At 61.7% G+C, this 57671-nt stretch carries 51 protein-coding genes (2 of these 51 only partly in view); 37 read left to right on the forward strand and 14 right to left on the reverse strand.

Features of this window, described 5'->3' with window-relative positions:
- The 3 genes from rpiA to ppa form a co-directional block, all read left to right on the forward strand.
- Window positions 1-297: the 3' end of a ribose-5-phosphate isomerase RpiA gene (gene rpiA, locus DYI22_RS07170; protein ID WP_213477381.1), read on the forward strand. Its footprint begins 375 nt before the window's first position; the window shows 297 of its 672 coding nt (coding positions 376-672); its start codon lies beyond the left edge, outside the window; the stop codon is at window positions 295-297.
- 139 nt (window positions 298-436) lie between these two features.
- The gene (locus tag DYI22_RS07175) at window positions 437-1576 is read left to right on the forward strand and encodes an acyl-CoA dehydrogenase family protein (RefSeq protein ID WP_213477382.1); all 1140 of its coding nucleotides are present in this window, start codon (window positions 437-439) and stop codon (window positions 1574-1576) included.
- Window positions 1577-1678: 102 nt separating this feature from the next.
- On the forward strand, window positions 1679-2206 hold the full coding sequence (gene ppa / locus DYI22_RS07180; RefSeq protein WP_213477383.1) for an inorganic diphosphatase: 528 nt from the start codon (window positions 1679-1681) through the stop codon (window positions 2204-2206).
- A 77-nt stretch (window positions 2207-2283) separates the two neighbouring features.
- On the opposite strand, the gene DYI22_RS07185 is transcribed toward ppa, so the two are convergent.
- Window positions 2284-3336 (reverse strand): DUF2333 family protein, encoded by a 1053-nt coding sequence (locus DYI22_RS07185; protein WP_213477384.1) that lies wholly within the window; start codon window positions 3334-3336, stop codon window positions 2284-2286.
- Window positions 3337-3339: 3 nt separating this feature from the next.
- Entirely contained in the window at window positions 3340-5349 is a 2010-nt protein-coding gene (locus tag DYI22_RS07190; protein WP_416234563.1) for an EAL domain-containing protein, read from the reverse strand.
- Window positions 5350-5564: 215 nt separating this feature from the next.
- On the opposite strand from DYI22_RS07190, the gene DYI22_RS07195 reads away from it, so the two are divergent.
- From DYI22_RS07195 to DYI22_RS07255, 13 genes are all read left to right on the forward strand, one after another.
- Complete coding sequence (locus tag DYI22_RS07195; protein ID WP_213477385.1) at window positions 5565-7178, forward strand: diguanylate cyclase; 1614 nt, start codon at window positions 5565-5567, stop codon at window positions 7176-7178.
- A gap of 263 nt (window positions 7179-7441) precedes the next feature.
- Window positions 7442-7882, forward strand: a complete 441-nt coding sequence (aroQ, locus tag DYI22_RS07200; protein WP_213477386.1) for a type II 3-dehydroquinate dehydratase — start codon at window positions 7442-7444, stop codon at window positions 7880-7882.
- A gap of 28 nt (window positions 7883-7910) precedes the next feature.
- Complete coding sequence (accB, locus tag DYI22_RS07205; protein ID WP_213477387.1) at window positions 7911-8378, forward strand: acetyl-CoA carboxylase biotin carboxyl carrier protein; 468 nt, start codon at window positions 7911-7913, stop codon at window positions 8376-8378.
- An 18-nt stretch (window positions 8379-8396) separates the two neighbouring features.
- The gene (gene accC, locus DYI22_RS07210; protein WP_213477388.1) at window positions 8397-9743 is read left to right on the forward strand and encodes an acetyl-CoA carboxylase biotin carboxylase subunit; all 1347 of its coding nucleotides are present in this window, start codon (window positions 8397-8399) and stop codon (window positions 9741-9743) included.
- 7 nt (window positions 9744-9750) lie between these two features.
- Complete coding sequence (prmA, locus tag DYI22_RS07215) at window positions 9751-10647, forward strand: 50S ribosomal protein L11 methyltransferase (protein WP_213477389.1); 897 nt, start codon at window positions 9751-9753, stop codon at window positions 10645-10647.
- A gap of 62 nt (window positions 10648-10709) precedes the next feature.
- Window positions 10710-11966, forward strand: a complete 1257-nt coding sequence (locus DYI22_RS07220) for a DUF3426 domain-containing protein (RefSeq protein ID WP_213477390.1) — start codon at window positions 10710-10712, stop codon at window positions 11964-11966.
- A 219-nt stretch (window positions 11967-12185) separates the two neighbouring features.
- Entirely contained in the window at window positions 12186-13181 is a 996-nt protein-coding gene (gene dusB, locus DYI22_RS07225) for a tRNA dihydrouridine synthase DusB (RefSeq protein ID WP_228300902.1), read from the forward strand.
- On the forward strand, window positions 13178-13495 hold the full coding sequence (gene fis, locus DYI22_RS07230; protein WP_213477392.1) for a DNA-binding transcriptional regulator Fis: 318 nt from the start codon (window positions 13178-13180) through the stop codon (window positions 13493-13495). Before dusB ends, fis begins: the two co-directional genes overlap by 4 nt.
- 86 nt (window positions 13496-13581) lie before the next feature.
- Entirely contained in the window at window positions 13582-15162 is a 1581-nt protein-coding gene (purH, locus tag DYI22_RS07235) for a bifunctional phosphoribosylaminoimidazolecarboxamide formyltransferase/IMP cyclohydrolase (protein ID WP_213477393.1), read from the forward strand.
- 12 nt (window positions 15163-15174) lie between these two features.
- Entirely contained in the window at window positions 15175-16461 is a 1287-nt protein-coding gene (purD, locus tag DYI22_RS07240; RefSeq protein ID WP_213477394.1) for a phosphoribosylamine--glycine ligase, read from the forward strand.
- Between the two features lie 26 nt (window positions 16462-16487).
- Window positions 16488-17426 (forward strand): alpha/beta fold hydrolase, encoded by a 939-nt coding sequence (locus DYI22_RS07245; RefSeq protein WP_213477395.1) that lies wholly within the window; start codon window positions 16488-16490, stop codon window positions 17424-17426.
- Window positions 17427-17512: 86 nt separating this feature from the next.
- Window positions 17513-19096 (forward strand): cation:proton antiporter family protein, encoded by a 1584-nt coding sequence (locus DYI22_RS07250; RefSeq protein ID WP_213477396.1) that lies wholly within the window; start codon window positions 17513-17515, stop codon window positions 19094-19096.
- Window positions 19089-19730, forward strand: a complete 642-nt coding sequence (locus tag DYI22_RS07255; protein WP_213477397.1) for a methyltransferase — start codon at window positions 19089-19091, stop codon at window positions 19728-19730. Before DYI22_RS07250 ends, DYI22_RS07255 begins: the two co-directional genes overlap by 8 nt.
- Window position 19731: 1 nt before the next feature.
- On the opposite strand, the gene DYI22_RS07260 is transcribed toward DYI22_RS07255, so the two are convergent.
- Both DYI22_RS07260 and senA read right to left on the reverse strand, forming a co-directional pair.
- Window positions 19732-20475 carry a putative 4-mercaptohistidine N1-methyltransferase gene (locus DYI22_RS07260; protein WP_213477398.1) on the reverse strand — a complete coding sequence of 248 codons (744 nt, stop codon included), beginning with the start codon at window positions 20473-20475 and terminating at the stop codon, window positions 19732-19734.
- A gap of 24 nt (window positions 20476-20499) precedes the next feature.
- Window positions 20500-21858 carry a selenoneine synthase SenA gene (gene senA, locus DYI22_RS07265; RefSeq protein ID WP_323132889.1) on the reverse strand — a complete coding sequence of 453 codons (1359 nt, stop codon included), beginning with the start codon at window positions 21856-21858 and terminating at the stop codon, window positions 20500-20502.
- Between the two features lie 254 nt (window positions 21859-22112).
- Between senA and DYI22_RS07270 the strand changes: the two genes are divergently transcribed.
- Entirely contained in the window at window positions 22113-23495 is a 1383-nt protein-coding gene (locus tag DYI22_RS07270) for a sigma-54-dependent transcriptional regulator (RefSeq protein ID WP_213477399.1), read from the forward strand.
- Window positions 23496-23584: 89 nt separating this feature from the next.
- Here the strand turns inward: DYI22_RS07270 and DYI22_RS07275 are convergent, their stop codons facing one another.
- Together DYI22_RS07275 and DYI22_RS07280 are read right to left on the reverse strand one after the other, a co-directional pair.
- Entirely contained in the window at window positions 23585-25177 is a 1593-nt protein-coding gene (locus tag DYI22_RS07275) for an isocitrate lyase (protein WP_213477400.1), read from the reverse strand.
- A 254-nt stretch (window positions 25178-25431) separates the two neighbouring features.
- Window positions 25432-27378: a CASTOR/POLLUX-related putative ion channel gene (locus tag DYI22_RS07280; protein ID WP_213477401.1), complete on the reverse strand. Its 1947-nt coding sequence runs from the start codon at window positions 27376-27378 to the stop codon at window positions 25432-25434.
- A gap of 71 nt (window positions 27379-27449) precedes the next feature.
- On the opposite strand from DYI22_RS07280, the gene DYI22_RS07285 reads away from it, so the two are divergent.
- Together DYI22_RS07285 and DYI22_RS07290 are read left to right on the forward strand one after the other, a co-directional pair.
- On the forward strand, window positions 27450-28697 hold the full coding sequence (locus DYI22_RS07285; protein WP_213477402.1) for a hypothetical protein: 1248 nt from the start codon (window positions 27450-27452) through the stop codon (window positions 28695-28697).
- A 45-nt stretch (window positions 28698-28742) separates the two neighbouring features.
- Window positions 28743-29738, forward strand: coding sequence for a ChaN family lipoprotein (locus DYI22_RS07290; protein ID WP_213477403.1), 996 nt, complete (start codon window positions 28743-28745; stop codon window positions 29736-29738).
- Between the two features lie 19 nt (window positions 29739-29757).
- On the opposite strand, the gene DYI22_RS07295 is transcribed toward DYI22_RS07290, so the two are convergent.
- Window positions 29758-30570: a DMT family transporter gene (locus DYI22_RS07295; RefSeq protein ID WP_213477633.1), complete on the reverse strand. Its 813-nt coding sequence runs from the start codon at window positions 30568-30570 to the stop codon at window positions 29758-29760.
- Between the two features lie 35 nt (window positions 30571-30605).
- A complete protein-coding gene (locus tag DYI22_RS07300; protein ID WP_213477404.1) occupies window positions 30606-31673 on the reverse strand; it encodes a beta-N-acetylglucosaminidase domain-containing protein in 1068 nt (355 codons plus the stop codon).
- A gap of 150 nt (window positions 31674-31823) precedes the next feature.
- On the opposite strand from DYI22_RS07300, the gene DYI22_RS07305 reads away from it, so the two are divergent.
- The 7 genes from DYI22_RS07305 (at window position 31824) to DYI22_RS07335 (ending at window position 39246) form a co-directional block, all read left to right on the forward strand.
- Window positions 31824-32870, forward strand: a complete 1047-nt coding sequence (locus DYI22_RS07305) for an acyltransferase family protein (RefSeq protein WP_213477405.1) — start codon at window positions 31824-31826, stop codon at window positions 32868-32870.
- Window positions 32871-32953: 83 nt separating this feature from the next.
- Window positions 32954-33412, forward strand: a complete 459-nt coding sequence (locus tag DYI22_RS07310; protein ID WP_213477406.1) for an ATPase — start codon at window positions 32954-32956, stop codon at window positions 33410-33412.
- Between the two features lie 159 nt (window positions 33413-33571).
- Window positions 33572-34648, forward strand: coding sequence for a TRAP transporter substrate-binding protein (locus DYI22_RS07315; protein ID WP_213477407.1), 1077 nt, complete (start codon window positions 33572-33574; stop codon window positions 34646-34648).
- Between the two features lie 100 nt (window positions 34649-34748).
- Window positions 34749-35294, forward strand: coding sequence for a TRAP transporter small permease subunit (locus DYI22_RS07320; RefSeq protein ID WP_213477408.1), 546 nt, complete (start codon window positions 34749-34751; stop codon window positions 35292-35294).
- Entirely contained in the window at window positions 35291-36586 is a 1296-nt protein-coding gene (locus DYI22_RS07325; RefSeq protein ID WP_213477409.1) for a TRAP transporter large permease, read from the forward strand. Before DYI22_RS07320 ends, DYI22_RS07325 begins: the two co-directional genes overlap by 4 nt.
- Window positions 36587-36802: 216 nt before the next feature.
- Window positions 36803-38119 carry an SAM-dependent methyltransferase gene (locus DYI22_RS07330; RefSeq protein ID WP_213477410.1) on the forward strand — a complete coding sequence of 439 codons (1317 nt, stop codon included), beginning with the start codon at window positions 36803-36805 and terminating at the stop codon, window positions 38117-38119.
- Between the two features lie 2 nt (window positions 38120-38121).
- Entirely contained in the window at window positions 38122-39246 is a 1125-nt protein-coding gene (locus DYI22_RS07335; protein WP_213477411.1) for an NAD(P)/FAD-dependent oxidoreductase, read from the forward strand.
- Between the two features lie 73 nt (window positions 39247-39319).
- Here the strand turns inward: DYI22_RS07335 and DYI22_RS07340 are convergent, their stop codons facing one another.
- Entirely contained in the window at window positions 39320-39793 is a 474-nt protein-coding gene (locus DYI22_RS07340) for a Dps family protein (protein ID WP_213477412.1), read from the reverse strand.
- A gap of 191 nt (window positions 39794-39984) precedes the next feature.
- On the opposite strand from DYI22_RS07340, the gene DYI22_RS07345 reads away from it, so the two are divergent.
- Entirely contained in the window at window positions 39985-40257 is a 273-nt protein-coding gene (locus DYI22_RS07345; protein ID WP_213477413.1) for a DUF2061 domain-containing protein, read from the forward strand.
- Here the strand turns inward: DYI22_RS07345 and DYI22_RS07350 are convergent.
- The gene (locus DYI22_RS07350; protein ID WP_213477414.1) at window positions 40223-41662 is read right to left on the reverse strand and encodes a dihydrolipoyl dehydrogenase; all 1440 of its coding nucleotides are present in this window, start codon (window positions 41660-41662) and stop codon (window positions 40223-40225) included. The two genes, DYI22_RS07345 and DYI22_RS07350, sit on opposite strands and share 35 nt — an antisense overlap.
- 166 nt (window positions 41663-41828) lie before the next feature.
- On the opposite strand from DYI22_RS07350, the gene DYI22_RS07355 reads away from it, so the two are divergent.
- Window positions 41829-42500, forward strand: coding sequence for a LysE family translocator (locus tag DYI22_RS07355; RefSeq protein WP_213477415.1), 672 nt, complete (start codon window positions 41829-41831; stop codon window positions 42498-42500).
- Here the strand turns inward: DYI22_RS07355 and DYI22_RS07360 are convergent.
- A complete protein-coding gene (locus DYI22_RS07360; RefSeq protein WP_213477416.1) occupies window positions 42445-43506 on the reverse strand; it encodes a 3-deoxy-7-phosphoheptulonate synthase in 1062 nt (353 codons plus the stop codon). The two genes, DYI22_RS07355 and DYI22_RS07360, sit on opposite strands and share 56 nt — an antisense overlap.
- 344 nt (window positions 43507-43850) lie before the next feature.
- On the opposite strand from DYI22_RS07360, the gene DYI22_RS07365 reads away from it, so the two are divergent.
- Complete coding sequence (locus tag DYI22_RS07365) at window positions 43851-44648, forward strand: secretin N-terminal domain-containing protein (protein ID WP_213477634.1); 798 nt, start codon at window positions 43851-43853, stop codon at window positions 44646-44648.
- Between the two features lie 5 nt (window positions 44649-44653).
- Here the strand turns inward: DYI22_RS07365 and DYI22_RS07370 are convergent, their stop codons facing one another.
- The gene (locus DYI22_RS07370; protein WP_213477417.1) at window positions 44654-45145 is read right to left on the reverse strand and encodes a molecular chaperone DnaJ; all 492 of its coding nucleotides are present in this window, start codon (window positions 45143-45145) and stop codon (window positions 44654-44656) included.
- Window positions 45146-45354: 209 nt separating this feature from the next.
- On the opposite strand from DYI22_RS07370, the gene DYI22_RS07375 reads away from it, so the two are divergent.
- From DYI22_RS07375 to DYI22_RS07400, 6 genes are all read left to right on the forward strand, one after another.
- A complete protein-coding gene (locus DYI22_RS07375) occupies window positions 45355-46458 on the forward strand; it encodes an efflux RND transporter periplasmic adaptor subunit (protein ID WP_213477418.1) in 1104 nt (367 codons plus the stop codon).
- The gene (locus DYI22_RS07380) at window positions 46458-49529 is read left to right on the forward strand and encodes an efflux RND transporter permease subunit (RefSeq protein ID WP_213477419.1); all 3072 of its coding nucleotides are present in this window, start codon (window positions 46458-46460) and stop codon (window positions 49527-49529) included. Before DYI22_RS07375 ends, DYI22_RS07380 begins: the two co-directional genes overlap by 1 nt.
- 93 nt (window positions 49530-49622) lie before the next feature.
- Window positions 49623-49946: a DUF3301 domain-containing protein gene (locus tag DYI22_RS07385; protein ID WP_213477420.1), complete on the forward strand. Its 324-nt coding sequence runs from the start codon at window positions 49623-49625 to the stop codon at window positions 49944-49946.
- Between the two features lie 14 nt (window positions 49947-49960).
- Window positions 49961-50560, forward strand: coding sequence for a hypothetical protein (locus DYI22_RS07390; RefSeq protein WP_228300879.1), 600 nt, complete (start codon window positions 49961-49963; stop codon window positions 50558-50560).
- A 205-nt stretch (window positions 50561-50765) separates the two neighbouring features.
- A complete protein-coding gene (locus tag DYI22_RS07395) occupies window positions 50766-51722 on the forward strand; it encodes a lipase secretion chaperone (RefSeq protein ID WP_213477421.1) in 957 nt (318 codons plus the stop codon).
- 79 nt (window positions 51723-51801) lie between these two features.
- Window positions 51802-53562 carry a hybrid sensor histidine kinase/response regulator gene (locus DYI22_RS07400; RefSeq protein ID WP_213477422.1) on the forward strand — a complete coding sequence of 587 codons (1761 nt, stop codon included), beginning with the start codon at window positions 51802-51804 and terminating at the stop codon, window positions 53560-53562.
- Between the two features lie 8 nt (window positions 53563-53570).
- On the opposite strand, the gene DYI22_RS07405 is transcribed toward DYI22_RS07400, so the two are convergent.
- Window positions 53571-54230 carry a response regulator transcription factor gene (locus DYI22_RS07405; RefSeq protein ID WP_213477423.1) on the reverse strand — a complete coding sequence of 220 codons (660 nt, stop codon included), beginning with the start codon at window positions 54228-54230 and terminating at the stop codon, window positions 53571-53573.
- A 231-nt stretch (window positions 54231-54461) separates the two neighbouring features.
- Here DYI22_RS07405 and DYI22_RS07410 point away from each other — a divergent pair, with 231 nt between their 5' ends.
- The gene (locus DYI22_RS07410) at window positions 54462-55757 is read left to right on the forward strand and encodes a pyridoxal phosphate-dependent aminotransferase (protein ID WP_213477424.1); all 1296 of its coding nucleotides are present in this window, start codon (window positions 54462-54464) and stop codon (window positions 55755-55757) included.
- A 57-nt stretch (window positions 55758-55814) separates the two neighbouring features.
- Window positions 55815-56639, forward strand: a complete 825-nt coding sequence (locus DYI22_RS07415) for an inositol monophosphatase family protein (RefSeq protein WP_213477425.1) — start codon at window positions 55815-55817, stop codon at window positions 56637-56639.
- Between the two features lie 450 nt (window positions 56640-57089).
- Here the strand turns inward: DYI22_RS07415 and slmA are convergent, their stop codons facing one another.
- Window positions 57090-57671 carry the 3' portion of a nucleoid occlusion factor SlmA gene (gene slmA / locus DYI22_RS07420; protein ID WP_213477426.1) on the reverse strand. The gene runs 6 nt beyond the window's last position, so only the last 582 of its 588 coding nucleotides appear in the window; its start codon lies off the right edge, out of view; its stop codon occupies window positions 57090-57092.

The raw sequence follows: 57671 nt of genomic DNA on the forward strand, positions 1-57671 counted from the left end.
CTGGTCAGCACCCTGGGCAGTTTCCCGCTGCCGGTGGAAGTCATTCCCATGGCACGCAGCCACGTGGGCCGGGAAATCGTGCGTCTGGGCGGCGACCCGGTCTACCGCGACGGTTTCACCACCGACAACGGCAACATCATTCTGGACATCCATAACCTGGATATCTCCCGCCCGATCAAGGTTGAGGAAGCACTGAACCAGGTGGTTGGTGTGGTCACCAATGGCCTGTTCGCCCACCGTCCGGCGGACCTTCTGCTGCTGGGAACCGACGACGGCGTAAAGAGCATTTCCCGCTAGGCTGAGCCGTTCGGCGCTGCTGCCTGGCAATTCGGGCCAGCAGCCGCCAGCAGCTCCCAGGGATAAACCAAGCGCTTGCTTGGTATCGGGAATTGCGCGACACTGCGGCCCATGCTTTGCGATCAAGGGAGATTTCGCCGTGCTCGACTATTTCAACGATATCCATGACCAGGCCCGCCTGAGTGCCCGCAAATTCGTGGCCACCCACGTCCTGCCCTTTATCGATGACTGGGAGGAGGCCGGCGAGTTTCCCCGGGATCTTTATCGCAAAGCCGGTGAAGCCGGGCTGCTTGGCATCGGCTTTCCGGAAGCGCTGGGGGGCACCGGCGAAGGCGATGTCTTTTTGAAGGTCGCGGTTTCCGAGGAACTGATGCGTTCCACGTCCGGCGGCCTGGTCGCCAGCCTCGGCTCTCTGGATATCGGCCTGCCGCCGGTGGCCAAATGGGCGCAGGCGGGCATTCGTGAACAGATTGTGCCCCCGGTGCTGCGGGGCGAAAAAATCGCTGCACTGGCGATTACCGAACCCGGCGGCGGTTCCGACGTGGCCAACCTCAGAACCCGTGCGGTCCGCGACGGCGACCACTACATTGTCAACGGCAGCAAGACCTTTATCACCAGCGGCAGCCGCGCCGACCATTACACGGTGGCGGTACGCACCGGCGGCGAAGGTCACGGCGGCATCAGTCTGCTGCTGATTGACCGGGACATGCCCGGTTTCGCCACTGGCAAGAAGCTGCGCAAGATGGGCTGGTGGGCCAGTGACACCGCCGAACTGTTTTTCGAGGATTGCCGCGTGCCTGCCGATCGCCTGATCGGTGCCGAGAACGCCGGTTTCATCGCCATCATGAGCAACTTCCTGGCCGAACGCCTGATGCTCGCCATCATGGCGTACATGACCGCAGAAATTGCGCTTGAGGCCTCGCTGGCCTACGCCAATGAGCGCAAGGCGTTTGGCCGCAACATTGCCGGCTTCCAGGTGACCCGCCATAAACTGGTGGACATGGCAACCCAGGTGGATGTGGCACGGGAATACACCTATCGCTGTGCGGCGATGATGCAGGCGGGCAAGAACCCCATCAAACAGGTGGCCATGGCCAAGAATTTTGCCGTGGAGGTGTGCGAGAAGGTGACCCGCGAGGCGGTGCAGATCCACGGTGGCATGGGCTTTATGCGGGAATCGGTGGTGGAACGGCTGTATCGCGACGCCAAGATCCTGTCCATTGGCGGTGGCACCACGGAGATCATGAAGGAGCTGATCGCCAAGCAGATCAAACTGTAACCGTGGGCCAGACCAAGGTTTAGTTTCGAAGTGCACGAGACTTCCGTATAATTGCGCCCACTTTTTATCCGCAGTTAAACGCACGTTCAGGAAGGATCGCTCATGCAATTCGATAACATTCCCTCAGGTAAGAACCCGCCCGAAGACATCTATGTGGCCATCGAGATTCCGGCCAACAGCTCACCGGTCAAGTACGAGCTGGACAAGGACATGGGTGCGCTGCTGGTCGATCGCTTCATGGCGACCCCGATGTTCTACCCGGCCAACTACGGCTTTATTCCGCACACACTGGCCGACGACGGCGACCCGATCGATGTGCTGGTGGTCACACCCTACCCGATTCAGGCCGGCTGCGTCATCCGCTGCCGCCCGGTGGGTGTTCTGAACATGGAAGACGAAGCCGGTGGTGACGCGAAACTGGTGGCCGTGCCCCACGACAAGCTGACCCAGTCCTATCACAACGTCCAGGAAGTAACGGATCTGCCCGAACTGCTGCGCGACCAGATTCGCCACTTTTTCGAGAACTACAAGACCTTGGAGCCCGGCAAGTGGGTCAAGGTCCAGGGCTGGGGCAACGCCGCCGAAGCCAAGAAAGCCATTGAAGACGCGGTCAACGCCTACAAAGGCTGATACCCCGCTCCAGGCATAAAAAAACCGGGCCTCACAGCCCGGTTTTTTTATGCCTTCACGTTAACCTGGCCAGGGCTTTACCCCCGGGACAGCAGGTCCCGCATATCACTGATGGCGGCATTTGCCCGCGACAGATAGGCGGCCATGGTCAGCGAGTGGTTGGCCAGCACCCCGAAGCCACTGCCATTCAGGATGACCGGGCTCCACATGGCGCCTTGGGCCCCTTCCAGCTCGATGATGATCTGCTTGACACTGGCCATGGCGTTCTTGTCGGTCAGCACCTTACGGAAATCCACCTCGATGGCTTTGAAGATGTGCAGCAGGGCCCAGGAGCTGCCGCGCGCTTCGTAGAATACGTCATCAATCTTGGTCCACGAGGTCTTGACCTCCTCGCCGCCGGTTTCCTCCGCCAGCGGGTCTTCGGCGTTGATGGTCGCGACCGCATCGGAGACCGAGGCCTTGCCTACACTCTCGCCCAGGGTACGCGACAGGCTGCCCAGGCGGGTCTCCAGATCCGCGAGCCAGTTGTTCAGGTTATCAGCACGCGCAAAAAACTGGGCTGAGGGCTGGCCCGGCCGCGACAGGCGGTCCAGGTAACGATGCAACGCATTGATGCCAGTGCGATATTCCGCCTCGGTCGACGGTATCGCCCAGCTACCGCTGTCAAAATGGAACTGGGGCTCGGCCACGATCAGGTCGGGATCTTCCGCCGACTGACTCTGGGACCGGCTGATGTCCTTGCGCATGGCCCGGGACAGATCCCGTAACTGCACCAGGACGCCGTACTCCCAGTTCGGCATGTTATCCATCCACAACCCCGGCGGGAAAATGTCATTGGAGATGTAGCCACCGGGCTTGTCCAGCAGGGTCTCGGCAATACGTATCATGGTGACCGTGGTGGCAAAGCCGGCGACCGGCTCCCGATCCATGCTGGTAGCAACGTTGCGGGTGTGTTCCCGCACGGAAAAGGTATCCGGCTCGCTGCTCCAGATAATGCCCAGTATCACCGTCACCAGCAGATAGACGCCGAGCACCACCAGAATGAATTTGCCAACCACACCGCTGCCACCGGCGTAATCCTGTACGTCGTCCTTGCGATCCCTGAAATACTGTCTGATTTTGCCTGGCATCGGTTACTGATCCCCCTGTGCGTTATCGTTGTCAGCCTGGAATGGCCGCCCAAGATGGTAGCCCATTGCACCGTCAACACCCAACCTGCGCAACACCTCGTGCTCGCCGGCGGTTTCGACACCGGTGGCGAACACCTTTACCCCGCGACTGTGCGCGATGGCCACCACCGACTCCAGATAAAAGGCGTTCTCTTCGTGGGTATCGATATCGTGTATGAAGCTGTAGTCGATACGAATCCCCTGGAATCTCAGATTCCTCAGGTAGCTGAAGGGCACGCCGCCAACCCCGAAACGATCCACCAACACCGCGACGCCCAGCCGGTTCAATCCGCGCACCAGCAATCCCACCGCGGTGCGGTGGTGATGAACCGTTTGCTCGGAAATACCGACCCACAAGCGCCCGCGCACGTCGCCGGCGTCTTCCAGCCGGCTGAGCAGTTGCGCCCGGGCGCTTTCGCTGGCGACCGAGGAGGCGCTCAGGGTCAGCGCCAGCTGCCCGTCCGCCCGACGCCGCAACAGGTGCAGCGCCTCTCGCAACACCAGCCGGTCAATGTCCTCAATCAACCCGAATCGCTCGGCGATGGGCACGAACACACTGGCTTTGAGCTCGCCCTCCTCGCTGACGATCCTCGAGAACACCTGGTGATAGACCAGATCGCCGCCGCCGTTAAACACCATCGGCTGCAACCACAGTGACACCTTCTCCTCGCGGATGGCCTCTTTGATGAGGGCGCGCCAGGTCTCGCGGTTGTGGTGGGCCTCACGTTCGGGATCGGCGGCATGACAACCACTGGCAGGACGGGCCTGGGCCTGGCGCAGGGCCTCATCCGCCGCCGCCATCAGTTCCCGCGCGCTCCGGTCCCCCAGCGCCGGGGCAACGCCGCCGTGCACCATGACGTCTACCGGCCTGGCGAGGTCCGCGTAGATGCCATCCAGCTCCTCCACCAGCTGATGACACCAGACAACGCCGTCCGCCTGGGTCACGCCCGGCAGGAAAATGGCAAACTCGCCCCCGGTGCGGCGACCGGCAAAGGCATCGGTATGGGCGCGTACGAACTGATCGATGGCGCTGGCAATTCTCAGCAGCAGCCGGTCTGCCTCACCGCGGCCGTGGGCCTGGTTGTACTCGGCAAAACCCGCAAGCTGAAGCAGAAACAAGACGCCGGGGGCCGCGCGCTCTTCCGACTCCACTTCCACTTTCAGCCGCTGATCGAACGCGCTGCGACTGGCCAGCCCGGTCACCGGGTCCTCGTTACTGACCCGGCGCAGATGCTGGATCAGTTTCGCCTGACCTTCGAACAGAACCCCCAGGTCGTCCGCCATCTGGTTCATCGCGCGGGTTACCTGGTTCAGATCCCGGGTGGAATTGACCTCAATACGCCGGCGGAAATCCCGCTGTCCCAGGGCCTCGGCCTGCTTCTCCATGGCTTTCAGGGGCCGCAGTGTGCGGCGCACGATCCAGAACAGCAACGACAACCCAAGGCCACCGATGACCAGCGCACCACCAATCATGCCGATCGCCGCGCGCCAGAGATCGCGGTAGGCCCGCCCGGGATCGCTGATCACCTCCACACGACCAAGACGCGACCACCCGCGGACCACTTCCGCCCGGCCTGCTGGCAGGGGCAGGTCCACCAGCGCCACGAACCAGTCCGGCACCCCGTCTGCCGAGATCGTGGTCCGCCGCCCGGCGATCTGCTGCCCCTGATGATCGAGATACTCCACCGACAGGTAGCGCCCGCTGTCGAACACGGAATCGATCAGCGAGGCCGCCGCCACCGCATCGCGTCCGTCGATGGCGTTGGACAGCGACAGGCCCACCGCCGTGGCACCGTCCCTCGCATGCCCCTCCAGCTGGTCGGACACGTAATCCCGGAAGCGGTCGAAACTGAACGCGAGACTGACCAAGAGGAGCAACAGCAGCAGGTTGCCGGTATACAGCAACAGCAGGGAACGAAGGGAAATCACACCCTTCTGGTAAAGCGGTAATGCGCGAGGTTGCATCCGTGCCATCAATGGCGGCCTCCGGGGCCCCTCTGGCCCTACACAGAATGGCTCAGCCGGGCCGGCGGTGTGACCTGCCCCGCAGAGTTGACAAACATTTACATAGCGTCACCTACGCCGACAACATTAAACACTATAGACTCTGCAAAAGGACTAATGTTGAAAAATCTGCCTGTAGCGGAGACGGGCGGAACATAACGAGAAAAAAGGCAGGCCGGAGCACAATGAACGACGAAAACCAGAAAGAAAAACTCAGACAGCACTTTGCCCGCCGCGTCACCACTCAGGCCCGGGTTGTACTCGACACCTGGCAGAAGATCCATGAAACCCCGCAACAGTCGGCCGCCTTTCGCGACGATTTCGCCACGGCCACCGACAAGCTGGTGCGCTACGCCCAGCGGTTCGACATGGCCAGCCATGCCGACGCCGGCCGCAAAATCCTTGAGCTGCTGAATCAATGGGCGGCGGGCGACAACCTGCCGGACGCTCTTGACCGGCAACTGCAGGACAACATTGAGCAGCTTTCCCGAAGCACCCTGCGACGCACCGATCAGGACACGCCGGAAGCGCCCCAGCAGTTTCGCCGCACCCCGGTGTATGTTGCCCTGGCCAACGAGGAGATGGCCGGAAGGCTAATCCGCCAGCTGGAGTTTTTCGGCTTCCGCGCCTCCGCCTTCGGCAATGCCGATCAGCTCATCGAGGCCTGTGCCCTGCACAAACCGGAAACCATCCTGATGGACGTCAACTTCGGCAACGGCACCAACGACGGTATTGCCACCATCGAGCGCCTGCAGGAACGACACGACACGGCCATCCCCATCATTTTCATGAGTGACGAGGATGGCTCCATCGAAACCCGTTTGCGGGCGTCGCGCTGCGGCGGTGAGGAATTTTTCTATCCGGCGGTCGATCCTGGCCAGCTGATCGAGAAAATCGAGAGCTACACCCACGGCAATACCGTTGAACCCTACAAGGTTCTGGTGCTGGACGATTCCCGCGCCCAGGCAAAGTTCATGGAAACGGTGCTGAAAAAAGCCGGCATGACCGCCCACATCATCACCGACCCGATGCAGATCATTCATGCGCTGGAGGAGTTCTCACCGGAGATCATCATCCTCGACATGTACATGCCCGGCTGTACCGGCATGGAGATCGCCCGGGTGATCCGCCAGCAGGACCGCTTCCACAGCGTGCCCATTATCTATCTCTCGGCGGAAGAGGACGTCAGCAAACAGCTTCACGCCATGAGTCTGGGCGGCGACGACTTCCTCACCAAACCGATCGATCCCAAGCACCTGATTGCCACTATTCACAACCGCGGGCGGCGCGCGCGCTCGCTGTTGGCACTGATGATCCGCGACAGCCTCACGGGGCTGTTCAACCACACCCATACGCTGCATCTGCTGGACCAGGAGATCGTGCGCGCGCGGCAGAAAAACCGGTCCCTGTGTTTCGCGATGATCGATATCGACTATTTCAAGAAGGTCAACGACACTTTTGGTCATCCGATCGGGGACCGCGTGCTGCGGAGCCTGTCCATGTTTCTCAAGCAGCGCCTGCGCAAGACCGACCATATCGGCCGCTATGGCGGCGAAGAGTTCGCCATCATTCTGCCGGACACCCGCGAAAGTGATGCCCGCAACGTGCTGAACGAGATTCGCGATCGTTTCTCGGAGCTGCTGCAACCAGCCGGCGACCGGGAATTTAACGTCACCTTCAGCTGCGGCGTGGCCGCCTGGAACGACGACAGCTCACAGGCCCTGTGCGAGCGGGCCGACCGCGCGCTCTACCGCTCCAAGGAACACGGTCGTAACTGCGTGACCGCCGCCAGCGACTGAGGTCGCCCTGCCCCCCATGCCCGGCCCGTCGCGGCCGGGCCTATGAAACCAACGTCTTATAGCGGTAGCCCCCTGCCTTCACGACAATGTCACCCAGTTACGGGACATTGCCACCGTGCGTGAAGCGGCACTTTTTTAGACCAATTGACGACATGCCACAATGTCAAAAAGTGTTGATTCCAGCGCAATTTGCACGCACGATTACTGGAAAATGTCGTTATATTCGGCGATCCTGTAAAAAACGCCAAGTCAGAGAAGCAATCATGTCGACAATCCTGGTCCTCCACGGTCCCAACCTGAACATGCTCGGAACCCGCGAGCCCGAGGTATACGGTTACGAGACCCTGGCGGACATCGACAAGCGGTTGCACAGCCGGGCCGCCGAAAGTGGCCACCACCTGCTGCACCTGCAATCGAACGCCGAGTATGAGTTGATCGAGCGCATCCACGAGGCGCGCAGCGAAGGCGTTGACTTCATCATTTTCAACCCGGCTGCGTTCACCCACACCAGCGTGGCCCTGCGTGATGCAATGCTGGCGTCGGGCATTCCGTTCATTGAGGTGCACCTGTCCAACGTGCATGCGCGGGAGGCCTTTCGCCATCACTCGTATTTTTCCGATATCGCCGAGGGCGTTATCTGCGGGCTCGGTAGTCAGGGCTACGACCTTGCCCTGACCGCGGCGCTGCAACGAATTCACCGATAGACCAGATAACAACGGGACCGGACACACTATGGATATTCGCAAAATCAAGAAGCTGATTGAACTGCTGGAGGAATCCGACGTCGAGGAACTGGAGATTCACGAGGGCGATGACTCCGTTCGCATCTCCCGCCGTCGTGAACAGGCCGCCGGCACCCAGTACCTGGCCCATTACCCGGCCATGGCTCCGGCGCCGCAGCAGGCGCCAGCGGCTGACAATCCGGGCGCCGCGGCCGGTGAAGGCGCCGCCCCGGCAGCACCAGCCGGACACACCCTCAATTCGCCCATGGTGGGCACCTTCTACCGCGCCCCGTCCCCCACGGCAAAAGCCTTTGTGGAGGTGGGTCAGAAAGTCAACGTTGGCGACGTGGTCTGCATCGTCGAAGCCATGAAGATGATGAACCAGATTGAAGCGGACAAGAGCGGCACGGTCACCGAGATCCTGGTGGAAAATGGCCAGCCGGTAGAGTTTGACCAGCCTCTGGTCGTCATTTCCTGAACTCGGTGATCCTACATCATGGCTATGCTAGAAAAAGTTCTGATCGCAAACCGGGGCGAGATCGCACTGCGCATCCTGCGGGCCTGTAAAGAGCTCGGCATCAAAACGGTTGCCATCCACTCCCAGGTGGACCGTGATCTGATGCACGTGCGCCTTGCCGACGAATCCGTCTGTATCGGCCCCAACAGCCCGACCGACAGCTACCTCAACATTCCGACCATCATCAGCGCGGCGGAAGTCACCGACTCGGTGGGCATCCATCCGGGTTACGGCTTCCTGGCGGAGAACGCCGATTTTGCCGAACAGGTCGAGAAAAGCGGATTTCGCTTCATCGGCCCCCGCGCGGAAACCATCCGCCTGATGGGCAACAAGGTGTCGGCCATCAACGCCATGATCAAAGCCGGGGTGCCGACGGTGCCCGGGTCCGACGGTCCGCTGACCGAGGACGACGAACGCACCTTGCGGATTGCCCGCGAAATCGGCTACCCGGTAATGATCAAGGCGGCGTCCGGCGGCGGCGGTCGCGGCATGCAGGTGGTGCACTCCGAGGCGGCCCTGCTCAAGGGTGTGCAGATTACCCAGAGCGAAGCCCGCAACGCCTTCGGCGACCCCACCGTCTATCTGGAAAAATTCCTGGAAACCCCGCGTCACGTGGAAGTCCAGGTACTGGCGGACATGCACGGCAACTGCATCCATCTGGGCGACCGCGACTGCTCCATGCAACGGCGCAACCAGAAGGTGATTGAGGAAGCCCCGGCCCCCAACATCAATCCCGAATCCCGCGCCCGCACCCTCAAGGCCTGCGTCGACGCCTGCAAGGAAATCGGCTATGTCGGCGCCGGCACGTTCGAATTCCTGTATCAGGACGGCGAGTTCTACTTCATCGAGATGAACACCCGGGTCCAGGTGGAGCATCCGGTGTCCGAGATGGTGACCGGCGTGGACATCGTGCGGGAGCAATTGCGCATTGCCAGCGGTCTGCCCCTGCAGTACACCCAGGACGACATCCGCATTTCCGGCCACGCCCTGGAATGCCGCATCAACGCCGAAGACCCCAAAACCTTTGTCCCCAGCCCGGGCAAGGTCAAGCACTTCCACGCCCCGGGCGGCAACGGCGTGCGGGTTGATTCGCACCTGTACAGCGGTTACACGGTGCCGCCCTATTACGATTCCCTGGTGGCTAAGCTGATCACCTGGGGCGACGATCGCGAGATCGCCCGGCGGCGCATGAAGAACGCCCTTGACGAGCTGGTTGTCGAAGGCATCAAAACCAATCAGTCCCTGCATCGGAAACTGGTACGCGATGGTGGCTTTAAACAGGTAGACTTCACCATCCATTACCTGGAAAAACTGATGCGGGATTGAACCAACCATGCCCTGGATACAACTACAGATCCCGGCTGATCCGGACAACGCCGATCAGCTGGAAGATCTGCTCATGGAGATGGGCGCCGAAGCCGTCTCCATGGAAGATGCAGCCGACCAGCCCCTGTACGAACCCGACCCCGGCACGACGCCACTGTGGCACCACACCAGTGTCACCGGTCTGTTCGATTCCGAACGCGACATCGAGCAGCTGTGCGCCGCCATCACCGACGCCTGGCACCAGCAGACCCAGCAGTCGCTACCAGGCATCGACGTTACCCTGGTCGAGGACAAGGACTGGGAGCGTGCCTGGATGGACGACTTCCAGCCACTGCAGTTCGGCGAGCGACTGTGGATCGTACCCAGCTGGCACGAGGCGCCGGACCCGGATGCGGCCAACCTGATGCTGGATCCGGGCCTGGCGTTCGGAACCGGCACCCACCCCACCACCGCGCTGTGCCTGCAATGGCTCGACGGTCAGGACGTGCAGGACAAGCAGGTGATCGATTACGGTTGCGGCTCGGGCATTCTCGGACTGGCCGCGCTGCTGCTCGGCGCCAGGCATGTGGTCGGCGTGGACACCGACCCCCAGGCGCTGGAAGCCAGCCGCGACAATGCCCAGCGTAACGGCGTTGAGGCCAGCCGGCTGGACCTTTACCTGCCGGAAAGCGAGCCCGACACCCGCGCCGACATCATGCTGGCCAACATCCTCGCCCAGCCGCTGATTGGACTGGCACCGCACCTGGCCGCCCGTGTCAAACCCGGCGGCGACCTGGTGCTGTCCGGCATCCTGTCCAACCAGGCCCGCGAAGTCATGGCCGCTTACGAACCCTGGTTCGTGATGGACGAGCCCGAACAGAAAGAAGAATGGATACGCCTCACAGGACGACGTAACGACAGGTGACGAATCCACTGTGACCGACTAAACTCCGTGACTCGTAGCGAAGTCGCTTTCAGGAACGAAGCATGACCCAAAGCAGCCTGCAGACCCGATGCCCAAAGTGCGACACCCGGTTCCGGGTAACGGACGAGCAACTCAGCATTGCCAAGGGCAAGGTGCGCTGCGGGAACTGTATGGAAGTGTTCAATGCCATCGATCATCAGGTGGCTTCCCCCGCCGCAGCGACCACGCCGCCACCGGATGCCCCGAAGCCGTCCGCCGACCCTGGCGCTGCCAGCGGGTTCTCGGCTGACGACGACTTTGTGTTCGCCGACAACCCCGAGGAAGATGCCGCTGAGGGCAAGTACGCCGGCAGCAGCCTGACCTTCTCCGACGACGAACTCAGCGACAGCTTCCGCTCCTTCGACGAGCGCGCGGGCGCCGACAGCCATCACGATGACGAACGTGAAAGCTCCGACATCGATGAGAGCTGGGCCGAGGCCATGCTGTCCGAGGATGACACCGCTCGCAGCGACAGCGCCCGCCCCGCCCGCCCGGCTCCCGAGCCGGACGCGCCGGTTGAGCCGGAACCCGAACACCAACCCGCCGATGACTCCGTACCGCCGAGGCAGACCGACACCGACGCCGGGCTGGCGCAGTCGTTTACTTCACCCGAGGATGCCCCCGCCGCCGAGCGGCCGGAGCCCTCGCCAGACATGGAAATGGAACCACACTCCCACGCGCAACCTGACGCCGGGCCGGCCGAGAACACCTTCGAGCCGGAGGAACCGCTCAACGCCCGCTTCCCCTACAGCGACCTAAGACGCGAGCCGGTGTCGGTCGGCGGTGGCTCCGGCGGCGGGCTGCGGCGTGCCCTGTGGACGCTGGTGGTACTGGCGCTGCTGGGCCTGCTGGTGGCCCAGGTCACCTGGTTCCAGTTTGATCGACTGTCCGCCATTCCCGAGCTGCGCCCGTTTTACGAGCAGGGCTGCGAGCTGGCCGGATGCGAGCTCAAGCCACTGATCGAAGTGGACGCCATTCAAAGCCGCAAGCTGGTGGTGCGCACCGACCCCGACAACCGGAGCCAATTGCTGGTGGAGGCGGTGATCATCAACCGTGCCGCGTTCGAGCAGCCGTTCCCGGCGATCGCCCTGACCTTCTCCAATCTCAACGGCGACGTGGTCGCCCAGAGTGTGTTCACCCCCGAGGAGTACGTGGCCGGCGAAGGCCGCGAACTGGCCGCCATGCCCACCAACACCCCGGTGAGGATCGCCATTGGTATCCGTGACCCGGGACGTGACGCCGTCAACTACAATATCGCTTTCCGCGAGCACAGCCGGTAAGCAAGCATTTACTCGTCAACGATGGCCGGCGGCCATCGAACAGACCAAAAGTCAACCAGAAAGCGCGAAAAATAATCAATTTTTTCGCTACCTTGCCTCTTCAATCGCTCGCCCCCCGACGGTATCATTAGCGCCCTTCGGTTCCGGATCGGTTACTTATTGAGCAATCGTTCCAGGCCGATCCTTGCTGAACCCGCTGTGACACGGACTGAAACCATGCTGCCGACGGCAAAAATCGGGCCGTACACCTTGCCCAACCCGCTGATCGTTGCCCCCATGGCGGGTGTAACCGATCGCCCGTTCCGGCTTCTGTGTCGGGATATGGGCGCGGGCCTGGCGGTGTCGGAGATGGTCATCGCAGACAGCAAACTGTGGCACACGCGTAAATCCAGATTCCGCATGAACCACACCGGCGAGCCGGAACCCCGTTCCGTCCAGATCGCCGGCGGCGATCCTGACATGCTGGCCAATGCCGCGCGGATGAACGCCGAGTTCGGCGCCCAGATCATCGACATCAACATGGGCTGCCCGGCGAAAAAAGTCTGCAACAAGGCCGCCGGCTCGGCGCTGATGAAAGACGAAAATCTGGTCAGGGAAATACTCGAGGCGGTGGTTGCCGCCGTCGACATACCGGTTACGCTGAAAATGCGTACCGGCTGGGACCGCGATCACCGCAACGCACCGCTGATCGCACGGATGGCGGAAGATGCCGGCATCCAGGCGCTGGCCATTCACGGTCGTACCCGGGCCGATGCCTATAAGGGTGAGGCGGAGTACGACACCATTGCCGAGGTGAAATCCCGGGTCGGCATACCGGTCTTCGCCAACGGTGACATCACCTCACCGCAGAAGGCAAAACAGGTGCTGGAGCATACCGGGGCTGACGGCCTGCTGATCGGCCGCGGCGCCCAGGGCAGGCCCTGGATCTTCCGGGAAATTCTGCATTTCCTCGAAACCGGCAAGCAACTTGCCGTGCCGCCGCTGGCGGAAGTGGAACAGATTCTGACCCGGCACCTTGACGCCCTCCACCGGTTCTACGGTGAAACCATGGGGGTGCGCATCGCCAGAAAGCACGTGGGCTGGTACCTGCAGTCCCACGATGACAACAAGCAGTTTCGCAAACGTTTCAACGCCCTGAATGAGGCGGCGGAGCAGAGAGACAGTATTCAACAGTACTTTGCAGGCTTACGAAATGGAGAGGTATTCGCAGCATGACCGCTGAGACTTTGGCAAATGAGAATATGAGTACATCGGCCAACGATGATATCCATCAGTTGCAGACAGTGAACAGCAGTGGCAACACCGTCACCCTGCGTGACAGCGTGGAAGTTGCCCTGAAGAACTATTTCGCCCAACTGGATGGTGCCCCCGTCACCGAGGTCTACCAGCTGGTACTCTCCGAGGTGGAAGCGCCGTTGCTGGAACAGGTAATGAAGTACACCCGCAACAACCAGACCAAGGCTTCCACCATGCTCGGACTGAATCGCGGCACACTTCGCAAGAAGCTCAAGCAGTACGGTCTGCTATAATCCAGACACCCCGAATAAACGAGGGCCTCCCGGACACCATTCGCGAGGCCCTCATTCGTTCATCTCCAGCAGAAATTATGTGACCCATGGCAAACCAGGCTAATACCCCCGTCCGTCGCGCGCTGATCAGCGTGTCTGATAAAACCGGCATCGTCGACTTTGGCCGTGCTCTGACCGAGCGCGGCGTAGAACTGCTCTCCACCGGAGGCACCTTTCGTCTGCTCCAGCAAAACAATGTTCCGGTCACCGAGGTCAGTGATTACACCGGTTTTCCGGAAATGATGGATGGCCGGGTGAAAACCCTGCATCCGAAAATTCACGGCGGCATTCTCGGCCGCCGCGGCACGGATGACACCGTGATGGGCGAGCACGGCATCAACCCCATCGACATGGTGGTGGTGAACCTGTACCCCTTCGAAGACACCGTGGCCAATCCGGACTGCGACCTGGCGACCGCCATCGAGAACATCGATATCGGTGGTCCCACCATGGTGCGCGCCGCCGCCAAGAACCATGACGACGTCGCGATTGTGGTCAATGCCGCCGACTACGGCAGGGTTCTCAAAGAGCTGGATGCCAATGACGGTGAGCTGGCCTACCACACCCGTTTTGACCTGGCGGTCAAAGCTTTCGAACACACGGCCGGGTACGACGGCGCCATCGCCAATTACCTGGGCGGGCGCACTCCGGATAATGACAACGCTGACTTCCCGCGTACCTTCAACGCCCAGTTCGTGAAAGTGCAGGATATGCGTTACGGGGAAAATCCTCATCAGCGCGCCGCTTTTTACGCCGAACGCAATCCGAAGGAAGCCTGCGTGGCAACGGCTAAACAGTTGCAGGGTAAAGAGCTGTCCTACAACAACGTGGCCGACACTGACGCCGCGCTGGAGTGCGTCAAACCTTTCGCAGACCCCGCCTGCGTGATCGTGAAGCACGCCAACCCGTGCGGTGTCGCCATCGGTGCCGACATCCGCCAGGCCTACGATCTGGCCTTCGCCACCGATCCCACCTCGGCGTTCGGCGGCATCATTGCCTTCAACCGCGAGCTCGATGCCGACACCGCCAAGGCGATCATCGACCGCCAGTTCGTGGAAGTGATCATCGCACCGACGGTGTCACCGGAAGCCGTGGACCTGGTGGCCGCGAAGAAGAACGTGCGTCTGCTGGCCTGCGGCGAGTTCAACGGTGAGCGCGCCAAGGCCCTCGACTACAAGCGGGTGACCGGCGGCTTGCTGGTTCAGGACCGCGACCTGGGCATGGTGGCGATGGAAGACGTGAAAGTGGTGACCGAGCGCCAGCCGTCCGAAGCTGAACTGAACGATCTGCTGTTCGCTTGGGAAGTGGCCAAGTATGTGAAGTCCAATGCCATCGTCTACGCCAAGGCCGGACGTACCATCGGCGTCGGCGCCGGCCAGATGAGCCGCGTCTACAGCGCCAAGATTGCCGGCATCAAGGCCGCCGATGAGAACCTGGAAGTCAAAGGCTCGGTGATGGCATCCGATGCCTTCTTCCCGTTCCGCGACGGCATCGACGCCGCTGCCCAGGCCGGTATTACCGCGGTCATTCAGCCCGGCGGCTCCATGCGCGACCAGGAAGTCATCGATGCCGCCAACGAGCATGGCATTGCCATGGTGTTTACCGGTATGCGCCACTTCCGGCACTAACAGGAGCAACCTATGAACATTCTCGTTATTGGCTCCGGCGGCCGTGAGCACGCGCTGGCCTGGAAAGCCGCCCAGTCTCCTGACGCTGACCGGGTGTTCGTTGCACCCGGTAATGCCGGCACAGCGCGCGAGCCCGGCCTGGAAAACGTCAACATCGACGTGATGGACCTCACTGGTCTGGCCGACTTCGCCGCCGCCAACCAAGTCGGCCTGACCATTGTCGGCCCCGAGGCGCCGCTGGTGGCAGGGATTGTCGATCAGTTTGAAGAGCGCGGCCTGCGCGTCTTCGGCCCCAGCGCCGGCGCGGCGCAGCTGGAAGGCTCCAAGGCGTTCACCAAGGATTTCCTGGCACGCCAGAAGATCCCTACCGCCGCCTACGGCAACTTCACCGACGTGGACGAAGCGCTGGCCTACGTGCGTCAGCAGGGCGCGCCCATTGTCGTGAAAGCCGACGGCCTGGCGGCCGGCAAGGGCGTGATCGTCGCCATGACGCTGGGCGAAGCCGAAGACGCCATCCGCGACATGCTTGCCGGTAATGCCTTCGGCGATGCCGGTAGCCGGGTGGTGATCGAGGAGTTCCTTGATGGCGAGGAAGCCAGCTTCATCGTCATGGTTGACGGCGAGCACGTGCTGCCCATGGCCACCTCCCAGGACCACAAACGCGTGGGGGATGGCGACACCGGCCCGAACACCGGCGGTATGGGCGCCTACTCGCCTGCACCGGTAGTCACCGCCGACGTTCACCAGCGCATCATGGACGAAGTGATCTATCCGACGGTGCGCGGCATGGCCGCCGAAGGCCATCCCTACAAGGGCTTCCTGTACGCCGGCCTGATGATCGACGGCAACGGCGCTCCCAAGGTGATCGAATTCAACTGCCGTTTTGGCGACCCGGAAACCCAGCCCATCATGCTGCGGATGAAATCGGATCTGGTGGCATTGTGCAGCGCCGCCATCGACGGCAAGCTGGATACCTGCACCTCCGACTGGGACGAGCGCGCGTCGGTGGGCATCGTGCTGGCCGCCGGCGGTTACCCCGGCAGCTATGGCAAGGGGGATGTCATCTCCGGCTTGCCGCAAACGGAAACCGAGGGCGAGAAGGTGTTCCACGCTGGCAGCCGGCTTGAAGGCGAACAGGTGGTCACCAACGGCGGTCGTGTGTTGTGTGCCACCGCCCTGGGTCAGACGGTAACCGAAGCCCAGCAACGGGCGTACCAGCTGGCTTCCGGCATCTGCTGGGACGGCGTGTTCTATCGCAAGGACATTGCCTATCGGGCCATCGCGCGGGAAAACACCTGACCAACGGAAACGGAGCCCGATTCAAGATGATACCCTCAAGCCGCCTGCCAGCCCTTGCCGTTCTGATCCTGACCGTGACCCTGGCAGGCTGCTCGCGCCAGGACGTCTACGACACCGCCATTGACTGGGAGCGTTCAGCCGCCGGGCTGCAGGCGGACCGGGCAACCGTGGCGGGCATGGACATCGCGTATCTTCGCAACGAGGAAACGGTTGCCGGAGATACCATCGTGATGATCCACGGCTTCGGCGCCAATAAGGATAACTGGACCCGTCTGGCGCGGGAGCTGACCGAAAGCTTCAACGTCTACGCCATCGACCTGCCCGGCCACGGCGACAGCAGCAAGGAGCTGGATCTCGGTTACCGTTTCGAGGATCAGGTGCAGCACCTTGCCCGCATCCTCGACAAGCTCGACATCGATCGCACCCACATGATGGGCAACTCCATGGGCGGCGCCATCACCGCACTTTACGCCGCAACCTTTCCGGACCAGGTAGCCTCCGCGGTGCTGCTTAACCCGGCCGGCATTTTCGATTACGAGAGCGAACTGGTGGACCTGGTGGTTGAGGGCGACAACCCGCTGATTCCAAAGGAACCCGGCGATTTCGACCGGCTGCTGGACTTTGCGCTCGAGAAACGCCCGTTCGTGCCCTGGCCGATTCTCGGTGTGATGGAACAAAAGGCCATAGCCAACCGGGAAGTCAACGAAGTGATCTTCGCCGCTATCCGCGACACCGGCTTCGAATCGGACTTCCGCAATGCCATCTCCGACATCAGCGCACCTGTGCTGGTGATCTGGGGCAAACAGGATCGGGTCATCAACTACCGCAACGCCGACAGCTTTGTCGCCGCCATTCCCCGGGCACAAAAGGTCATTCTGGACGACATCGGCCACGCGCCGATGGTGGAAGCCCCGGAAGAATCGGCCCGACTGTTTCGCGACTTCATTGCCGACCACCCCCTTTAACCCCGTTAACCCTTTTGCTGACTACAGGTTGAAGCCGAAAACCAGTAAGCTTTGGCGCAGCCCCTTTCGTTTGCCCGAGCCGCTCCATGCCTGAAGCCATCTGGATTACGTTTGCTTTCGGTCTTGGCCTGATTGTAAAAACAATCGGCCTGCCACCCCTTGTCGGCTACCTGGCCGCCGGTTTCGCACTGAGCGGACTGGCCACCACCACTGGCCTCGAGATCCAGGAAACCGCCGCACTCGCACACATTGCTCACCTCGGCGTGCTGTTACTGCTGTTCACCGTTGGCCTGAAGCTCAAGCTGCGTTCGATCATCAGCCCGGAAGTCATCGGCGGCAGCCTGCTGCATTTTGGCATCACCTGCGCGGTGTTTGCCCCCGGGCTTTACCTGGTGCTGGCACTGGACTGGACCACCGCCCTGCTGCTGGCCATTGCGTTATCGTTCTCCAGCACCGTGCTGGCGGCAAAGGTGCTGGAAAGCAAGCGGGAACTGCGCGCCTTCCATGGGCGAGTGGCCATCGGCATCCTGATCATGCAGGACCTGATCGCCCTGGTGGTCATGAGCCTCGCCGCGGGCAAGACGCCCTCGGAATGGGCGCTGCTGGTGTTTGGCCTACCCCTGCTGCGCCCCCTGCTTTTCCGGATGCTTGATGCCAGCGGGCATGACGAACTGCTGGTGCTGCTGGGCCTGCTGCTGGCACTGGTGGTCGGCGGCCTGGGGTTCGAGGCGGTGGGACTGAGCTCCGAACTGGGAGCGCTGATCTTCGGTGCCATGCTGGCCAATCATCCCCGCGCCCAGGAACTGGCGAAGTCCCTGTGGAGCGTTAAGGAAATGTTCCTGGTCGGTTTTTTCCTGCAGATCGGCATCGGCGGCCTGCCCGACCAGCAGGCGGTGATCTTTGCCGCGGTGGCCGCCCTGGTGTTGCCATTGAAAGGCATACTGTTCTTTTTCCTGCTGGTGCTCTTCCGCCTGCGGGCACGGAGCAGCTTCCTGACGTCGCTGTCGCTGACCAATTACAGCGAATTCGGCCTGATTGTCGCCAGCGTGGCGTTACCCCAATGGCTGGTACCGCTGGCCATTACCGTGTCACTGTCGTTCGTCATTTCTGCGCCGCTGAACCGGTTTGCCCACGGGCTTTACGAACGGTACAGCCGGAATCTGGTGCGTCACGAGCGGCAACAACGGCATCCCGACGAGCAACCGATTTCCCTTGGCGATACCCGTGTGCTGGTCATGGGCATGGGGCGCACCGGCACCGCCGCCTACGACTGGCTGCAACAGAAAGAAAGCTACGTGATGGGGCTGGATTCCGACCCGGCCAAGGCCGCCAAGCATCAGGCGGAAGGTCGGAACGTGGTGTTTGCCGACGCCGAGGACAACACCTTCTGGGAAGGGCTTCATATGCCCGATCTGCAATCGGTGATCCTGGCGATGAACGATATCGAGGGCAAGCTGATTGCCGCGCGCATGCTGCGCAAACTCGGCTTTAACGGCTACATCCTCGCCCACACCATGTACCGGGACGAGGCAGAGAAAATCCGGGACGCCGGCGCCGACGAGGCCTACCTGACCATGAGCGAGACCGGCGTGGCGCTGGCCAGCCATCTGCAGGAATACCTGGGCGAAGCACCCGGCCAGCCCCCCCCCAGGGGAACCGGCCATGCTTGATATTGACGAGTTCTCCCGCGGCAACATGACCCAGATGACGTCGCTCCACGAGGAACGGCTGGACATCGTGGCGAGCACCCTCAAGCGAACCGGGGCGCGGACGTTTCTCGACCTCGGCTGTGGCTCGGGTTCCCTGCTCTACCGCCTGGCCGCCCTTCCGGAGTTTGAACTGATTGTCGGCCTTGAGCAGTCCGGTGTTTCCATCCGGCAGGCCAGGCTCACCCTGGAACCCTGGCTGAGCACATCGCCGGATCGCATCCGGCTGGTCAGGGGCTCCTACACCGAGAGCAACCCGGCGCTGACGGGTTTCGACGCCGCCGCCATGGTGGAAACCATCGAACACGTTTATCCCGGCGAGCTGTCGAAAGTGGAAGTGGCGGTGTTCGGCGAATACCGCCCGGGGCTGCTGTTGATGACCACACCCAACCGGGAGTACAACCCGCTGTTCGGCCTGGTTGCCGGTGAATTCCGCGACGAAGACCACAAGTTCGAGTGGGACCGCACCAAATTCCGCCACTGGGCCCGGGGCGTTGCCAGTCGCAACGGCTACCGGGTGGAATTCGGCGGCATCGGGGAGCACCACCCGGAGCTGGGGCCACCGACCCAGACCGCCCTGTTCATCCGCCTTACCTGACTCAGCGGATACGGCGCCAGGCCGTCAGCTCGGCGATGGTATGCTGGAACTTCCGCCGGGTTTCCCGTATCACAAACGGAATGTCCATCGGCGCCTGCACTGGCTCGAAATGCCCGGACAGGATGTCCTTCATACCGTCCAGTACGGTGCGGGGCTGACCATTGTGCTCGAATCCCCCAATCCAGTTGGCGCGGGGCGTGAACTCCGCCATCAGGGTATACGGCGAGCTGATCACCAGGGTCCCGTTGTCTGCCAGCCGCCGGTGGATATCCGCCAGAAAGGCGCCGGGGTCTTGCAGGCGGTCTATCAGGTTACCGGCGAAAATCAGATCATAACCGGTGTGCTCCGGCCCCAGGTTGCAGGCGTCGCCGGTAGCAAACGACACGCGACTCGCTGCCCGGGTCAGGTTCAGTTCCTCCAGACTGACGGTCACCCGCTCACCCAGCTCACCTTCGTCGCGGCGAAAATAGTCGATGGCGCCGGCCTTGCGAAGGGTATTGGCGGCCTCGACAAAGCGCGTAGAGAGATCAACGCCGACCACCGCATCGAATATCCGGCCGAGCTCGAAGGTGGTGCGACCCACCGCACATCCCAGATCCAGCGCCTTGTGTTTGTCGCGCCCGGCCATCAGTTCCTGGCAGATACCGGCACAACGGGCGGGGTAGTTGCTCACCCCGAAATAATGATCGCCGAAATGGAACCCCAGGTACTGACTCAGCAGTTCGTCGGTTTCGTAAACGTTCATGGTGGTTCCTCAATGGCTGTCGGTTCAGGTGGCGGGGAGAGCGCAGCTGCGGAACCCCGTGTACACGTCGTTGCGCAACGGCAGATAGGCCTGCCGGTAGGTACCCCGTATCAGGCTCGATGAGGTGGCGCAGCTGCCACCGCGGGTGACCTTGTGATCGCCGAACTGCAGCGTGGACATGAAAGGATACATGTCGATACGAAAGCCATCGTAGGGGAAAAACTGGCTGCTGGTCCATTCCCAGACGCCCCCGATCATCTGGCGGCAACCGAAGGCGCTGTCGCCCGCCGGATAATCCCAGACCGGCTGCTGCGCCATGGCACGACCGTCCATGTCAGCGTGCTCTGGGGTGGGGCCCTCGTCCCCCCAGGGAAAGCGCCGGAAAGGCTCACCCGGACGGTTGCCCAGCGCCGCGACCTCCCATTCGTGTTCAGTGGGCAGCCGCCGCCCGGCCCAGGCGCACCAGGCCTCTGCCTCCCAGTAGCTGACGTGGGTGACCGGCGCATCCGGGTTGAGCGGCTGCCACCGGTCAAACACCCGCTCCTGCCACTGCTCGTCGTGCCAGCGCCAATACAGCGGGTGCTTCGGTACGGTCAGTACCGGCTCCCGGCAGCCGTGCACCAGGGCAACATCGGTTTCGGTCTGCAGCCATTTTCGGCCGCCGAACGACCAGAATTCTGTGCGACGGTAGCCGTCGTCTTCCACAAACGCCTGGAATTCCCGATTCGACACCGGCACCCGGGAAATGGCGAACGACGGCAGTTCCACCTCGAACCGCGGCTTCTCGTTGTCGAAGGCAAAATCACCGGTGGCGAACGCCGCGGACTCCCCAGGCATACCGATCAGCCAGCGGCCGGCCGGAACCACCGCATCCCCTGCAACGCCTTCTCCGGGCGCAGAACGCTCACCGGTCACCCCCGGCGGAGCGGGATAGCCGACGGTCTGCCGGCACCAGATCAGCGATTCAATGTGCATGTTCTGGTGAAAAATGGCGTAGCGGTAGAGGTAAAGATCCCTGTCGCTCAAGGGTGTCGTGGCGATGCGTTCCGCCATTCGCTCATAGATAGTATCGAAATAGGCGAGCGTTTCATCACGGCCGGGGAACAGGTCTCTCCGCCAGCGATCCCGATGGTCCACGTGGAAGGAATCCCACAGGTCGTCCATGGCGGGATTGTAGCTCGGCGTGCCGTCCAGCAGATTGAAGACAAACACTTCGTAGAAAAACGCGGCGTGGCCCATCTCCCACAGCGGCGGATTGACACCGGGGTGATAGGGCACCTCCAGACTGGCCTCCGGCAACGAGGTTATCAACGCCCGGGTGCGCTTTCGGGTGTGTTCCAGCTCTGTCAACAGGGTCGCCTTATCCACGCTGTCGTTCTCCACTAGTCACTCGTTCATCGGGAACTCGTTTAGTACGATAACAAACTGCCTCCCGGATGAGTGATCAACCGCCAGAAATTTTCGGCGGGCCGGGCCGTCGATGTTAAGAATGGCGGCCTATACCGTCGGCAAAATTTACAGATTTTTCCCGCCGGTTGCTCGCGAATTTTGCAACTCACTGAAAACAGGCCCGCTGAACCAAATGGCACATTCCGTGTATGTCGCTTGTGCGGAACGCTATCTCCGGGAGGCCCGTCATGAAGGAACAACGACCGCTTGTCTGGTTGTCTGCGGCTGACGTGAGAGAAGACCAGAAAGCTCTGCTGTCAGCGCAGTGGAAAATCCATCCTTTTGACATGACAGAACCTCCGCCGTTTACAACGGCCGTCGCCGGGCGCGCCAGGGTCGGCGTGCTGGACCTGAGTGTCTACCCTGATAACGGCACACCTTTTCTTGATCAATGGATAGAAGCGTTCCGGCTTTCTCACTGGGTGGGCATCCTTCCCGCCTCGCCCAGCGAGGACAGCCGCCTGGGCACCCTGATATCGCGGCACTGCACCGATTACCATCACCTGCCACTGGACGCCGAACGGCTCAACACAGTACTGGGGCACCTGTGGGGCATGTCCCAGCTGCACGCCCGCACTGATTTTGAATCCCACGACGGTTATCAGGAGTCTGCGCTGGAGGGCGCATCCGCGGTGATTCGTCAGACCAGAGCAATGTTAAGGCGGTTCGCGAAAACCCATGAGCCGGTGCTGATTTCCGGAGAGAACGGCACCGGCAAGGACGCTGCCGCACGCTTCATTCACCGCCACTCCACCCGCCGGACCCAGCCCTTTGTCACAGTCAATTGCGCGGCGCTGCCGCTGTCGTTGACCCAGAGTGAACTCTTCGGCCACGACAGCGACACCCTCGGCGTGACCACGAATGCCAGGCGCGGCCGCATCGAAGCGGCCGATGGCGGTACGCTGCTGCTGTCCGGTATTGACGAACTGCACCCGGAACAGCAGTCGGCGATTCTGCGCTTTCTCCAGGAAGGTCAGATCGAGCGGGTGGGCAGTGCCCGCCCTCACAGGGTGGACGTGCGGGTGATTGCCACCAGCGCCCGCCCCCTCAAGCAACTGGTCGAGACCGGCGAGTTCCGCAGCGATGTCTACTACCGGCTTGGCAGCCTGGAAGTGCAGCTGCCGCCCTTGCGGGAACGGCCGGAAGACATTCCGGTTATTGCCAACCAGATTCTGGCGATGACCCATTCCACCTTCGGTGCCCGCAAGCTGAGTACGCCGGCACTGCAGAGCCTGGCCCAGTATCACTGGCCCGGCAACCTGCGAGAACTGCAGAACCGCTTGCGCCAGGCCATGCTGCTGAGCGAATCGGCGATGATCGAGCCGGCGGATCTCGGCCTTGCCGAACTGGGCATGGCCGCCCCCGGTCAATCCGGGCTCAGCCTCGAGGCCTTTCGCGCCCGGGCGGACCAGCAGGCCCTGTCCTGCAGCCTGGCGCTGTCTCACCAGAACGTCACGGCGGCGGCGCGGATTCTCAAGATTTCACGGGTGTCGTTCTACCGGCTGATGGACAAGTACGACCCCCATCACACCCGTTCGCCAGGCGGCAAACACCATCGCAGCCACCCGTGACCCGGTAACGAAAAAACCCCGCACAGGGCGGGGTTTTTTTCGGGTCGGGGAAGGCCTCAGGCCTTACCCCTGGACAACGAACCGTTGGCTTAGCCGAACTGGTTCATGGTGTTGTCTTTACCACCGGCTTTCAGAGCCGCTTCACCAGCGAAGAATTCCTTGTGGTCGTCACCGATGTTGGAACCAGCCATATCCTGGTGCTTAACAGTGGCGATGCCCTGACGGATTTCTTTACGCTGTACGCCTGCCACGTAGGCCAGCATGCCTTCGTCACCGAAGTAGCCCTTGGCCAGGTTGTCCGTGGACAGAGCCGCAGTGTGGTAGGTCGGCAGAGTGATCAGGTGGTGGAAGATACCCGCTTCGCGTGAACCGTCACGCTGGAAGTTACGGCACCACTCGTCAGCCAGCTGACCCAGCTCGGTGTTGTCGTACTCTTCGCTCATCAGCTTGGCGCGGTCGTAGGCGGATACGTCCTTGCCTTCTTCCTGCCATGCGTCGAATACCTGCTGACGGAAGTTCAGGGTCCAGTTGAAGGACGGGCTGTTGTTGTAAACCAGCTTGGCGTCGGGTACCACTTCCTTGATGCGGTTAACCATGGCCGCGATCTGACCAACGTGCGGCTTCTCGGTTTCGATCCACAGCAGGTCAGCGCCATTCTGCAGGCTGGTGATACAGTCCAGAACCACACGGTCTTCGCCAGTGCCGGCCTTGAACTGGAACAGGCCAGAAGCCAGACGCTTCGGACGAACCAGCTGACCGTTCTGCTTGATTACAACGTCGCCGTTGTTGATGTCTTCGGCCTTCTCGATGACTTCGCCATCGATGAAGCTGTTGTACTGGTCACCCAGATCGCCCGGCTCGTTGGTCACGGCAATCTTCTGGGTCAGGCCAGCGCCCAGGGAGTCGGTACGGGCAACGATGACACCGTCGTCAATACCCAGCTCCAGGAACGCCAGACGAACAGCGTTGATCTTGGACAGGAAGTCGGCGTGAGGAACGGTTACCTTGCCGTCCTGGTGACCACACTGCTTCTCGTCAGACACCTGGTTTTCGATCTGGATGCAGCAAGCACCGGCTTCGATCATCTGCTTGGCCAGCAGGTAGGTCGCTTCGGCGTTACCGAAACCAGCGTCGATGTCGGCAATGATCGGTACAACGTGAGTTTCGTGGTTGTCGATCTGCTTGATCAGCTCTTCCGCCTTGGCATTGTCGCCAGCGTTCTCAGCTTCTTCCAGGGCACGGAACAGGTGGTTCAGTTCCCACGCGTCAGCCTGACGCAGGAAGGTGTACAGCTCTTCGATCAGACCGGATACGGCAGTCTTCTCGTGCATGGACTGGTCAGGCAGCGGACCGAACTCGGAACGCAGGGCCGCAACCATCCAGCCAGACAGGTACAGGTAACGACGCTTGGTGCTACCGAAGTGCTTCTTGATAGACAGCATCTTCTGCTGACCGATGAACCCGTGCCAGCAGCCCAGGGACTGGGTGTACTGGGAGGTGTCGTTGTCGTAGTTCGCCATGTCTTCACGCATGATCTTTGCGGTGTACTTGGCGATGTCCAGACCGGTCTTGAATTTGTTCTGGGCGCGCATGCGGGCCGCGTGCTTCGGGTTGATGGCGTTCCAGGTCGGGTTTTGCTTCAGAATGGAAGCAATGGCGTCAACGTCTTTTGCGTATGGCATGATCTCAGTCCTGTGCTCTAAGGTTTGAGGTGCGCTTCATCAGAAGCAGAAAGTCTACTCCGGCGAGCCGGCAGCCCGATCAAAAAATGTTCAGGTCCACCGACGATGGGGGCTACTTTAGTGCCTTTGATTTTATAATTGAAATTTATATTATCTATTCTCGGCATTTTTTTGATGAATACCAAGAGGGCACGCTATCGGGCGGCAGCAACGTACAGTGAACCCACGCTGGTTCCGCTGCCTGCCACCACCGTTCAGGTATGCGCCATCACCACCAGCCGGTCGCCTGGCTGTAGCTCGAGAATGGTATCGCGGGGTGGATTCATCAACAGATGGCGGCCGCGCTCGTCAGCCTGCTGGCGGAACACTCCCAGCGCCAGTTCACCTTCCGCCGCCAGCGCCTTTTCCAGCAGCCTGAAATCGGCACTGGCGGGCAGCGGGTAGTCCTGCGGATCACGGAACTGAAGTTCCGCGCCGCCACAGGTAAACAGTTCGTCCAGCACCACCCGCAGCTCCCGCCGCAGCGCCACCTGGGCCAGCACGTGGCTGAGAATCATCGGGCTGATCAGCATCTCGCTCTGGTGGCCGTATAACAGGTGGCGGTTGTCGGGATCACTGAGCTCCATGATCAGTTGCGGCCGTCGGCTGCCTTCCGCCAGCAGATCCTCCAGCAGCAGGTAACCGACCATGGCGCGGGCGTCGGCCTCTTCCCCCGAGGCGAGGCGGTCACTGCTGAGCAGGATCACCGCGTCGTAATCCGCCGGTCGCACCTTGCGCAGCTCGTCCTCGACCATGTAATCGGCTTCGATGTGACGGCAGGTGACCTCGTGGTGTTCGTGGATATAGCGGGTGATGTCACGTTCGCGCTCGCTCGCGGACACCACCGACACAATGTCGATATGAAACTGCTGGTCGCCGTAGCTGCCAAATTCTGCAATCAGACTGGGCACCCGCCGGTTCCAGCCCAGCACCAGAATGGTTCGGGGTTGCTCCGCCGGCTTGCGCTGATGCTTGCGCGGCTCACCCCGGGTGATCGTGGACAGCGCCGGCAGTTTGGGCGACGCCTCGGTTTCCGCATAGTCCCGCGCCAGCATAATGACACGGTCCGCCATCTCGATCGGGGCGTCCGACGGTGCCCCGAGTCTCACGTCCCAGCCTCGCTCGCGCGGTTTCAGAATACCCAGCACGATGGCATTGGGCCGCTCGGCCCCCAGTTCGCCCAGGGTCATGCCTGCCACGCTGTCGCCGCCACGGACGTAGATTTCGTTGCCCTCGCCCGCGGTCAGCAATTCATTGTAGATTTCCGACAGCCCCGGATGCAGCACATTCTGCACCATCAGCCGGCTGATGGTAGCATCGCCGCCCACCACTTCCACTTCGCCGGGGTAGGCCCGCTCGATCACCGGGTGCTTGCGGATATCCTGGATTTCCGCCACCACAAACGGCAGCGGCGCACGCAGGTGGCGCGCCTGGGCCGCGATGGATAACAGCGCCTTGACCGTTTCCACGTCAGACGTCACCAGACTACCCGCTTCGTGGGCGGCACTGGGCACAATCACTGCCGCGGCATCCAGGCAGGCCACCCGGTGCAGCGCGTCAGGCTGGATGGCCATGCCCGCACGCAGGATAACCTGGCGGGCCTTGCGGCCAATCCCCGGTTCACTGCGCAGTTCGTGGACCTGTTCAGCCGAGGCATTTTCTGACAACACCACCAGATTCAGGCGCTGGGTGTCGTGCTTCTCAAGGAAACGACGCATGCGGCCCGAGGAGCCCAGCAGTTCCGACAGCAAAGGCAGCGTCTGGCTGGTCCAGCCAAGCACCACAATGTGATTTTTGAGGGTGACCGGGGTAAGCCCCCTCTCCAGGGCACCCATCTTAGCGATCAGCCAGCGGGTGAGGATGGCCACCAGCGTGCCCATGAACACCACGTAGCCGCTGATGGTCAGCAAGGTGGAGACCAACCGCTGCCAGGTGCCCACGTCGTCCCCCAGGTAGCCGGGGTCGGTCAACCGCAGGAAGGCCCACCAGATGGCCGAACCCACGCCTTCAAACGCGCCTTCCTGGGGCACGACAAGCAGTCCGCCCAGCAACGAGATCAGCCCGATAAAGCCGCCCACGACCAGCAACTGAAACCCGGCGCCCTTGACCAGCTGGCGCTCTACAATGAATTTGACACGATCGATAATCCGGAATGGCAACATGCGGGTTCCCTTTGCGCTTCACTGCGAATTAGCCGTAGCATACCGTAATAACACCGGTTAAGGCCCTGTACATGATGAACAGGTTCCCTCTCCATCATTCACCCATGGCGATGGCCGCGCTGGCGCTTATGCTCGCCATACCCTGTGGCTCCTGGGCCGGTAGCGCGCACCTGCCCCAGCCCTGGCGCCAGGAAGCGGTTGTCGAGGGTCGCGACGAAACCTACAACACCGAACGTTTCCTGCATTTGCTCACCTTTCGCCACAGCGAGCCAATGCCCGGCCCGCTCGACAACGGCATTCGCGGCACCGGCGGCAGCGTCAGCAGCCGACGCCTTTACCTCGATTTCCGCTTTCGCCAGGACTTCGGTTTCAATGACGACCGCCAGAGATTTCTGCTCGACATCCAGCGCGGGGAGGATCTCGACGGCGCCTACCAGCGCCAGCTGGTCGGGTTCCGCCACAACCTCACCAGCGATACTGAACTGTGGCTGCAGGGCGATATGTTCTCCGACAAATCGCAATCCGACATCTATTTCAGTGCGCGCCACTATCTGGACCGCAACCACTGGCTGCACGGCAGCTGGATACTGCCCGATGCCTATTTCAACGATAAAACCGAGTCCGGTGACGAGTTCATCCGCCAACCCCACAGCTTTTTCGTCCAGTGGCACGTAGGTCACCGAACGGCCCGCCCCGCACTGGGCACCACCGTGTCCATGACCTTCTCACCGACGTCGGAACTGGACAGCCGCACGGAAAACCTGACGGTGGAGAACGAGACCCTGAAAGCCGCCCTTACCCACCGCCAGCTCACGGCACACCTGGTCTGGCAGGTAGAGCTCACTGGCGAACGTACCCGCCGGCAGTACCAACTCGGCGGCCCGGAGCTGAGCGGGCCGATCGGGTTTGACCGCGACTACCTTATGTTCGACGCTCAGGTCACCGACGCAAGGCGCCGCTGGCAGCCCAGTCTCGGCATCGCCTATCTGGCGCTTGATGAGGCCGGCTTTTTCGGTCGCGCGCTGAACGATGTGGGCACTGTGAGCCGCAGGGAGCCGACCATCTACGCCGACCTGACCCTGCCGCTGTCGGCCCGGACCTCACTGAGCCCGGGGCTTTACCTGAGCAAACCCGATATAGACGAGGACTACCTGAGACATCGTGACCGCCGGGCAAACGAATTCACCAGCAAGCTGGCCCTGCCCTTCAAGACGATACTGTCGGAAGAGGACGGGGCGATACTCACGTTGAACCCCACCTTTCATCTGCATCAGTTCGGGTTCGGCGGCGGCAATCTGCAGCTGCACTGGCCGATGTGAAACGTCCAGACCAATCCATCCGCTTCGGGCATCGTAAGGGCTTCCATGATCATTGACACAGCAACCTCCACCCTATTGATCTGCGTTTTTCTGGCCGGGTGCGCCACTGCGCCGGCCACCCGGCAATCGGTGCAGCCCCCGCAGACCCAGTACGATGCCATTCTCACCAGCCAGAGTGGCTCCCAACTCTCCATCAACCAACTCGCCCGCGAACTGGCCTCTGCCGACGTGGTGGTGATTGGCGAATACCATGGCCATCACGGCGCGCACCTGCTGCAATCGCTGCTACAATCGGCACTGTATCAACAGCGCCCGCAACAAGTGCTGACCATGGAGCAGTTCAGCGTTGATGAGCAGCCGGAGATCGAACGTTACCTCGCCGGGACTACCGGCGAAGCCGAACTGATCGCCGACACCGACGCCTGGCCGAATTACACCGCCTCCTACCGTCCGCTGGTGGAGTTCGCCAGAACCCATGACCTACCCGTGATCGCCGCCAACGCACCCGCCAGCACCGTTCGCTGTGTCGGACGTCAGGGGCCGGAGTACCTGGACCGGCTCAGCGCCGGCGAGCGCAAGCGGCTTGCAGACAACGCCTTCGCCGACACCCCGGCATACCGCGAGAAATTCTTCGCCGTGATGACAGCTGGGCACGGCGGCGCCGGCACCAATGCGCGCCTGGAGAATACCTATCGCGCCCAGCTGCTGCGGGACAACACCATGGCCGCGCAGGTCATCCGGGCGCTGCAAGCCTATCCCGGGCACCAGGTGATCCACGTCACCGGCACCTTTCATGCGGAGGAGCGGCTGGGCATGGTGGCGGCGTTGGAAACACGACGCCCCGAACTGGACGTGGCAGTGATCAGCCCGGTGTTCTGGCAAAACGATGACACCCTTCCCGACCTGACCCGGGACAACCGCAGCAAAGGGGATTTTCTCTATTTCCTGCAACCGTTACCCGAGGAGTACAAGGACCAGGATCGCCACCGGGAGGCGCTGATGCAGCGCTTCCACAACGCCACCGAAACCACCTGCGACTGACGCTGCAACACCGGATCTCTCAGCTGGTTTTGGGCTGGCCGGCGCGGATAACGATGGCAATTCCGCCGAGAATGGCCACCCCGGCCACCACCAGCCGGAGGGTGAGCGGCTCACCCAGCAGCAACACGCCGCCGACCGCCGCGATGACCGGCACGCTGAGCTGAACCGTGGCCGCCGAGGTCGCCTGCAGCAGCGGCAACGCCATGTACCAGATGGCGTAGCCCATGCCCGAGGTGACGGCACCGGACGCCACGGCGTAGATCAGGCCCGGGGCATCCACCTGCACCTGGGAGAGCATCACCAGGCTCAGCGCCAGGGCCAGGGGTACCGAGCGGATAAAGTTTCCGGTGGTGACTGCAGTGGGCTCACCGGCGCCTTTGGCGCGCAGGGAATAAACGCCCCAGGCGATACCGGCGACAATCATCAGCAGCGCGCTTGCCACCGGGGGCGCCGACAATCCCGGCAACAGCAATCCGATCAGCCCGGCGAACGCCACCACAAACCCGGCCCATTGAATGGCGCCAGGCCGGTTGCCCCGCCAGATCCCGATGCCGATCATGGTCGCCTGCACCGCCCCGAACAGAAGCAAAGCCCCCATGGCGGCGGACAGCCCGCCGTAAGCAAAGGAAAACGCCGCGGCGTAGCCGAACAGCGCGAGGGCCGACGGCCAGGAGCCGACCGCCAGCGGCCGGCGGTTGCCGCGCAGCGCGAGGATCAACCAGAGCATCAGCGCTCCGGCGACCAGGCGCACGGAGGTGAACGAGGCCGCATCAATCCCGGTATCGCGCAGTGCAGCGCGGCACAGCAGCGAATTCCCGGCAAACGCGATCATCGCGATGGTGGTGAGCAACAACGGGCGGAGCCGAATCACTGGGTCTGCACCATCTCGTCGGTTACCTGATAGTCACCGCCCAGCCAGCGACAGATTTCACCGGCGCCGGTATGGTCATAGCCCCGATACGCCGCAAGCAGCGCCTGCCTCTTGTCCTCGCCGATACGGTGCAGGCCGGCATCCTGTAGCAGCAGCAAGTCCGCCTGCACCTGATCGGCCAGATCCGCGCCGAGAATTTCGCGCGCGGCGTGACGGAAGGCCTGGCCGTACTGGTAGTCCGGGCCCAGCCGATAGCTCTCTGCCAGGGTAATCGCCGGTATCGCAGTCAGCGTGGGTTGCAGCGCCGGGTTGATGGCATGGCCCGCCAGCCAGGCGGCGTTGTTGGCGGGCCTGCCGGTGAAGCCGCGCAGGTGCAGGTGGCGTGACATGCGATCGCCATCGTTTACCGGGTAGTTGTCCCACAACAGTGGTTTGCGGCCCAGCGCCTTGCCAACCCGTTTCAGGTGGCCCGGCGTGATCTCCCGCGAGCAGACTTCTTCGCCGGTCCAGAAAACCCTGACGGACGGATCGAGCAGCTCGCCAAGGGTGGCCAGGTAGTCGCTTGGACGCTCACCGAACACCCGGTCGAGCACCGGATCGTCGGAATAGTAGCTGGGGCAGATGGACAGCATTTGCGCACCGGAACGTTGGCGTACCCAGTGCACGATGTCCGCCTGACGGGCGGCGAGTTCCGGGGTATCGCTGCGCATGTCGTCAAACAGTATGGCCAGTTCCTGGACGCCAATCTCGTCCAGGAACGCCAGCTTTGCCGCCAGCGCCGAGCGGGCGGCGTCGTTGAAGTCGTTGAACACTTCGAACGGGCTCAGCCCGACGCCGAAGCGCACCCCGTGCTTGCGACAGAAGCGGGCAAAATCCGCTATCTGTACCGCCGTTTCCTGGGGATGGGGTTCGTCCCAGCGCCGGCGCAGAAACGCGTCGGCCTTGGGCGCGTACAGGTAGAACCGGTAGTCGTGGGGCTCCAGCGCCTGCACCAGTTGCTTGCGCTCCTGCCAGCTCCACAGCGGCCCGTAGAATCCCTCAATGATTCCCAGTTCAACACTCATGGCTCCCTCCTGTCAGGCCTAAGGTCCGGGCACGCAACGGCCTTCACCTTAACGTATCTTAAGCCGGCCGCAAGGCAATGGTATAGCTGGCCGGTACAGCAATCCCCGAAAGCAGGCTACTATAGCCTGAACCTACACGGAATCGTGATCATGGCTGAATCCTCACCACGGCTGTCGGCACTGGATGCACTCAGGGGCATTGCCGCCCTCGGCGTTGTGCTGTTTCACTATATCCCCTATTACGACGACCTGTACGGCCACAGCTTCTCGCCCTGGTCCGGGCTGGATTTCGGCCGCTACGGCGTACATCTGTTCTTCATCCTCAGCGGCTTCGTGATCTTCATGACCCTGGAGCGCACCCGCACCGCGGGCTGGTTCGGGCTGGCCCGGGCCTTCCGGTTATTACCGGCACTGTGGGCCGGCATCGCCCTGACGTTTATTGCCGTCCACCTTCTGGGGCCGGCTGATCGGGCGGTCAGTCTCGGCAGCGCGCTGATGAACACCACCCTGCTGCACGAGTATCTGGAATTCCCCCATGTTGACGGCGCCTACTGGAGCCTGGTGATTGAGGCCACGTTCTACTGCTGGATCGCGCTGCTGTTCTACGGCCTGAAAGAATGGCGGCATATCCGCCTGGCCCTGTGGGCGTGGGTGCTGATCAGCTACGCGGGCGTGCTCTGGTGGACAGCGATTCCGGACAACCTCGACTTTCTGGTCAAGGACCTGCTGTTCGTAAAATACGCGCCACTGTTCGTCAGCGGCATGCTGATTTACCGCTGGCACCGCCACGGTCGTCCGGCACGCGGCGACCTGCTGCTGTTGGCGCTGGCTATCGGCCATGCCGTTGTCGCCTACAAAACCCCCTTCAATGTGTTTGTGCTGGGCTGCTACGGCATTTTCGCCCTGGCAGTGGCCGGGTATCTGAATGCGCTGGCCAACCGGCCACTGCTTTGGCTGGGCAGCCTGTCCTATGCGCTGTACCTGGTGCACCAGAACATTGGTTACGGGGTTATTGGCTGGAGTTACACCACCGGGCTGCCAGGCTGGGCCGGCGTGACCCTGGCGCTCGCGACGGCGCTCGCACTGGCCGCGCTGATTCATTACGGCATCGAAAAACCCGCGCTGGCCTGGTTCCGCAGCCTCCGCAACCGCGCCCTCACCCGGCCAGCACCCTTACCGGCGCGCACGCTGCCTTAAACCGGCGAGGCAACTCCCGGAACCTGAACTAGACTTTAGCCAATGCACCGCCCAAACATTGCCTGAGGCACGGGAGCCCTGCCATGGAGATAAAAACCTTTGAAGATCTGATCGACTGGACCCGGCAGATGCACCACCACCTGTCCCGCTCGCTCCACGACTCTGCCGGGCAGGCCACCAACGAACGGGCGGCCGCACTGCTGGATTACCTCTCCAGTCACGAAACCAGGCTGGAACAGGCCATCGAGGAATTCGAGAAGCAGGCCGACCCCAAGGCCATGAAAACGCGGATCTACGATTACCTCAGCCACAAACCCATCGACAGCCGCGCGGCGTCCGATACCCATTATGCGAACCTCGATTTCGACGGTATCGCACGGGAAATCTTCCATTTCCACGACCAGGTGATGGACCTGTACGACTCCCTCATCGGCAAGGCGGAAATTCCCGAAGCCAAGTCGTTGCTGGAAGACCTGCTGGCCCTGGAAGAACATGAAGCCATGCGGCTTTCACGGCAGATCGGACGTATGGACGATGTCTGAACGGGCACTAAGACCTATGTCGTAGACACCCCGGGTTTTCGTTCCGTTTGCTAACAATTGCTGCTACCTTGAACTAGAGTTACAAGTCAGTAATGCCGATCTGGCAATACCCGTCCCACCCTAAAACGACAAAAACCAAAACCAGAGGATAGAAGAGCAATGAAGATCCGTTCTGTTCTTTCCGCAACTGTGCTGGCAGTCGCAACTACCCTTGCCTCCGCACAGGCGCTCGCCCAAGACACCTTTACACTGCGTCTCGCCGAGACCTGGGGGCCCAACTTCCCGATCTTCGGTGACACCACCAAACGGTTTGCCGAGAACGTCGAGAAAATGTCCGACGGCCGGCTGAAAGTCCGCATCGATTCCGCCAACAAACACAAGGCCCCGCTGGGCGTGTTTGATATGGTCAAGGCCGGTCAGTACGACATGGGCCATTCCGCCTCCTACTACTGGAAAGGCAAGGTGCCGGAAACTCTGTTCTTTACCAGCATGCCCTTCGGCATGAACGCCATGGAACAGTATGCCTGGTTCTACCACGGCGGCGGCATGGAGCTGATGCAGGAGGTTTACGAGCCCCACAACATGCTGTCGTTCCCTGGCGGCAACACGGGCGTGCAGATGGGCGGCTGGTTCCGTGAGGAAATCAAATCCCTCGAGGATCTGGAAGGCCTGAAGATGCGTATTCCCGGCTTCGCCGGTGAAGTGTTCGCGGAAGTGGGCGTCAACCCCACCAACATCGCGCCGGGTGAGCTCTACACCGCCTTGGAGCGCAACACCATCGATGCGGTTGAATGGGTAGGACCGGCGCTGGATCTGCGTCTCGGCTTCCAGCAGATCGCTGACTACTACTACACCGGCTGGCACGAGCCTGCCACCGAGCTGCAGTTCCTGGTGAACAAGCGCGTGTGGGAAAAACTGCCGGCGGACCTGCAGGAAATCATGCGGGTGGCCATGCGCACCGCGTCCTACGACATGCTGGTGCATTCCCAGCATGAAAACGCCAAGGCCTGGGCCAACATCAAGGAAGAATATCCGAACGTGCAGATCAAGCAGTTCCCGGATGACATCTTCCAGGCCATGTACGACGCCAACAAGAAGCTGCTGAAGGAGTCCGCCGAGGGCAGCGAGATGGCGGCCAAGATCATTGAATCCCAGGCGAATTACCTGGAGCAGAGCCGCGCCTACACCGACATTTCCGAGCGGGCGTACCTCAACACCATGGCCGAAGTCGAGTAAACTAGCGTTAGTAACAGAGCCGGGATCGCTCAAGCAGTGATCCCGGCTTTGTCGTTTATAGCAACGAAAAATCGCCAGGCCACCTGGCGGAGGAACATCAATGCGGTGGATTATCAAACTGGACGAGGGCCTGGCCCGTCTGTCCAATCTCTGTGGCTGGATTGCCTGTGTTGCCATGATCCTGATGGCGGCCAACGTGTTTTACGATGTGGTAGCCCGCTACGCCTTTAACGACGTTTCAATCGGCATGCAGGAAATGGAATGGCACCTGTACTCGGTGGTTTTCCTGTTCGGCATTCCCTACGCCCTGCGCACCGACGGCCACGTGCGGGTGGACGTGTTCTATGCACGCTGGAGCAACAAAACCAAAGCCTGGATCAACCTGGTGGGCGCCTTCATCTTTGTCATCCCGTTCGCCTATCTGATCGGCACTTACGGCTACGACTTTGCCGTGGACTCCTACAACATGGGCGAAGGCAGCGGCGACCCCGGTGGCCTACCCCATCGCTGGGTGATCAAGGCCGTCATCCCGCTGACCGCCATATTCACCGCCATCGCCGGCCTCAACATGGCCACGTTTGCCGTGCGGGTCATGTCCGGTGAGAAACAGTACGAAGGCGAGCACAGCGCGGGGGGACTGGCATGATCGGTATGATAATGTTCGGCGTTGCCCTCATCATGCTGATGCTGGGCTTCCCGGTGGCGTTCACCTTCGGCGGTGTCGCCCTGTTCTTCGGCGTGTTTGCCGAGGGCATGGATCTGTTTGCCTTCATGCCCTACCGCATCATGAGCGTGATGCAGAATACCGTCTTGATGGCGGTGCCTCTGTTCATCTTCATGGGCGTGGTACTGCAGCGCACCCGGCTGGCGGAGCAGTTGCTCACCTCCATGGGGCGCCTGTTCGGCGGCCTGCCCGGCGGCCTGGCGATTTCCACCATTCTGGTGGGTGCCCTGCTGGCGGCGTCGACCGGTGTGGTCGGGGCGAGCGTGGTGGCCATGGGCCTGATTTCACTGCCGGTGATGCTGGCCCACAAGTACGACAAGCGGCTGGCCACCGGCACTATCTGCGCCTCCGGTACCCTGGGGCAGATCGTGCCGCCGTCCATCATCCTGATCATTCTGGGCGACGTCCTCGGTTTGCCGGTGGGTGACCTGTTCAAGGCCGCCGTATGGCCCGGGGTGATTCTGATCGGCCTGTACATTGCCTACATCCTGATCATGACCCGTTTCAAACCGGAAACCGCTCCGGCCATGCCGGACGACAGTGGCGTCTCCCGCAAGCGGGAGATCTTCGACGCGCTGCTGGCGATCATTCCGCCACTGGCGCTGATTGTGGTGGTGCTCGGCTCCATCTTTACCGGTATCGCCACACCCACCGAGTCTTCGGCACTGGGTGGCGTCGGTGCGGTGGTGCTGGCCATCATCTATCGCCAGTTCTCCTTCAAGATGGTATGGGATGCCTCCAAGGACACCGTCAAGGTCACCGCCATGGTGTTCGCCATCCTGATCGGCGCCACTGCCTTCTCCATGGTGTTCAGCTACACCGGTGGCGACTACCTGCTGGAAGAGTGGTTGCTGCAGCTTCCGGGCGAAAAGTGGGGCTTCATCATCCTGGCCATGCTGGTCATTCTGGTGCTGGGTTTCTTCATCGACTTCGTGGAGATTTCCTTCATCATCGTGCCCATCCTGGCGCCGGTGGCCGAAGCGCTGGGCATCAACATGCTGTGGTTTGCCATCCTCATCGCGATGAACCTGCAAACCAGCTTCCTGACGCCGCCATTCGGGTTCTCGCTATTCTACCTGAAGGGGGTCGCGCCACCGGAGGTGCGAACGACCGACATCTACAGAGGGGTGCTACCGTTCATCCTCCTGCAGATGCTGGTGCTGGCCCTCATCGTCATTTTCCCCGAATGGTTCGGTATGAGTTCCTCCTACTGACCCACCCCGGAAGGCCAGAGCAACTGCTCCGGCCTTCCGCGTTCTGCCCCTCCATGACAAAACCCGATCATTTTCTATACTGATTACACCACCGGTGTTTCTCAGTCGCGAAGTCGGGATACGCCCTGAACGCTGAACCATCACGGATTTGAGGTTTGATCAGACTGTTTGATCAGACTGTTTGATCACCCCGGCAGCCACAGGGAGACAGAACGCATGAACCAGAGCACGGCCCACAAAACAGACACACCCGAACAACCGGCCAGCCCGCAGGCCCATGTGCTGAAACTGCCCATCGAGAACCTTCAGGTTGACCGTGGCCCCCGCTCTTACGAGATCTGGCTGGTGACCAAGCTCATGCGCATGGCCGGTTCGCCGCCGGTGCGATTCAACCTCTGGAACAACAATGTCATCGAGCCGGAGCAGGGCGAGGCCCGCTTTACCATTCACCTGGCCGACCCCAAGGCGCTGCGGTCGCTGGTGGCCAACCCCAACCTGGCGTTCGGCGATCTCTACAGCGCCGGCCGGTTGACCGTGGAAGGCGACCTGGCCGAGCTGATGGAAACCCTCTACCGCAGCGTTCACCGGGCTCGCCAGCGCTGGCCCAGGTGGCTGGATGCGTTGTGGCGCAATCACAACCCGCGCCCCACCGGGGTGTCCGAGGCGCGGGAAAACATTCACCATCACTACGACCTGGGCAATGAGTTCTACCGGCTCTGGCTCGACAACGCCGAGATGCAGTACACCTGTGCCTACTACGAGCGTGAGGATCTCAGCCTGGAGCAGGCACAGCTGGCGAAACTTGAGCATGTTTGTCGCAAACTTCGGCTCAGACCGGGGATGACTGTGGTCGAGGCCGGGTGTGGCTGGGGCGGTCTGGCGCGCTACATGGCCAGACACTATGGTGTGAAGGTACACGCCTACAACATCTCAAAAGAACAGCTGGCCTACGCCCGGGCCGAAGCGGAACGCCAGCAACTCGACCACCTGATCGAGTACGTGGAAGACGACTACCGCAACATTCAGGGCCAGTACGATGCCTTCGTGTCCATCGGCATGCTGGAGCACGTCGGCAAGGAGAACTACCCGGCGCTGGCCGCGCTTATCCGCCGCTCCCTGAAACCCGACGGCATTGCCCTGCTACACAGCATCGGCCGCAACCGACCCATGCTGATGAATGCCTGGATCGAGAAGCGCATCTTTCCCGGTGCTTACCCGCCGAGCATTGGCGAGTTCATGGAGATTTGCGAACTGGGGGATTTCTCGGTGCTGGACGTGGAAAACCTCCGCCTCCACTACGCCCGCACCTTGAGCCATTGGATGGACCGCTTCACTGCCCGGGAAACCGAGGTAACCGCGCTGTATGACCAGCATTTTACCCGTGCCTGGCGTATGTATCTGGCCGGCTCCATAGCCGCGTTCCGCGCCGGTTCCCTGCAGTTATTCCAGGTCGTGTTTACCCACGGCGACAATAACCGGTTGCCCCAGAACCGGCAGCATCTTTACACCTTCCCGGCAGCTCCGGAGGCCTGACCATGGACTACTACGATCTGATCATCGTGGGTGCCGGGCCGGCCGGCTCGACCCTTGCCCACACGCTCCAGGACAGCGGCAAACGGATTCTGCTGATCGACAAACAGACGTTTCCCCGCGACAAGACCTGTGCCGGCTGGGTCACCCCCGCGGTCATCGACAGCCTGGGCATTGATCTTGCCGACTACACCCGCGACCGAACACTGCAGCCCATTCGCCGCTTCCGTATTGGCATGATGGGCCAGAGCCCGGTGGAGAATAACCACGACGAGGTGGTCAGCTACGGCATCCGCCGTTGCGAATTCGACGACTACCTGCTGCGACGGGTCACGTCACCGGTGGTGACGGGCACGGCGGTCAAATCCATCGACCGGGAGAATGGCAACTGGGTCATCAACAACACCTGGGAGGCCCCGCTGCTCGTCGGTGCCGGCGGGCATTTCTGCCCGGTGGCACGCCTGCTGGGCGAGGGACCCGGCGGTCACGAGACGGTGGTGGCGGCAAAAGAGGTGGAATTTGAAATGACGGCGGAACAGTCCCGCACCTGCGCCGCCCGGGGCGACACACCGGAGCTCTGGTTCTGCCGTGACCTCAAGGGCTACGCCTGGGTATTCCGCAAGGGAAACTTTCTGAACATTGGCCTCGGCCGCGAGGACAACCACAAACTGACCAACCACCTCGAGCGCTTCATTGAGGAAATGAAAGCCAGCGGCCGCATACCGGCGGATCTGCCGGGCCGCTTCAAGGGCCACGCCTACCTGCTGTACAACCACGCCGAACGACCGCTGGTGGACGAGGGCGTGATGCTGATCGGGGATTCCGCCGGCCTCGCCTACACCCAGAGTGGCGAGGGCATTCGGCCGGCCATCGAATCGGCCCTCATCGCCGCACGGGTCATTGGGGAGGCCAGTGACTATTCCGCGCAAACACTCCAGAGTTATGGGGAAGCGATTGCCGAACGGTTTGGCAACCGTGCAACCGACGCCGATCAGGGCTGGCAGGTGCCGGACTGGGTCAAGGCGCCACTGGCCAGCACCTTGATGCGATCACACTGGTTTACCCGCAAGGTGGTGACCGAAAAGTGGTTCCTGCACCAGCAGGTGCCGCCCCTGAAAGAAGCAGTTTGACAGGCGCCGCGCTGCCACAAAAAAGACGGCCCTCTCGGGCCGTCTTTCTGACTGTGCGCTCACCGTCCGGGCGTTACTGACCCAGGTAGCTGCGGTACATCCAAACGGTCTTTTCCTGCTGGGAAATGTAATCGCTCATCAGCGCAACCGTGCCTTCGTCATCGGCATCGCCGGCCAGATGAAGCAGCTCGCGCTGCTTGCCGATCAGCTTGGCGAAACTCTCGACGATATTCTCCATCGCCAGCTTGCCGTCTGACACGTCCTTGCGCTCGGGCACTTCGGACTTCTCGATGTAGGTGCTGTAGGCGTGTGCCGGGCGGTGGCCCAGAGTCAGTACCCGCTCGGCAATCTCATCAATTTTCAGCAGCAGGTCGTCGTACAGTTCCTCAAACTTGACGTGCAGCTCGAAGAAGTTGTCGCCCTTGATGTTCCAGTGATAGCCGCGGACGTTCATGTAAAAGATCTGATAGTTCGACAGCAAATCGTTGAGGGCACCGGCCAGCTGTTCAGTCTTGGCGGTGTCCAGACCAATAAAGTTGGTTCCCATCGTGTGTCTCCTTGACAGTTGCTGGATTAAGACTGACCCCAATATAAGCCAGATCCCTGATAACCGTGAAGTTTAGTTGAGCAATACCTGCAATAGCAGCAACCTATCAAAGTGCTGCACACAATTTATTTAACAATGATTATCACTCGCCCCTACTATTGAATCAGATATTCATCGCAAAGGGGTCAGTCATGAGTGCGCTCAAGTTGTTTGTTCACGATCATGGTTCCGAGGGTGACAATTCCCTGCTGAAAACCATCACCTTCGCCCTGACCCATTTTACCGTGGCGTTCACCGTCGCCTACCTCCTGACCGGCGACATCCTCATTGGCAGCCTGATCGCGATGGTGGAGCCGGCGATCAACACCGTCGCCTACTTCTTCCATGAGAAATTCTGGGCCCGCCGGCAGCGCCGCAGCGCTCCGGCCGCTATGCCCCGGGACCGCAGTCCATGCAATGTCTGACCACCTCCGGGCCGATATTGAGGTTGCGATTAAGGTCCCTCAGTGCCGTGCGGACACCTTCCTCGATGACCGGATGGTAAAACGGCATATCCAGCATCTCGCTGACGGTGAGGCGCCGCTGCACCGACCACGCCAGTAAATGGGCGATGTGCTCGGCAGCCGGCCCGAACATTTCCGCTCCCATAAACTGACCGCTGCCTCTCTCACCGTAAACCCGCAGCAGGCCGTGATTCTTGCCGATGACGCGGCTTCGTCCCTGGTCCTCGAAGGAAACTTCCCCCACGGCGAAGCAGCCCTGGCAACGCTCATTCACTTCATCGATGGTCAGCCCCACCGTGGCAATCTGCGGATCGGTGAAGACCACCGCCAGGGGCGTGCGGCGCAGGCCTGCCCGCACGTCCGGAAACCGCCCCGCGTTGTTTCCGGCAATACGGCCCTCATCGGCAGCCTCATGCAGCAGGGGTGCATCGTTGTTCGAATCGCCGGCAATAAAAACGTGGCTGTCGCCACACTGCAGCGTGTAACGGTTAAACAGCGGCGTGCCGCGGTCATCCAGTTCAATGTCGGCATTCTGGATATCCAGATGATCCAGATTGGGACGGCGCCCGGTCGCAGCCAACAGGTAGTCGAAGGTTTCCGTCACTTCCTTGCCAGCCTCTGCGAAGGTCACGGCCACGCCCTGGTCCGTGCGTTCCACCGCCTTGACGTCCGCCTCCGGGTCCAGCGGAAACTCCCGATTGAAGACGCGCAGCGCATACTGCCGCGTTTTGTCCTCGCGGATCGGCCCGACTGAGCCGCCGACACCGAACATACGAATCCGCACCCCCAGACGGCTGAGCGCCTGACCAAGCTCCAGGCCGATTATTCCAGGGCCAAAAACCGCCACCGAGGCAGGCAGATCCTGCCATTCGAAGATATCGTCGTTGACCACCAGGCGATCCTTCGCTTCTTTCAAAAAGCCCGGGATATTAGGACGCGATCCCGTGGCCAGGATGATGCGATCGGCGGTGACTTCCACCTGCTCATCCACGATCAGCCGATGGGCATCGACAAAGCGGGCGTGGCCGGTAAGCCGGTGCTCAGGGGGCATGTCTTCGATGGCCTCCAGCACGAAACTGACAAAGCGGTCCCGCTCACTCCTGACCCGGGCCATGACTGCATGGCCGTCGATGCGGATATCGCCGGGGTGAATCCCGAACTGCGCCCCCTGCTCCATGCTGTGGGCCTGGTCGGCCGCCGCAATCAGCAGCTTGCTGGGCATGCAACCGACCCGGGCGCAGGTGGTGCCGTAGTGGCCGCCTTCAATCAGGACCAGGCTGTCCGTATGTGCCCGCGCGGCGCGATACGCCCCCATGCCGGCGGTTCCTGCGCCGATGATTGCCACGTCAACCCTTCGCTTTTCCATCACAGCCTCTCCTGCCGGTTCACCGATCACTGTCCGTCAGAACAGTATAGCCGGCTCATTTAGTTGCTTATGACACAGGATATTCTGGCTCATCACTTATATCCTTGCGCTGATAGGATTATTCCCGTTTTCTCTATGTACGGATTGGTTCGGAGGAAAATATCGCATGCAACACTACTGGGCCGAGTTCCTGACCGTAGCGCTGGTACACCTGCTGGCCGTCGCCAGCCCGGGACCGGATTTCGCCGTCATGCTGCGCCAGGCCCTGTGCCAGAGCCGCAGGACCGCGCTGCTGACAGCCGCCGGCATCGGCACCGGCATTCTGGTTCACGTGACCTATTCGCTGTTGGGGATCGGCCTGCTGATCCAGCAGTCGCTGCTGCTGTTCAGCGTGCTCAAAGTGGTGGGGGCGCTTTATCTCACCTGGATTGCGATTCAGTGCCTGCGCGCCAGGGCCGGCGGCGTCCAAGTGGACACCGGCAATGCACCCCATCAAGGTGCCCTGGCCGCCTTCCGTCTGGGCTTTCTGACCAACACCCTCAACCCCAAGGCCACGCTGTTCTTCGTGTCGCTGTTTTCGGTTGTCATCAGCCCGGGCACGCCCGTCGCTCTGCAAGCAGGCTACGGTGTGTACATGGCACTCGCCACCGGGCTGTGGTTTGCTCTGGTGGCCACGTTCTTCACCCTGCCGCGGGTACGCCGCGGGTTCAACCGCTTCGGCCACTGGCTGGACCGGCTGATGGGTGGCGTTCTGCTGCTACTCGCCGGGCAGCTATTGCTCTCTACAGTGAGCGGATCAGAGCCTCCGTCTGCGCCCAACCCAGACAGGGATCGGTAATGGAGCAGCCGTAGGTCAGCTCGGCGCCATCGTCCTGCCGCCCCGGCTCAAGGAAGCTTTCCAGCATCAGCCCACGAATACGGTGGTTGCCCGCAGCCTTCTGGGCCATGACGTCGCGGGCGATACCCAACTGACGTTCAGCCTGCTTGCAGGCGTTGTCGTGACTGCAATCCACCATGATCGCCTCGCACACTCCGGCGGCAGACAGCGCCGTCGCCGCCCGCCCGATACTTTCGGCGTCGTAGTTGGTGACTCCGCGCCCGCCCCGGAGCACCAGATGGGTGTCGGGATTGCCGGCGGTGGTGATCATCGCTGGTGCGCCGTGGCGGGACACGCCCATGTGATGGTGCGGGTGCGCCGCGGATTTCATGGCGTTGATCGCCACCGCCACGCCGCCATCGGTGCCATTCTTGAACCCTACCGGCATCGGCAGGCCGCTGACCAGTTCCCGGTGCACCTGGGACTCGGTGGTACGGGCGCCAATGGCCGTCCAACTGATCAGATCCCCGAGGTAATCCATGGCAAAGGGGCTCAACGCCTCGGTGGCCAGCGGGAGGCCCGATTCCGCCAGATTCAGCAGTAACCGGCGTGAACGCACCAGGCCTTCCGCCAGATTGCCGCTACCGGTGCGATCCGGATCGTACAACAACCCTTTCCAGCCCACGGTGGTTCTTGGCTTTTCCAGGTACGCCCGCATTACGATCAGGAAACGGTCACTGACCGTTCGCGCCAGGGCACTGAGCCTGTCAGCGTATTCCAGCGCAGCCACTTCATCGTGAATTGAACAGGGGCCAATCACCAACAGCGTGCGTGGGTCATCGCCACTGAGTACCCGGCGGATCTCTTCACGGTGACGAAGAATCTGGCGCTCCACCCCGGCAGCAACGGGCAGGCTGGCTCTCAGCTCTGAAGCCGACGGCAGTATGTCTTCGCTGCGTCGGGCCGCGGTGGTTGCGGTGTTGCCGGAGCTTTCACCCAGTGTATCTACGTTCAGTGGCATGTTCATTTCGGTGGTCCGTTTCCCTGTGTCAGAATCAAAAAAGCCCCGGCTGGGCTACCAGTCGGGGCTTTTTGAGTCCGGTGGCAGCCTGGGTTCCTGCCGGGCTGCCTTCCTCGTTATTCGGTCGATGAAGATCTTATGGGCGGCCCGGGCTCTGGCTAAAATAGCCATAACCAAACCACCAGAAAAACACAGCAGCGACCGCAGCCATCGGTTTCGCACCGAAAGCTTGCAGAACATTCAATTGACAGGTCGCGTGTGTAGTCTTCATGCTTTTCAATATATACCCCGGCTTTTCGGCTTTGCAACCCGTAAACCCGATTTTTACGGATCTTATCCCTGTGAGCGCCATGACCTCCAAGCCCGTTTGCCGCCAGTTCGCCCCGCTTCCAGCGCTGTTCGCTGCCTGCCTGATGGCGTGGTGTGCGACCCTGGCCGCGGCCGCGGAAACCCGCAGCTACCAGCTCAGCAACCGTGCGGCGTCCGATGTGGCCGCTCAGGTTCGTGACCTGTATGGCGCTGATCAGATCAACATCACCGCCCGCGGTCAGCAGATGATCATCCGCGGCGAGCCGGACATGCTGGACGAGATTGGCACACTGGTAGAGACCCTTGATGTGGCGCCGGTGCAGATGCGCATCACGGTGCGCTCACGCAACAACCTGGACGCCAGCAGCGGCGGTGGCGGGGTGACCATCCGCAACGGCCAGGCCGGCGCCAGTGTTGAACGCAGGGTGATCACCACGCGCCGCAACCAGGAGCGCACGCTGATGGTTCAGGACGGGCAGTCAGCCCATATCAGCTCCGGCCAGGTACGTACGGTGCCGATCGCTATCCGCGGCGGCCGCAACCCGGCTGCCATACTGGGCCAGGTCGAGACCCGCAGTGGCTTTCTGGTCAGTCCGCAGGCTATCTCGGACGACGCCATCGAATTGAACATCGTCTCCTTTGAGGAGGACCCGGACAGCGGCGTTCCCGGGTACGAAACCGAGGCGCTGATGACCATTCGGCGGGTTCAGCCCGGCGAATGGGTGGAGCTGGGCAGCACCCGCAGCCGCCAGGCCGGTAGCCAATCCGGCATCACTTATCAGGTGGGCGGCAGTGAGCGGGAAAACCAGACCTTCGAAGTCAAAGTGGAACTGCTCTGACCCTCTCAGGCCGCCCCGCGGCGGGCGGCTAACAGGGTGGCTTTCGCTTCGTTGACCTTGGCCGCCAGGTAGTCGTTGCCGCCCCGGTCCGGATGCAGTTTCTGCATCAGCCGTCGGTGCGCCAGCACCACCTCATGATCCGGGCAGTCCACCGAAACTCCGAGGATGTCGCAGGCTTCCGCCACCGTCATCGGGCCCGCTGGGTCAGAAGTCGCGCTATCAGAAGAAGTGCCACGCTGTTGACTGTAGAGCCGGTTGAACAGTGGCGCCATCTTCAGTAGCGCCGGCAGCTTGCGCAACAGCGGGATCAACCCGGCCACCGCGGCCGTGAGAAAATGCACCCGCCCGGTCAACACCAGAAACAGCAGCACAGCGCCACCGGCCACCAGCACCAGCTTCCAGGTCGCCGCTTTTTTGCCTTGGGTGGACAAGGCTCCCCAGCGTTTGAGAATGACAAACATGGCAGCCGCGAGGGCGAGTCCCAGTATCCACTGCATCGTGTAATCCCTTACGGTCTGCGGACCGTATTTCAGCTATTGCGGCGGTGACAGCACACCCGCCTTTTGTGTAGGATGCTATTCTATAATTCCGTGTTAAGAATCAATCACAAACTCTGTTCCCTCTCCGGATAAAGGCAGTTAATCGGCGGCGCGGTGGCCACGTCGGTAACGGACTTTCCGATGAAATTTATACCCAGGACTGAACTATGCGCACAGCCTCCCGTTTCCTGATCGTCATTCTGTTTCTCGGTGTCGTGCTCGGCGGCATTTTCGGCTACAAATTCTACCAGTTTGGTCAGATGAAGGAGCAGCTTTCCCAGCCCCAGCCCCCGGCACAGATCTCGAGCACCCGGGCACGGGCGGAGCAGTGGACGCCGGCGATCAAGGCGGTGGGCAGCGTGGAAGCGGTTAACGGCATCGAAATCGCCAACGAGGTGCCCGGGGTAGTTGAAACCATCGGCTTTGAGTCGGGAGACATCGTCAAGGCTGGCGACGTACTGCTTCGCCTCGATGCCGGCATTGACGAGGCGGCGCTGCGCACCCGTCGGGCCGAGGCCCAGCTGGCGGAACAGGAGTTCAAGCGTGTTTCTGACCTGCTGCCCAAGCGCGCCGTGTCCCAGTCCCAGTTCGACGAAGCCAAGGCCAACTTCGACGCAGCCCGCGCCCGGGTCAACGAAGCCGAGGCCCTGCTCAGCAAGAAAGTCATCCGTGCCCCGTTCGACGGCACCCTTGGCCTGCGCATGGCCGACCAGGGTGAATACCTGCCCACCGGCACCCCGATTGTCGAAATCAACATGCTCGATCCTATCTACGTGGACTATACCCTGTCCGAAAAGGACCTGCCGAGGGTAGCCACCGGGTATGACGTGCAGGTGACGGTGGCCGCCGTTCCGGACCAGAACTTCAGCGGCCAGGTCAGCGCCATCAATACTTCGGTCAACCCGGAAACGCGCACAGTACGTATCCGCGCCACCGTTGCAAACCCTGACAATGCTCTGCGTCCGGGCATGTTTGCCACCATACAGACAAAGCAACCCGACGATCGTAAGGTGGTGACCGTGCCGCGAACCGCCATTTCCTACAATACCTATGGCGACTTCGTGTTCGTGGTCGAAGAAAACGAGGACGGCGAACTGGTGGTGAACCGTCGCTCGGTGGAATCCGGCGACGTGCGCGACGGCCGTGTTGCTATCGAGAATGGCCTGAGTGAAGGCGAGGAAGTGGTCGCCAAAGGCCTGCTGCGACTCCGCGCCGGGCAACGGGTGGAGGTTCAGGACAGCGGCGATGAGTCGGCGGAGGCGTCTGAATAATGCGCTTCACCGACATATTCATCCAGCGCCCCGTCCTTGCGACGGTGGTCAGCCTGCTGATTCTGCTGCTCGGCGCCCGCGCCGCCATGGAAATGGAAATCCGGCAATACCCGGAACTGGAAAGCACCACGGTGACAGTCACCACCGCCTACCCGGGCGCCAGTTCGGATCTGGTCAAGGGCTTTATTACCACGCCGCTGCAACAGGCCATCGCCGAAGCCAGTGGTATCGACTACCTGACGTCCACCAGCTCCCAGGGTCAGTCCACCATCGAAGCCAAGATGGAGCTGAACTACGATGCCAACGCCGCGCTGGCAGAGATCCAGGCCAAGGTGGCCAGCCAGCGCAACGTGTTGCCGGCCGACTCCCAGGACCCGGTCATCACCTCAACGACTGGCGACTCCACCGCCCTGATGTACATTGCCTTCTACAGCAATGAGCTGAAAGTGCCGCAGATCACCGATTATCTGACCCGTGTGGTGCAACCCAAGCTGCAGGCACTGCCCGGTGTCGGCAAGGCAGAACTGCTGGGGCGCAAGTTTGCCCTGCGGGCCTGGCTTGATCCCGAGCGCCTGTCCGCCGTCGATATGACGCCGCAGGAAGTGGTGCAGGTGCTGTTGCAGAACAACTATCAGGCGGCGGTTGGCAACACCGAAGGCCAGTACACCAAGATCAGCATGACCAGCGACACCGACGTCGGCGATCCGGAGCAGTTCCGGGAGCTGGTCATCAAGGAGTCGAACGGCTCACTGATCCGCCTGGAGGACATCGCCCGGGTGGAGCTCGGTTCAGAAACCTACGATCAGCTCGCACTGTACAAGGGCCAGCCCGCCACCTACGTCGCCATTGAGCTGTCACCAGGCGCCAACCCGCTGACGGTCGCGAAACTGGTGAAGGACGAGCTGCCGGGCATCGAGGAGCAGCTGCCGGCCGGCCTGGACGTACGGTTGGCCTACGACGCTTCTGACTTCATCGACAACTCCATCAACGAAGTCATCCAGACGTTACTCGAAGCCATCATCATCGTACTGGTGGTGGTTTTCCTCTGCCTTGGTTCCGTGCGGGCGGCGGTGGTGCCGTCGGTCGCGGTGCCGCTGTCACTGGTCGGCGGCGCGTTTGTCATGCTGATGATGGGCTTCTCCCTGAACCTGCTGACGCTGCTGTCCATGGTGCTGGCCATCGGGCTGGTGGTGGATGACGCCATCATCATGGTGGAGAACGTGCACCGCCACATCGAGCAGGGCGAATCCCGGTTTGATGCTGCCATTAACGGCGCCCGCGAGATGGCCGTGCCCATTATTGCCATGACCACCACACTGGTGGCGGTCTACGCCCCCATCGGCTTCATGGGGGGACTGGTGGGCTCGCTGTTTACCGAGTTTGCCTTCACCCTCGCCGGCACGGTGGTGATCTCCGGCATTGTCGCCCTTACCCTGTCACCGATGCTGTCCGGCAAGATTCTCAAACCCCATGGCAATCCCGGGCGCTTTGAACAGCTGGTGGAACGGTCCTTCGGCGGCCTCGCCAATGGTTACAAGCGCGCGCTGAGTGCGCTGATGGACACCAAGTCGGTGGTCATCTTCTTTGCCCTGGTGGTGCTGGCGTCCATCTACTTCATGGTGATGATGAGCCAGAACGAACTGGCCCCCACCGAGGATCAGGGCATCCTGTTTTACCAGGGGCTGGCGCCACAGACCGCCACCCTGGACTACCTGCAGGAGCACGGTGAGGAAGTCCTCGAGCACATGGAAACCGTTCCCGGTTACAACGAGGACTTCATGATTCTTGGCATTACGGCGCCCAATGCGGTCTTTGGCGGCTTCAAGATGAAACCCTGGGGCGACCGCGAGATCAGCCAGTTCGAGGTGCAGCCACTGCTTGATAAAGAGCTGAAGAAAATCACCGGCCTGCAGACTGCAGTGTTCCCGCGGCCCTCGCTGCCCGGCTCCGGCGGCGGGCTGCCGTTCCAGTTCGTGATCACCACCGGCGCCGACTACGATCGCCTGAACGAAGTGGCGGACGAAATGCTGGGCAAGGCGATGGGCAGCGGTAACTTCATGTTCCTGCAGAAATCGATCGACTTTGATCGTCCGGTCACCCGTATCCGCGTCGACCGCGACCGGGTGGCGGACCTGGGGCTGTCCATGCAGGATGTCGGGCAGGCCATGTCGAGCATGCTGGGCGGCGGCTACATCAACCGCTTCAGCATGGAAGGCCGCTCTTATCAGGTCATCCCTCAGGTGGAGCAGGAATTCCGCATGACCGCGGCTGACCTCAACGAGTATTACATTCGTGCCGACAACGGTGAACTGGTGCCACTGGGCAGCGTGGTCAGCTTCGAGCACGATGTGGAACCGTCCCAGCGCACCCAGTTCAACCAGCTCAACTCGCTGACACTGCAGGGCGTGGTCATGCCCGGTGTGACCGTGGGCGACGCCATGGCGTTCATGGAATCGACTGCGGCCGATGTATTTCCCCAGGGCTTCACCTCGGATTACACCGGTGAATCGCGACAGTTCGCCAATCAGGGCAGCGCACTGGTGGTGACCTTCTTCCTGTCGTTGCTGGTGATCTACCTGGTGCTGGCCGCCCAGTTCGAAAGCTGGCGCGATCCGTTCATCATCCTGGTGTCGGTACCCATGTCGGTGGCCGGCGCCATGGCCTTCATCGTGCTGGGCTTCGCCACCATGAACATCTATACCCAGGTGGGCCTGATCACGTTGATCGGGGTGGTGTCGAAAAACGGGATTCTGATCGTGGAATTCGCCAACGCGCTGCAGGTGGACAAGGGTCTGAACAAACGCGATGCGGTGATCGAAGCGGCGGCCATTCGTCTGCGGCCGATCATCATGACCTCGCTGGCGCTGATCTTCGCCATGGTGCCGCTGCTGATTGCCATCGGCCCGGGCGCGGAAAGCCGCTTCGCCATCGGGCTGACCATCAGCGCCGGCCTCGGTATCGGCACCCTGTTCACCGTCTTCGTTCTGCCGGCGTTCTACATTCTGCTGGCCCGTGACCACCACGGCTCAGCACAGAGCGAATACGGCGAAGACGCCACCACGCCCGCCTGATCACCCGGCCGGGGATTGTCGCCGACCTCATTCCAAGGCCGGCGACAATCCTGTAGGCTGCAAATTCCCTGTCCACGAAACGTCGTAACCGCTGTGACTCTAGGCACCCTTTTCTGGCTCTTCGTTGCCGGCTTCCTGATCTGGTATTGGTGGCGCGCCAAAGCCATCAAGGACTTTGTGTTGCACGCCGCGCGACAGTACTGCAAAAAAATGGACGTGATGCTGCTGGACGATGCCGTCTACCTGCGGGGCCTCTGGTTCAAGCGCGACGACCAGGGGCGGGTCCGGGTCTGGCGACGCTTCCTGTTTGATTTCACCTCCACCGGCGAAGAACGCTACGCCGGACGCATCATCATGCTGGGTCAGCGCATCATCCATATGGAACTGGAGCCCCACCGTTTCGGTTCCGATTACTGAGCGTTACCTCCCGCGTGACGGCCTCCCTGATCCCACACAAGGTTGCCTCCATCACCCCCATCAACGGCGTGAACAAAGGCTCGAAAGTGGCTGATGTGGCCCGGGGCATTCTGCCACCCGGCAGCTACGTGGAAGGTGGCGCCGACGCCATCGCCAACGCCCTCGGGGATCTGGTCAACGCCCTGTCCGACTCCAACAATCCGCAGGATGGCCTTGCCGCGCTGGAAACCCTGACCACCCAGGGCACCACGCAACTCAACGACGCCCTCGGATGGAAAGGCGTCAATCGCTGGTCCTGTGCCGGCACCAACGAGGATGCCTGGATCAATGGTAACAAGATCAAGTTCTTCTCCTGGACCGGCACCTCGGTGTGGACCAACTGGACCGACGTCACCGATCCCTTCCTTGGCGTGACCGCGCTGGCGTTTGGCAGTGAGGCCAACGACGGCCTGGTGGGCGAATGCTCCACCAAAATGGGCAACGTGATCGGCACCCACTACGACATGAACCACGTGGACGCCATCAACCACCTGTTCGGGGCCCGCTCCTGGCGCACCGACCCGGTGTCGCTCTATCGCAGCCACGCCAACCGTCTGAAGAACCGCGGCCTGTAACGGCTGCTCATCGGGAACACCGAGTCGTTGGCGAAGCCCCGTTCACCGGGGCTTCGTCTGCTGTCGAACCTGACGAATCTGGACGCTGCCATGCCCCGATACACCCTCAAACGCTCCCTCTTACCGGTCGCTCTGGTGATCCCGGTGGTCCTCGCAAGTTTCTGGCTGCTGCGCACCGGACCCACCGCGGAACCGAACACTGCCGATGCGCCCCAACACCGGCCCGCCGATCCGGGTAGCGGTGCCGCCGGCCAGCACTGCCGAGCCGCAGAGCACAACCTACGCCACCCCTGCGAGCCTGGGCCAGACGCCCTTTGCGCCGTCCCTGGCGGGCACCGACATAGATGGTCGGCTCCGTGCCGACGCCAGCGGCAACCTGATCGTTGAGCTGGAAACGCGGGATTTCTTCGATTATTTCCTGAATACCATTGGCGAGGTCTCCGCCGAACGCGCCCTTGCCGAAATCCAGGCCCTGGCCTTCACCAACCTGCCCGAGCCTGCGGCAAAACAGGCGATGGCCCTGCTCGACCAGTACCTGAAATACAAGGACGATACGGTGGCGCTGGCAAGCCGCAACCTGGACCCGAGCCGCCAGCACGACCCCGGCTATCAGCTGGAAACCCTGAAAACCGCTTTGGCCGATCTCAAGGCACTTAGGCGACAATCGTTCTCGCCGGAGACCCACCAGACCTTCTTCGGACTGGAAGAAGCCTACGGCGACTACACGCTGGCGAGCCTCGACATTCAGCAGCGACAGGATCTGTCTGCGACGGCAAAAGCGGACCTGCAGGCGTGGCACCGACAGCAACTACCCGAGGTGATTCGCCGCACCGAGAACCGGATGATCACCGAAAGCGCGCGCCACCGGCAGCGGCAGCAGGCCATCGCCAACGCCCGTTCCGCCGAAGAAGCCGGAAAGCGGCTGAGGACGCTGGGGGTGGATGAGGCGCGCATTGACGAAGTGGTGAGTTACATGGAAGAACGGGAGCGCTTTGACCAGCAGTTCCAGACCTTCCGCCAGGAACTGGCCAGTCTTGACGCCTCCGGACTGGCGGGCAAAGACGCCGCCGCAGCGGAAACACGGTTACTCCGCGAACATTTCGCCGATGAGCAAACCCGCACCTGGGCGCGCTTGCGAGCATTGGAGGTGCAATCGCCGTAGTGTGGATTGCTGCCGTATCTGAAGCTCTGGGCCGGGTACACTGGCAGGGTGTTTTCCCGTAACTGCCAGGCAACCAGCGATGGACATTGCTCAGCTTCAGCAACAGAACGACCGTGGTTTCCGGCGTTTGCGCTTTGCCCCGGAACTCGAACAGGCCTACCGCGAGGTGAGAGACGAAGGCATTCGCCAGCGGGCCCGACCGGTCTCCGCCAGCGCGCTGGCGCTGTTTCTCATCTACGCCCTGCTGGATGCCGCGATGCTGCCCGCCAGCATCGCCAGCGACACGGTGATGATCCGGCTGCTGATCACCTGCCCGTTGATCGCCGTCGTCTGGTGGCTGTCCTACACCCAGATCCGCGCCGCCACGTTCGCAAGGCTCTACGCGGGTGCCTATCTGATCGGCGGCTTGAGCGTGGTGGCCATCATCGCACTGGCGCGGTTGCGCCAGCACGATCTGCCTTACGAGGGCATTCTGCTGATGCTGATGTTCGGCTACTTAGTAATGGGTATTCCGTTTCGCAGTGTCTCGCTGATGTCGCTGGCCGTGATCGTCGCCTATATTTCGATGGAATACGCCACTGGTATGTCGGCGCAGCAGCTGCTGATCAACAGCTTCTTCATTGCCACCGCCAACGTCATGGGCATGGTGGGCTCGTGGCTCAGCGAATATCGCCAGCGCGCGCACTTTCTCGACCGCCAGATGCTGGAGCAGTCGCGGCGGCAGGCCGAACGCGAAAGCCAGCGCAAGACCCGCTTGATCACCGTGGCCAGCCATGACCTGCGCCAGCCGCTGAACGTGGTCAGTCTGATTCTCGAGCACCTCGACGGCGATCCGCTGCCACCGCAACCGGCCAGCCTGGTATCCAAACTGAAGGCGTCGGTGGCACACTTCCACGGCCTGCTGGCCTCGGTACTGGATATTTCCCGGATTCAGGAAGGGATGATCGTACCCCAGCTCCAGTCTCTGGACCTGGGCCCGACGCTCGAACAGATCCGTGACACCTGTGGTGATCAGGCGCAGAGGCTCGGCGTCAGCCTGAACCTGTCGCCGGGGGAATCGGCAACCCCGGTGATTGCCGATCCGCAACTGCTGTACCGGATTCTGCAGAATCTGATATCCAATGCGCTGGAACACAGCGGTGCCACGAGCATTGATGTCACCACAGCTCGCGTTGACGACCACCTGCGGATCGAAATAAGCGACAACGGCTGCGGCATGGACCACGCCGGGGAAACGCACGCCTTCGATCCGTTCTACCGCAAATCCTCCGGCTCCGAACTCCATCCTGGTCTCGGACTCGGACTGGCCATCGTCCGCGAGCTTTCCCATATGATGAACGGAAACTGTGGCGTACGGTCCGCACCGGGTCAGGGCTCACGGTTCTGGGTATCCCTGCCGGCGGGCGTAAACCGGCAACCGGACAGCAAGACCTCCGTCGCCGCACCGGGCCCGGACACCGACGCACACCACTTCCTGGTGGTGGAAGACCACGATGAGGCCCGCCACTGGGTGTGCGAAACCCTGAAACACTGGGGCTTCGCAGCCCGGGGCTTTGCCACTGCCAAAGAGGCCCTGGCCGGCCGACATGGTTCCGGGGGCAGCCACGACGCCATTCTGGTTACCGACCTGCACCTGCCCGACATGCCGGGGCGCACCCTGCACAGCCTGCTGACAGCCCGGGGCACAACCTGCGGGGGCATCCTGATGACCGCGGACACCGGGCTACCGGAAGGTTACGATGCCGGCCAGCGCCTGTGGGTACTGCACAAACCGTTGGTACCGATGAGACTGCGAGCCGCCATCACCCAGCTCACCAGGCCCCTATCACCAGGCCCCTAGGTGCCCGGTCAGATCAGTCCCAGTGAGCGGGCCTGGGCGACGCACTCGGTGCGGTTGTGCACCCCCAGATGCGCAAAAATCGCCTTGAGGTGGGTCTTGACCGTGTGTTCGGTCAGATTGAGGGCCTGACAGATACGCTTGTTGGGCAGCCCTTCTGCCAGCAGCGCCAGCACCTCCATCTGGCGGGCCGTCAGGTGCTCGGGCACCTGGGCCGGCCCCTGCAATGACGGATAGTAGAGCAACCCTTCACTGACTCTCTGCACCATACGTGTCAGGCTCTTGCGACCCGCAGACTTGGGCAGGAACCCCACTGCGCCCGCCGCCCGGGCGGCCCGCACCGAGGTTTCATCTTCCCGGCTGGAGATCACCACCACCGGTACCGGCAGCCCTGCTCGCTCAAGTTCCGTGAACAACGACAGGCCCGCCTCGCCCTGAAGGGTCAGGTCCAGAAGCACCAGCGAGGTTTCGGGGCGGCGCTGCAGATCGCTGACCGCCTCGGCCACCGAAGCCGCCGCGACCGTCTCCCTGACCAGGCCTTCCTGTTCCAGGATGGCACTGAGACCCAGCAGAAAAAACGGGTGATCGTCTACGATCAACACCCGCGCCAGAGGCAAGCGATTGGTGGCTGACGACGGCCCGATGGCGTCACCGACCGGTGTGGTGTCCATGGTTTGCTCCGCAAAATGGCTGTTGTTGTTAATGCGGTGGTCTCCACTATACGACCAGAAACCCAAACCGACCGTTCGCTGCTTAACAATTTGCGCATTCGTCACAAGGAAATGTGGTGTGTCCGCTGGCCCGCCGTGGCCTTCGGCAATCACTTACGAACGACCGCGCCACAGAGATATTCAGGTTACCTATACTGCCAGTGTTACCTACCTAACCAACAGACCGGGTCTATGGACATTCAGACAGATCACCGCTACGCGATTAACCTTAACGTACGGGGCATTCAGCCCTCCGCCACCCTCCGTATCAACGAACTGAGCAATCAGCTCCGCGCCGAAGGCCGCGACATCATCAAACTGGGGCTGGGCCAGTCCCCCTTCCCCGTACCTGATCGGGTTGTGGCGGCACTGCAGCAGCACGCCCACGAGAAAGACTATCTTCCGGTCAAAGGTCAGAAGGCGCTGCGGGAATCCATCGCCGGTTACATCAACCGCGGTGAGCGGATGCGCTGCACCTGGGAAGACGTGCTGATCGGCCCGGGCTCCAAGGAACTGCTGTTTATCCTGCAGCTGGCCTACTATGGTGACTTGCTGATTCCACGGCCAAGCTGGGTCTCTTACGCGCCCCAGGCGCGCATTATCGGCCGTTCGGTTCACTGGCTGCCCACCCATGCGGAGAACAACTGGCAGCTGACCGCGGAAGAACTGGACATCATCTGTCGCGACGATCCGTCACGGCCTCGCATCCTGATCCTCAATTACCCGTCCAACCCCACCGGTTGTACCTACACCGACGACCAGCTGCTGGCCATTGCCAACGTGGCGCGCAAGTACAAGCTGATTCTGCTGTCGGACGAAATCTACGGTGAGGTGCATTTCGAGGGCAGGCATAAATCCATCGCCCGCTATTACCCGGAAGGCACCATCATCAGCACCGGTCTGAGCAAATGGGCCGGCGCCGGCGGCTGGCGCCTGGGCACGTTTATCTTCCCACCGGAGCTGCGCCCGCTGCAGGATGCCATGGCGATCATTGCCAGTGAAACCTACACCGCCACCAGCGCACCGATCCAGTACGCCGCCATTGCCGCCTTCGACGGTGGCGACGACATGGACGACTACCTGAAGCAGTCGCGCCGGGTGTTGAAAGTGGTGGGCGAATACATGCACCGCCGCCTGACCGATATGGGCGCGGTGGTGCAGAAACCGGAAGGCGCGTTCTATCTGTTCCCGGATTTCAACAGCTTCCGCGATGCGCTCGCCAGCAAGGACATCAAAACCAGCCAGGCCTTCTGCCAGGCGTTGCTGGAAAACACCGGGGTGGCGATTCTGCCGGCCAGTGATTTCGGTTTCGTACCGGATCATCTGGCGGCGCGACTGGCGTTTGTGGATTTCGACGGTGCCGCATCCCTGACACTGGCCGGCGGCGATTACGCCGATCAGGAGCTGGGCGACGACTTCGTGGGTCAGGCCTGCCCGCGCCTGGTGCTGGCCATGGACAAGATGGAGCAGTGGCTGAACAGCCTGTAAGCCCGCCGTGCTAGACTGGCGCCCTCACTCTGCACAAGAGCCAGCCAAGGGGGCGCCATGTCTGATTCCGACTCTCTCCGAACCATCACCGATTTTGCCGAAAAGCTCGCCCGGGAAGCGGGTGAACTGATTCGTCACGAGCGCGACAACAATACCCTGCGCACGGATTACAAGCAGCAAACCGAGCTGGTCACCCACGCGGATGTGATGGCAGACGAGTTCATCACCGCCGCCATCCGCAAACGCTTTCCCCAGCACCGCATCCTGTCCGAGGAAACCGCGCCCGACCTGAGCCAGGCAGAGGAGCTGGAGACACCGCTGTGGATCGTGGACCCGATTGATGGCACCGTAAACTACGCCTACGGCCACCCCCAGGTGGCGGTGTCCATTGCCTACGCTGAACAGGGGCGCGTGCAGGCTGGCGTGGTGCACGCGCCGTTCCCCGGTGAAACCTTCCGGGCCACCAAAGGCGAAAGGGCAACACTCAACGGCGAAACCATCCGACACAGCGGCGCCACGGTACCGCGGGACTCACTGTTCGCCACCGGCTTCCCCTATCACAAGGACGACCTGGAGCCTCTGGTCAGGCGCCTCGACGCCATGATCCACCGGTGCCGCGACCTGCGCCGCATCGGCTCCGCCGCCCTCGATATCTGCTGGGTCGCCTGCGGTCGCCTGGACATCTACTACGAAAACGTCAGCCCCTGGGACTTCGCCGCCGCACGGCTCATCGCCCTGGAAGCCGGTGCCACCGCCGGGCATTTCGGGGATGTTCCCGACGGTTACCCGGCCGACCTTTATGGACGCGATATACTGATTTCCGCACCGGCGGTCTGGGAGCCCGTTCGCCAGATTCTTCGTTCGGCCTCGGGGTATGACTGAAGATTTGGTGTGACTCCTGGCCTCGGGTTCCAGCCTGATAGCTTTGGAGTACGGTTGGCGGTATGAGGGCCCTTCCCGGAACCGCTACGAGCACATCCATGTGCGCTTCTCTCCGGCCATCCATGGCCTCCGAAATTCCGGGAAGGGCCCTCACACCGCCAACCGCTTAGCTTTAACGATATATCGTAGGAAAAACGCTGGGGGATTTCTGACCAGAGCGCCTGGCATTCTGTCTTCGGCTTTGGGCTTGCCTTTCTATACGCTATATCACCAAAGTGAACGGGGCGAAGGTGGGAACGGCCCCCACAGAATCTTGGAGGCCATGGATGGCCGGAACGAAGCGCACATGGATGTGCTTGTAGCGGTTCTGTGGGGGCCGTTCCCATCTTCGTCCTGCCCCCAAGCGATCAGGCTACTGGAGAAAGAGGAGGACCATCTCCCACAGCAAGATCAGCCCCAGACACCCTCGGAAACCAATCCCCAACTCTCTTCAAAGTCGGTAGTCGGCTTGCGGGAAAACGACGAGCGGACAAAGCGCTGAATCCGGCCTTCCATAAAGACCATCAAGAACTCCGCCCCGCGATTGGCGCTGGTGCGGGGCCGCAGGCCCTGGCGGATTTCGCCTTCCTTGAGGATCTGGCGGATCTGGGTTTCCAGGCGTTCGAAGAACTGGGACGCGCGCTTGCGCAGCGCCTCATTTTCGCCCATCAGGGCATCCCCGGTGAGCACACAGCACAGGCCGGGGTTGCGCTCGGCAAACACCAGCACCAGATTCGCCAGCTGTTGCAGCCGGGCGCGGGCATCTTCCTGATCCTGAAGGATCAGCTGGCATCGGCTGAACACGGCTTCGTCGGCGAAGTCGATCAATGCCTCGAACATTTTGCGTTTGCTGGGGAAATGGCGGTACAACGCCGCCTCGGTAACGCCTACGGATCGGGCCAGGCCGGCGGTGGTGATGCGGGCACCGGGATCGGCTTCCAGCAATTCCACCAACGCGTGCAGGATCGCCTCCCGACGACTGGGTTTGGTTTC

Origin of the sequence: Marinobacter lipolyticus (assembly GCF_018424605.1) — a bacterium.
Classification (GTDB): domain Bacteria; phylum Pseudomonadota; class Gammaproteobacteria; order Pseudomonadales; family Oleiphilaceae; genus Marinobacter; species Marinobacter lipolyticus_B.

Excerpts from the sequence above, each read along its gene's own strand:
- fis (WP_213477392.1), top strand. The coding sequence starts at position 13,178 with ATGACCGCTGAGACTTTGGCAAATGAGAATATGAGTACATCGGCCAAC.
- purD (WP_213477394.1), top strand. The coding sequence starts at position 15,175 with ATGAACATTCTCGTTATTGGCTCCGGCGGCCGTGAGCACGCGCTGGCC.
- DYI22_RS07300 (WP_213477404.1), bottom strand. The coding sequence starts at position 31,673 with ATGAGTGTTGAACTGGGAATCATTGAGGGATTCTACGGGCCGCTGTGG.
- DYI22_RS07310 (WP_213477406.1), top strand. The coding sequence starts at position 32,954 with ATGGAGATAAAAACCTTTGAAGATCTGATCGACTGGACCCGGCAGATG.
- purH (WP_213477393.1), top strand. The coding sequence starts at position 13,582 with ATGGCAAACCAGGCTAATACCCCCGTCCGTCGCGCGCTGATCAGCGTG.
- DYI22_RS07365 (WP_213477634.1), top strand. The coding sequence starts at position 43,851 with ATGACCTCCAAGCCCGTTTGCCGCCAGTTCGCCCCGCTTCCAGCGCTG.
- DYI22_RS07260 (WP_213477398.1), bottom strand. The coding sequence starts at position 20,475 with ATGAACGTTTACGAAACCGACGAACTGCTGAGTCAGTACCTGGGGTTC.
- DYI22_RS07325 (WP_213477409.1), top strand. The coding sequence starts at position 35,291 with ATGATCGGTATGATAATGTTCGGCGTTGCCCTCATCATGCTGATGCTG.
- DYI22_RS07360 (WP_213477416.1), bottom strand. The coding sequence starts at position 43,506 with ATGAACATGCCACTGAACGTAGATACACTGGGTGAAAGCTCCGGCAAC.
- DYI22_RS07250 (WP_213477396.1), top strand. The coding sequence starts at position 17,513 with ATGCCTGAAGCCATCTGGATTACGTTTGCTTTCGGTCTTGGCCTGATT.
- DYI22_RS07245 (WP_213477395.1), top strand. The coding sequence starts at position 16,488 with ATGATACCCTCAAGCCGCCTGCCAGCCCTTGCCGTTCTGATCCTGACC.
- prmA (WP_213477389.1), top strand. The coding sequence starts at position 9,751 with ATGCCCTGGATACAACTACAGATCCCGGCTGATCCGGACAACGCCGAT.
- DYI22_RS07380 (WP_213477419.1), top strand. The coding sequence starts at position 46,458 with ATGCGCTTCACCGACATATTCATCCAGCGCCCCGTCCTTGCGACGGTG.
- DYI22_RS07400 (WP_213477422.1), top strand. The coding sequence starts at position 51,802 with ATGGACATTGCTCAGCTTCAGCAACAGAACGACCGTGGTTTCCGGCGT.
- DYI22_RS07185 (WP_213477384.1), bottom strand. The coding sequence starts at position 3,336 with ATGCCAGGCAAAATCAGACAGTATTTCAGGGATCGCAAGGACGACGTA.
- DYI22_RS07340 (WP_213477412.1), bottom strand. The coding sequence starts at position 39,793 with ATGGGAACCAACTTTATTGGTCTGGACACCGCCAAGACTGAACAGCTG.
- DYI22_RS07405 (WP_213477423.1), bottom strand. The coding sequence starts at position 54,230 with ATGGACACCACACCGGTCGGTGACGCCATCGGGCCGTCGTCAGCCACC.
- DYI22_RS07370 (WP_213477417.1), bottom strand. The coding sequence starts at position 45,145 with ATGCAGTGGATACTGGGACTCGCCCTCGCGGCTGCCATGTTTGTCATT.
- DYI22_RS07275 (WP_213477400.1), bottom strand. The coding sequence starts at position 25,177 with ATGCCATACGCAAAAGACGTTGACGCCATTGCTTCCATTCTGAAGCAA.
- DYI22_RS07415 (WP_213477425.1), top strand. The coding sequence starts at position 55,815 with ATGTCTGATTCCGACTCTCTCCGAACCATCACCGATTTTGCCGAAAAG.
- DYI22_RS07315 (WP_213477407.1), top strand. The coding sequence starts at position 33,572 with ATGAAGATCCGTTCTGTTCTTTCCGCAACTGTGCTGGCAGTCGCAACT.
- DYI22_RS07285 (WP_213477402.1), top strand. The coding sequence starts at position 27,450 with ATGATGAACAGGTTCCCTCTCCATCATTCACCCATGGCGATGGCCGCG.
- DYI22_RS07270 (WP_213477399.1), top strand. The coding sequence starts at position 22,113 with ATGAAGGAACAACGACCGCTTGTCTGGTTGTCTGCGGCTGACGTGAGA.
- DYI22_RS07190 (WP_416234563.1), bottom strand. The coding sequence starts at position 5,349 with ATGGCACGGATGCAACCTCGCGCATTACCGCTTTACCAGAAGGGTGTG.
- DYI22_RS07280 (WP_213477401.1), bottom strand. The coding sequence starts at position 27,378 with ATGTTGCCATTCCGGATTATCGATCGTGTCAAATTCATTGTAGAGCGC.
- DYI22_RS07350 (WP_213477414.1), bottom strand. The coding sequence starts at position 41,662 with ATGGAAAAGCGAAGGGTTGACGTGGCAATCATCGGCGCAGGAACCGCC.
- DYI22_RS07335 (WP_213477411.1), top strand. The coding sequence starts at position 38,122 with ATGGACTACTACGATCTGATCATCGTGGGTGCCGGGCCGGCCGGCTCG.
- DYI22_RS07355 (WP_213477415.1), top strand. The coding sequence starts at position 41,829 with ATGCAACACTACTGGGCCGAGTTCCTGACCGTAGCGCTGGTACACCTG.
- DYI22_RS07220 (WP_213477390.1), top strand. The coding sequence starts at position 10,710 with ATGACCCAAAGCAGCCTGCAGACCCGATGCCCAAAGTGCGACACCCGG.
- ppa (WP_213477383.1), top strand. The coding sequence starts at position 1,679 with ATGCAATTCGATAACATTCCCTCAGGTAAGAACCCGCCCGAAGACATC.
- DYI22_RS07345 (WP_213477413.1), top strand. The coding sequence starts at position 39,985 with ATGAGTGCGCTCAAGTTGTTTGTTCACGATCATGGTTCCGAGGGTGAC.
- DYI22_RS07320 (WP_213477408.1), top strand. The coding sequence starts at position 34,749 with ATGCGGTGGATTATCAAACTGGACGAGGGCCTGGCCCGTCTGTCCAAT.
- DYI22_RS07375 (WP_213477418.1), top strand. The coding sequence starts at position 45,355 with ATGCGCACAGCCTCCCGTTTCCTGATCGTCATTCTGTTTCTCGGTGTC.
- DYI22_RS07195 (WP_213477385.1), top strand. The coding sequence starts at position 5,565 with ATGAACGACGAAAACCAGAAAGAAAAACTCAGACAGCACTTTGCCCGC.
- accC (WP_213477388.1), top strand. The coding sequence starts at position 8,397 with ATGGCTATGCTAGAAAAAGTTCTGATCGCAAACCGGGGCGAGATCGCA.
- accB (WP_213477387.1), top strand. The coding sequence starts at position 7,911 with ATGGATATTCGCAAAATCAAGAAGCTGATTGAACTGCTGGAGGAATCC.
- DYI22_RS07295 (WP_213477633.1), bottom strand. The coding sequence starts at position 30,570 with ATGATCGCGTTTGCCGGGAATTCGCTGCTGTGCCGCGCTGCACTGCGC.
- aroQ (WP_213477386.1), top strand. The coding sequence starts at position 7,442 with ATGTCGACAATCCTGGTCCTCCACGGTCCCAACCTGAACATGCTCGGA.
- DYI22_RS07330 (WP_213477410.1), top strand. The coding sequence starts at position 36,803 with ATGAACCAGAGCACGGCCCACAAAACAGACACACCCGAACAACCGGCC.
- DYI22_RS07395 (WP_213477421.1), top strand. The coding sequence starts at position 50,766 with ATGCGCCCCAACACCGGCCCGCCGATCCGGGTAGCGGTGCCGCCGGCC.
- DYI22_RS07255 (WP_213477397.1), top strand. The coding sequence starts at position 19,089 with ATGCTTGATATTGACGAGTTCTCCCGCGGCAACATGACCCAGATGACG.
- DYI22_RS07305 (WP_213477405.1), top strand. The coding sequence starts at position 31,824 with ATGGCTGAATCCTCACCACGGCTGTCGGCACTGGATGCACTCAGGGGC.
- DYI22_RS07410 (WP_213477424.1), top strand. The coding sequence starts at position 54,462 with ATGGACATTCAGACAGATCACCGCTACGCGATTAACCTTAACGTACGG.
- DYI22_RS07290 (WP_213477403.1), top strand. The coding sequence starts at position 28,743 with ATGATCATTGACACAGCAACCTCCACCCTATTGATCTGCGTTTTTCTG.